Consider the following 56,809-nt stretch of genomic DNA (forward strand, 5'->3'; position numbering starts at 1 on the left):
AAATCCTGTCCCCGCAACCAACGATAATTGCGAAACCTCCGCAGGCCCTGCCGCGGAGGTTTTTGCGTTTCCAGAGCCATTCTGCAGGGATCGTCTGTTGCGAGTATGCCTCGCTCAGAACCGGTTTTCCATTGGAGCGAATCGATAAAGCTGTTACAATTTGTCGCACTTATAGATTTCCCCAGTTGGTTTGGTTCTTCACAGATTTCGTTGATCGGGGGCTGAGCAATTGTCTGGCCGGGTCTTGGTATTTTCCATTTGCTGCGTGATTCCGCTTGCGTTGACCTATTTCGCAGCCGGGCATGAAACAGTCCGCAATCAGATTGCGCTCTCGGCGGGCGTTGTCGCCTTCTCGATGATGGCCGTCAATCTGTTTCTGGCCACACGGCCAGCCCTTGTTGAACCCATGGTGGGCGGTCTGGACCGGGTATATGAGCTGCACAAATGGATCGGCATCTCTGTCATCGTGTTGATCTTGATACACACGCAGCTGCGCTTTGTTCAGTTGGAAGGCGTTGTTGCGCCCGGCTCGCTCGCCGAAACCTCTGTCAAGGTGGCAGAGCCTGCGTTTTATGCCATGCTGATCCTGCTGCTCGTAAGCGCTGTCAAGCGCCTGCCGCGTTTGCCTTACGAAATTCCGTATCACATCTGGCGACAGTCACACCGGCTTGTCGGTGTGGTCTTTCTGGCGCTCGTGTTTCACCAGTATTTCGTGAAAGCCCCGTTCACAGCGGCTGATCCCGTCGGATGGTGGCTCAACATGATGGCAATCATTGGTGTGGGCTCGTTTCTCTATACACAGTTCGGAGCGGTGCTGCGTCGCCGCGCTTATCGCGTCACTTCGGTGACAAAGCATGTTGCGGCCACGATCGTCGAAGCCGAGCCGCTTGGTCGCGGCCTAAGCACCCGGCCCGGCAATTTTGCCTTCCTGTCTGCCCGTCGAAATGGGCTGCGAGAACCGCATCCTTTCACGGTTTCCGGCATTTTACCGGATGGGAAGATCCAGTTCTCCATCCGCGGGCTGGGCGACTACACCCGACGCCTGCGCGATCTGCTGCAAGAGGGTGACAAGCTGTTGCTTGAGGGGGGGTATGGACAATTCAGCTACTTGCGCGGCGGGGATCTGCAGGTGTGGGTGGCGGGTGGTATCGGCGTAACGCCTTTTCTGGCCATGGCCGACGATCTTTCGCCCAATGAAGCGCGGCAGATCGTCATGGTCTATTGTGTGCGCAACCGCGCGGATGCGGTGGGGATCGAGCGGCTGGAGGCCGCCGCGGCGCGCAGCGCGAATTTCACTTTGCATCTGTTCGAAAGCGATACTGCCGGGCGATTTGATGCGGCGGCACTCTTGGCACTTGTGCCTTTCGAAATGGGCAGGGCGGATTTGTTTTTCTGTGGGCCGGGGCCGATGCGGACGGGGCTACTGGACCAGTTGAAAGCCGCAGGCAAAACGCCTGCGCATGTGTATTTCGAACGTTTCGAGTTTCGGTGAGGTGACAGACAAGACATTGCGCGGCGGCTGCCTGCGCGAAGGTGACAGACATGATAGCGCGCGGGATTCTGTGAGCGCAAAAAGGGGGAAACATGCGTATTATCAAGGCGTTGACTTTGGCGTTTGCGATGCCCTTTACGCCAGTTCTCGGGTCGGAGCCATTTGATGCTTCGGCGTTTCAGGACTATGAGCCTGATGCGGAGCGCGGTCAGTCCCTGTACAATGCCGCCGGTTGCGCAGCGTGCCATGCGATTGACGGTGATGATGATGTTCTGGCGGGCGGCATGGAGTTCAAGACGCGCTTCGGCACGCTATACGCCCCCAATATCACCGCGCATCCCGACGCAGGTATCGGCAGTTGGAGCAATGCCCAGTTTCTGAACGCGGTGCTGCGCGGAGTGAAGCCGGAGGGTGGCAGTTATCTTGGTGCCGTCTTTCCTTTCCCGGCCTATTCGCGGATGCAACCGGAGGACGCGCTCGACATTCGCGGATATATGGCGACTTTGCCACAAAGTGATGCAGCCTCGCGCCCGCACCGGGCGAATATGCTCGACCAGCTCATTCTGGGCTTCTGGTCTGACCTTCGCTCACCGCTTGAATCGCTCGATCATAATCAGATGGCGCGCGGACAGTATCTTGTGCAGGCCCTGGGCCATTGCGGCGAGTGTCATTCGCGGCGCGCAGGGACGCTGGCGAACCGGATGGATCCGGAAGGCGCCTTCATGGGCGAGACCGGCATGCTGGGGGAATATGCGGGTCCGATCGGAGCGACGCGGCTCGCGAATTTTGCGCCTGAGGATTTCGTGAATGGTGCGATGGTCGAGGGCTTGCGGCTAAGTGGTACACCGATGGTCAGCACGACGATGCGGCGGATTGCGCGTGCCACGGCGCAATTGCCACATGAAGACCGCGTCGCGATGTATGCATTCCTGTCGGGAACTCCGATTGACCCGGCCACTGTGCCGCGCATGATGTCACCTGCGCCGATGACGACCGAAACACGGCTGGCGCAGGCGGTTACTGCACCTGCTGCGACCGGCGCCGCCCCGGGTGCCGAAAGCGCGGAGAGTGTCATCCCGGATCGCACCGGAGCTCTCGCATTGATCCAGCGCATCGAGGCCTATTGCGAAGCACCCGAACCCACGCCTGCAGCAGTGCCGGTTGTGCCTGCTTCGGCCGCGCCCAGCATGGATCCGGCCCTCGAAGCGGCTGCCGATGACATTCTGGAACAGCACTGTCGCAGTTGCCATGGGCCAGGCATGACCAACCAGCGCAGTTTCTTCACCGGATCACTGCAAGAGCTTGCGCGGGATCGTGGCGCGGTCATTCCCGGCGATCACAGAGCATCATTGCTCTATGACACGATCGCATCGAACCGGATGCCGACAGGCCGCCTGCCGCGCCTTACCCCGGACGAGCTGCAGACATTGGTGTCGTGGATTGATGGCCTTGGCGCGGTGGCAGAACCGGTGCCTGCGATTGCCAGCGCGCCCGCCGTTGCACAGGTCAGTGACGCATCAGAATTGCCAAGATTCGTGGGCGGCAGCTTTGTCGACCTCGCAACTGCTGCGGTCCGTGACCTGGGCGAATTTGACGAGTTTGACCGCCGCTTTATCCGCTATCTCAGCTTTGCGAACGTGCCTTTGCCGCGTGTCGATTGCGATGCGCAAGGCGCATTGCGCAATCCGATGCATTATCTGCATACGGGGTTGAACAAATTTCTCAATTCCGTCTCGCGCGCCTCGGTGCTCAGGATGGTGGACCCGGTCGAGGGGACAGACGGTGCTTTGGTGCGCATTGATCTGCGCAGCTATGACTGGACGGCCGATGACTGGGATGCGCTGACGCTGGCTAAATTCACCGACGGCGCGGCTGAAGCAGGGTATAGCCCGCAAATCTGGGCCGAGCTTGCCCCGCGCTATCCCTATGCGATCGACCCCTCGTCTGAATCGCTGCTTGGTGTGTTGAGTTCCGGGACTACGGCGCTTGTGCCCATCATGGGCGCGGACTGGTTCACGCGCTTTGCTTCGGAAGCACCGTTTTACGACATGCTCTTGCGTTTGCCCGATGATGTCGCCGTCCTGGAGCGTCGGCTTGGTCTGAATGTGAACCAGCTTATCGGCGATCTCCGTATGGTGCGGGCAGGGTTTACGGCCCAGAATTCCGGCGTGTCCGATCACAACCGGATGCTTGAGAGGTTCGACCTTCCGCGCGGTGGTTATTACTGGAAATCCTATGATTTTGCGGGCGATGTCGGCAGGCAATCGCTGATCCTGCATCCGGATGGCCCCGAGGAACTTGGCTATACGCCCTCCGGAACCCAAGCTTTCGAACATGATGGCGGGGAAATGATCTTCTCGCTCGCGAATGGCATGCAGGGATACTATCTCTCGGAAGCCGATGGCCGTCGGCTGTCCGAGGGCCCGACCGCCATTGTTTCCTTCCGGGAACGGCCCGTGGGCAAAGGCGTCGAGATCGTCAACGCGCGGTCTTGCTTTACCTGTCATGACAACGGGATCATCCCCAAGCGCGACGAGATCCGTGGCTTCATCGAAAGTGATCCGCGCTACGATCAGCGCACGCGTGATGTGCTGTTGCGCATGTATCCGCAGCAATCCGTGATGGATGGCTATTACCGCGCCGATACGGATTTCTTCGTGCAGGCGCTGCAGCAGATCAATGCGACACAAAGCAGCGTTGCGGGACGACCGGTCAGTCTGATCGCGCCGGATGGTTCGGGCGAGATCATTACCTTCCTTGCCGACGTGCAGTTCCGCCGGATGGACGAAGGCTGGCTCGCGCGTCTGTTCTATCTGGAGCCGGAAGAGCTGCGCCTGCGCGTACGTCAGATGGGCGACCCGGTGCTTCAGCAGACGCTTCAAGGCTGGTTGACCCGCTTCGATATGGGCCAGTTCGTCACGCGTGAAGAAGTAGAAGAGTTGTGGCCTGCGCTTCTGCCGCGCCTGACGCGCCTGCGCCCCTATGTGCCTGTTGACGACTATATCGCCTATGAGCCGCCGAAGCCTGCGGAAGACTACGCTCAGGCGGCGGTGACTGCGGTGCAGGAGGCGGTTTATCTCGACACAACCGCGTATCAGGTCGCGCAGGACATCCCGGCCTATGTGCCGCCCGCGCAACCCGATGATCCGCTGCGCTTGCGTTTGCATGTCCCGCGGCAGCGTGTGCAGGTGAATGAGCTTCTGACCTTTGAGGTTGAAGCGAACCGCACCTGCGAGTTGCAGATCGTCTATATCGAGGTCAATGACCGGATCGTGGTTTTGCCAACCGAGGTTCTGGGCAATCCCGTTTTGCAGGCCGGAGAGCGCAGGCTCGTGCCGCAGCCGCAGTCTTCGCTGCAACTGCGGTTCGACCGTCCGGGTTCGGGCGAGAAACTTCTCGCCTATTGCCGCGAACCGGGCAGTCGACAGCCGCCGATGGATGCAGCAGAGCTTGTCGCGGCATCGAGGGCGCGGTTTCAGCCGCTCGAACGCGGGATCGTGATCGAGGCCAGCAAGGCTGTTTTGGCTGATGAGGGGCGTTCGGCATTCGCATCGGTCACCATTGACGTGATCAAGCACTGACACCGAACTGCGCGGCCACGCGCGCAGCGGATGAAACCTGCCAGAGGAGACGGTCATGTTACGACTTGTCAAATATATGTGCTGCATCCTGTTTCTGGGGGTCGCGGGACAGACCGGCGCCCAGCCACTCGATACGGACACCCTGGTCCAGAGTCTGACGCGTCCGGCGCCTGCGGCACGGGGGATCATGGCCGGGCAGACAATCCCCGACGGGCCGGATGCCACGGCGCAGGCGTTTCTGGAGGGCATGCCAACACGCGGCCTGAGCATCGAGGCGCGCACGCAACTCGCCACCATCGCCACCACCTGGGAATTGCCGCGTATCGATCTGGAAATCCTCTTTGATTTCGATTCCGACAGATTGCGCGCCACGTCTCTGCCGGATTTGTTTCGCGTCGGACAGGCGCTGACGTCTGATCAGTTGAAATCCAAGCGTTTCGTGCTGGCGGGCCACACGGATGGCGTGGGCTCAGCAAGTTACAATCAAGACCTGTCGGAGCGGCGCGCATGGTCGGTGCGGGAATATCTGGTGGAAACATTTTACATTCCGCCCGAGCGACTGGTGGTTGTCGGTTTCGGGCTGGAGCGACTGAAGAACCCGTATGATCCGCGCGCAGCGGAAAACCGGCGTGTCGAGATCATCAATCTGGAAGTCGGCAATTATTGACGTGGCACGTCAGGGAAAAGAAGGATCATGCAGCCGAGAGCAACCCATCAATTTCCACGCCTTTTAAGTGCCGCATATTTGTGGAAATTCGCGGTGCTCGCCGGATTCTTTGTGATCTGGGCAAGCGCGGCTTTGGCCGACAAGCGGGTTGCGCTGGTTATCGGCAATACGAGTTACGAAAACTCCGCAGCCTTGCCCAATGCCAGAAATGACGCGCGTGCCATGGCCGATGCTCTCGCGGAACTCGGTTTCGCCGTCACTCTGGCCGAGGATCTGACGCTGTCGGCGATGAACGTGGCGCTGCGCGATTTTGCGCGGGCGAGCTATGGCGTGCAGGACGCATTGGTGTTCTTCGCCGGTCACGGCATGGAATTCGGTGGTGAAAACTGGCTGCTGCCCGTCGATGCACAATTGCAGACCGATCTGGATGTCAGTTTTGAAACCATTTCACTGTCGGCGATACTGCAGGCCGTTGGCGGTGCGCGCGGTCTGAAACTGGTTATTCTGGACGCGTGCCGGGACAATCCATTTCTGAATACAATGGGTCGTCGCGATACGACGCGGTCGCTGGGTCGTGGTCTGGCGCGGGTCGAGCCCGCAGACGGCACGCTGGTTTCCTTCGCGGCGCGCGCGGGGCAGGTGGCCAGTGATGGTGACGGGCAGAACAGCCCGTTTACCACTGCCTTGCTGGCGCGCATGGCGCAGCCTGGACTGGAACTCGGGCTTTTGTTCCGCGAAGTGCGTGATGCGGTATTCGAATCGACGGGGCGGCGGCAAGAGCCCTTCACCTATGGTTCGCTGCCCGCCCGTGCCATTTACCTCAACCCGCCACAGGAGCAGCCCAGCATCGCGATACCCGCAGCATCAGGCCCGTCAGACGCCTGCGCCATGGCTTTGTCGGTCTGGTCAGCCATCGCCGACAGCAATAGCAGATCCGCGCTTCAGGGTTTCGTGGACAGCTATGGGGCGCAATGTCCGGCACTCGGCGCTCTGTCGGCAGATCGGCTCAAGGCGTTGGCGTCGCCGACTCTGGCCATTACCGAACCGCAGCATTGTGAAAGCCTGGCCTTCACCTGGCGCATGCTTGGCCCGCAGGCCGATATCGCGCGGTTTCTGGAACACTTGCCGCAGGACTGCATCAGTTTGCGCAATTCGATCGCGCATCACGCCTGTGCGTCGCTTGCCAGCCCGGATGCCGCAAGCCCCGTCGAACTTGACGGGCGCGACACCACACAGGCACTGGCGATTTGCCAGTTGGCACTCGATCAAACCCCGGATGACGCGCAATCTGCGGCCTATCTCGGGCGGATTCTGAGTGCGCGCGGTGCCGATGAAGACGCTGTTCGCTGGTACAGGGTCGCGGCTGCGGGAGGGCATCCTATCGGTCTGAACAATCTCGGGGTCGCCTATGCTGAAGGGGCAGGAGTCGAGATTGACCAGACAGAGGCGTTCCGCCTCTACCGACTGGCCGCAGAGGCTGGTCTCGACGTTGCCATGCGCAATGTCGGGCGCGCGTATCTTGATGGCGCGGGTGTCGCGCCGGATGCACAGGAGGCCGCAGTCTGGTTGCAGCGCGCAACAGAGCGTTCGGACATCGACGCGACCGCGACTCTAGGCTGGATGTATCTCAACGGCTATGGCGTAGCGCAGGATCTGGACGAAGCCTATCGCCTGACGCGCGTTGCTGCAGATCGCGGCAGTTCTACGGGAATGACCAACCTTGGTTATATGTATGAGCAAGGTGAAGGTGTCAGACAGGATCATGATGAAGCGCTGAACTGGTATCGCCGCGCCGCGGCTCAGGGCGATATTGACGCAATTGCCAATCTTGGCTGGATGTATCTGGTCGGGCGAGGAACCGAGATCGATCTACCAGAGGCACTGCGTCTGATCAGCATGGCCGCGGCGGATGGCAACTTATCCGCAATGAACAATCTGGGCTACATGCATGAGAATGGTCTGGGTGTCCCGCAAGACGAGGCGCAGGCATTTTTTTGGTTCAAGCGCGCCGCAGATTCCGGGCATGCGCGCGCCATGGTCTCGGCAGGCTTTTCCTATCAGAAGGGGCGCGGCGTCGAGCAGGACCTTGCGGCGGCGCGGGACTATTACGCGAAAGCCGCCGAGGTCGGCAATGCTACGGCGATGTACAACCTTGCTGTTCTCTACGCTAACGGGACTGGCGTTGAACAGGATTTCGCACAAGCCTTCGACTGGTATGTGCGCAGTGCGGCGGCTGGCGATGAAGACGCAATGACGATGGCCGCGATCTATCTTGAAGAAGGGCGTAGCGTGGAACGCGATGCCGAACGCGCGGCGCGCTATTACATCGATGCGATACTGGCAGGCGATAACTGGTTTCTGGAAAACGCGCGTGAACGCGACGCTGCGGTTATCCAGGCGGTGCAAAGGGTCTTGCGCGATCTGGGCGAAAATCCTGGTCCGGCCGATGGCACCTGGGGCCAGCGCAGCGAGGCGGCGTTATTGCGATACGCCAATGCGCAGAGGACAAAACAACAATGATCTGCCGGTTTCTCATGTTCAATTGGACCGTCGCGCTTGCATTGATGCTCGCCCAGCCGGTTTTGGCGCAAGACCGGGTTGCATTGGTGATCGGGAATTCGGAATACACTATGACCGCGCGGCTGCCCAATGCCCGCAATGACTCCGAAGACATGGCGCTGAAACTGTCCGAGCTGGGCTTCACGGTCACGCTTGAGCAGGACCTGTCGCTCGCGGAGATGACGCATGCCGTGCAACGCTTTGCGCGTCAGGCCGCATCCTCTCAGGAGGCGCTGGTTTTCTTCGCGGGGCATGGCATGGAAGTTGAAGGGGAGAACTGGCTTATCCCGGTCGATGCGCGGCTCGAAGCGGACATAGATGTCGAGTTCGAGGCAGTGCCAATGTCAGTGTTGCTCTCGGCTGTTAGCCGGGCGCGAGGCTTGAAACTGGTGATCCTTGATGCCTGCCGCGACAATCCTTTCATCGTCAGCATGGACCGGCGTGATCGCTCCCGCTCGGTCGGGCGAGGGTTGGCGCGCGTGGATCCGACCGAAGGCACGCTGGTGGCCTTTGCCGCGCGGGCCGGGCAGGTGGCTGCAGATGGTGACGGGCGCAACAGCCCCTATACCAGTGCGCTTCTGTCTGTGCTCGACACGCCGGGGCTGGAACTCGGTCTGATGTTCCGCAAGGTCCGGGACAAGGTGATGGAAACGACCGGGCGCAGGCAAGAGCCTTTCACCTATGGGTCTCTTTCTGCGGCGTCGATCTATCTCAACCCGCCGCGCGACGAAGAAGAAGCGCCGCCAGCTGCGCAGGAGCTTGCCCGGTCTGCACCCGCCCCTGTGGCGCCCCCATCAGAACAATCAGGAATATGCGACGCCTATTTCACGCAAGTGCGCGAAATCGGAGCATGCTATGCCTATGAAGCATTTGTCGAGGATTGTTCCGATCATCCGTTTCGAAACATCGCGCAGCGTTTCATTGAACGCGAATGTAGCGCGTCGCAGGATATGGCTGCAGTGTCCCCCATGCCAGAGCCGGTGCAGGAACGATCAGTGCCGGTGATTGATCACACTGCGACGCCCGCCCTTCCGCCCAGTGGGCACGGGATCCCCTCCGGTTGGTGCGCCGTGACCATCGCGTCACGGCCCAATCTGCAAGAGGCGGTCGATTTCGTGGCCCTTTTGCCGCGTGGCCAGTTGCATGACGTCGAGATCTATCCGTCATCGAATGGCTGGTTTGCGATCAGTTCGCGTCGCGTGCCCCAGGCACAGGCCAATGCCGCCCTCGCGCAGGGCAAGGCTGCGGGGTTCTACCCGGATGACGCCTATTGCACGACAGGGGCGCGGTTCGGTGCACCTGCCGCTTGGCGGAATATGCGCCGGACGATCACTGTCCGCGTCGCATATGACACCACAGGTTCGGGCTATATGAACCTGCGCGCCGGGCCCGGAACCAACTATGCGTCGCTGGCGCGCATGACCAACGGAACGCGTGTGGCTGTGCTGGAAACCAGCGGCGCCTGGGGGCGCGTGCGGCGGTCTGACGGCTTGACCGGGTGGATGCATATGGCGGCGCGCTACGGATTTACGGCAGAGGATTGACGCAGAGAGCCGCGACGCGAAGGAGGGGTCAGAATGAAGAAATTGGGTCTTGCCATGTGCATGATTCTGGGTGTCGGGCAGATGGCACATTCTGAGCCAAGCTGCGCAGAACTTGGGGCGGCGGGGGGCGCGGCCTATGACGCGCATGACCTTGCAGCGCTCGCAGAGCTTCTTGGACCTGCTCAAGCCTGCGGTGCGCTGGAGCTTGATCTGGCGCAGCGCGCAGCGGCACTTGCCTGGAACGAGGCGCTGGCGCTGTTCAACAAAGGGGCGCCGCGCGCGGAATTGCGCAGCGCGCTGGAACGCACCTTGTCATATGGGCCGCTCTGGCAGGCGCATGCCGCCCTCGGGGACATGGCCGTTGAGGAGAACGACCATGTGACCGCGACGCGCCAGTTTCAGGCCGCGCTTGACACGATCGCATCGGAAGCGCTGACGCCCACCGAACCACCGGTAGAAGTGACGGCGGCAATTCACCGCAAGGCGCAGGCAAGCCGCCTGCTCGCGCCGGAATATGTGCCCACAACGCGCTCTCGCAGCAATGACCCGACAGGGCTGGCTGCGGTATCTGTCCGCAGTTTTGTGCCTGCAGTTGTTGCGGTGCCGGTGCAGTTTGAATTCGGACTTGCGGAATTCACATCCGAGGGGGCGAAAGCCGCCGCCGACATGCTTGACTATCTCAACCGTCAGAAGATCGATGCGATCACGCTGATCGGCCATACCGATCCCGTGGGGAGCCGTGAATTCAACCTCAGGCTTTCCGAATCGCGCGCATGGGCGGTCGCGGATTATCTGAAAAGTGAAGGTTTTGCGGGCAGGATCGAGGTGCAGGGGAAGGGGCCGGATGTGCCGATGCAGGTCGATAACCCCGCGCTCTACAGCACCGCGCAACTGCATCAGATTTACCGCCGCGTCGAATTGGTCCGGCACTAACGACAAGGGCTTGGCTATGTTGCGTCTGATCGTGATCTGCTTTCTTCTGGGCCTGCCCGCAGCAAGCCATCGCGCGCAGGCAAGTGCAGTGCACGCGCTGGTGATCGGGATTGACCGGTATGAAAGCGCAGGCGGCAGTCTGCGCGATCTGGAAGGGGCCGTGAACGACGCGCATGATATCGCCGATGTGCTGCAGGCGCAGGGCGCGCGTTCGGTGACACGTCTGATAAATGATGATGCGGGGCGCGACAGCATATTCGCGGCACTTGATGCCCTGAAAGCACGGGCAAATCCGGGCGACACGCTTATGATAACCTATGCGGGTCATGGCGCGAGAGAACCGGCGCGCAATCCCGACCAGGTTGAGGACGGGCTGGATGAGGTCATGGTCCTTGGTCGTTTCCGACCGGAATATCCGCAGAATTACGAACGCATCTTCGATTATGAATGGCGCGCATTTGTGCAGGGCGCCACCGAGTTCAACGTGGTTCTGGTGTTTGACGCCTGCCATAGCGGCACATTGAATCGCGCAGTCGGGCAGGGTCGGACGCGGTTCGCGCAATATGGTGCGATTACGCAAGATGCCCTTCCGCCGCCCACTGTCACCGAGACACAAAGCGCCGCCGAACCAGTGCTGGAGCATGAACTCTATGTGGGTGCGACACTCGACACGCTGGTGGTGACTGAAATTCCGATTGATGGCATGCCGCGTGGCGCCTTGAGCTATCATTTTGCCCGCGCGATCGAAGGCAGCGCCGATCTGGACGGTGACGGCGTGATCACACGCGGCGAACTGCAACGCTATCTCGCCGTGCGTGTGCGCGAGATGACCGAAGCGCGTCAGTTCCCCGTTATTGCCTTTGCGGGCGACGGGGCCGCGCCGCTCCTTCCTGTGGCGGCGCCTGCTGAAACCGGCGCGCCCGTGTTGCGCGACTCCTCGCGCGAGACAGCGCAAACCCTGCCCGTGGCGGCGGCACCCGCCCGGACGGATCTTGCGACGTGCCTTGCGCGTGCGATGCCTTCATCCACGCCGTTGGGTCTTGCCCTGCAAAGCTTCGATACGGCGACCGAGGCGCAGCTTTACGCGGCACTGGCGCGCAGCGCGCAACCTGCCGCACCAGAGGATGCCGCGCTGCGCTGGGACCGCGACAGTGGCGCGATTACCAGTCTGCACGGCGATATTGTAACAACCTTGCCTGTCGGGGCGCAGGACCAGATCGCACATTTGCGCGCCGTGGTGGAAAAATGGCAAGTGCTGCCCGCGTTCAACCGGCTTGGCGAGTGTCTTGCGCCACTCGATGTCAGCCTTGCGCCGGGATATGGAACACATTGCGAGGGGGCGCAGGTCGAGGTCACGATCTCCCCGCGCAAAGGGTCGTATCTGACCCTGTTCAACATCGCCTCGGACGGCACATTGCAACACCTCTATCCCGTCGCGCGCTACGGTGATCCCCTCCAGTTCCCCCCTGAACAGCCATGGCGCATGCCGCTGGAAGTGTCCGCACCTTTCGGCGGGGATCACCTGATCGCGCTGGCGAGCGCGACCGACCCTTCGGCCTTGATCGCCGCGCTGGGCGCCTTTGATGGCCGACAGGCCGTCCGGCCCGCGCTCGATGCGCTGCGTGCCGAAATTTCCGCAAGCAATTATGAAATAGGCATATTGCCGCTTTATACGCGCGCCGGTCCCTGCCCGTGACCGATTGCGACGCCTTCTGAAGGAGCTCTGCTCATGTTCGCCTCGCGCCTTTTGCCTGCAATCCTTGCCTTCGTGCTTGTGCCCTTCGCGGCAGCGGCGGATCGCGCACTTCTGGTCGGGATTGACGCCTATGATAGCGACCCCAACATTCCACCGCTTCAGGGCGCTGTGAATGATGTCGCGATGATGGAGTCGTTCCTGACCAGTCATCTGGGCTATCAGGCAGAGGATATTCTGATCCTCACCGATGCAAGGGCAACGCGACGGGCAGTGCTCGATGCTTTCGAGACATGGCTGATCGCGGGCACCGCGCCGGGTGACAGGCTGTTTCTGTTCTTCGCAGGCCATGGCTATCAGGTGCCGTCATTGACGCCGGGCGAGACCTTTGACCAGATTCTGATCACGCATGACACGTTTCTTGATGATGCAGGTGAGGTGCAGAATTTCCTGCGGGACAAGGAACTGAATGCGCTCTTGCAGCGTCTGGAGGACCGGCAGGTGACAGTGTTGGTCGATGCCTGTCATTCGGGCGGGATCACGCGGGCCGTTCTGCCTGCGGATATGCCGGTCACGCGGTTTCCCCTGCCCTTGCTGCGGGCGCAGCAAGCAGCAGGAAAAGTGACAGCGCCGGTGCGTTCGATCGCGGGTGCCGGGCGCGGGCTGCGGCGGTCAAGCGCGATCGTCGAGGCGATTGACACGCGCACAGTCTGGTCTGCGGTCAGTTCGCATCAACTGGCATTCGAGGATACCCGCCTGCCTGAACCGGGCGGGTTTTTCACGGCCCGTTTCGTTGCCGGTCTGGCCGATGGGAAAGCCGACCTCAACGGAGACGGCAAGGTTACCCATGCCGAGCTTCACTCATGGCTGACGCGGGAATCGCAACTCTATTGCGAGGAATTGGGCGCAGCCTGTGTCTTTGGTCTGACGCCAACGCTGGAAACCCCGCTGTCGCAGCAGATCCTGCCCGTGCTGGACCCGCGCTGGACGGATCAATCTCAAGAACCGGAGGCTGCGGAATATGCTGCATCGGTTACGGTTGCTCCGGAAATCTACCACCCGCCATCCTTGACAGAAGTGGTGGAAGCGGTGCTGGTCGTGCCTGCCAAAGCCCAGATTCCTCCCGGCGAGGTGCAGCTCGACATTCTTGCGGATGGTCCACTTCTGAAAGGGGCAGAGGTGCAGTTCCGGATCGAGACCAGTTTTGATGGCTATCTTACTGTTTTTGACCTGAACCCGGCGGGCCATCTGGTGCAGATTTTTCCCAATCGCTTCAGCGCGGCACAGGGGCGTGAGTCACTGATACGCAAGGGTTTTCCGATCACGATCCCCGATCCGACCTACGGGTTCGCATTTACCGTCGCCGAACCGCTGGGGGCGGGGCAACTGGTCGCGCTGGTGACGGAAGAACCCATTGATCTGTCGGATATCGCACCGGCCTCGCGGGGATTGGTGATTGAACCTGTGCCTGACCAGAGCGCCGATGCTGATATCTTGCTGCGCCTCGGAGCGCGGCTCCGCGATGCCTGGACAGGCGATGAATATGACCGGGCCCCGCGTCACGCCCTAGCGGTGCAGGACTATGTGACTGGATATTGAAGCACCGTTCCCGCGCGGGAACCGGACGGCCCAGCGGTCGGGACCCGCTGTGCTCAGCGCGGATAGATGTCTTCAGGCCAGCGATCTGTCCGGATCATGGCGCTGTAATCGGTGACGAACTCGGCGATGTCACGCGCGCCATTCTCCTGTGGCAATCCGGCCAGACGGTCCTTGCATGCCGCGCGAAAATCATCGTCAAGCAGCCGCGCGACCGTCTGATCCAATGCACCAATATCGTGGCGCGCACGCAGGATCAGCCCCAGCCCGCAGGCATTGGCCCATTGCGCGCGCGTCAATTGGCTGTCCATTTCCGGGGCTTCATTGGGGATGAAAAGCGTGGGAATTCCGCCCAATAGCTGTTCGTGAAAGGCATTATACCCCGCGACACTGACGGCCGCGTCCATCGCGCGGCTGGTGAGAAAACTCGGAAACTCGCGCAGAATGCGCAGGCGCGGCGTGTCTGCTTGCTCTGGCAGTGGCGCAAGCGGCGAGACGATATCGAGGATCACCACCCGAGGGTCCGCGAGCAGACGCTGGATAATCTTGCGCCGCAAGCTGCGCATTTCGAAGTTTGCGCCAGAGCCCAGTTGAAGCGCGATTGCCAGATGATCGTCCTCCAGCCCGTAATGCCTCCGCGCGGCGGCCCGGTCCATGCGGGCGGCAGGGTCGATATGCAGCACTGGGGGCACCAGATAGGCAAACGGGCGGCGTGCGCGGGTCGGTCCGTGGTCCAGATCTCCGGCGAGTTCTCCGGGTTCGATCACCGCCGTGAATGTGCTTTCATGGTCAAGAAACGGGCGATGGCATTCGCGCCACATGGCGCGGCGCACCCAAATGCTCATCAGGTCGGGAAATTCGCGCAAAGCGGCTGTCACGCCACCGAACACGGCCGTGCCATCATAGGCCAGCAGGACCGGGCGAAGATGGCGCAGCAGATCGAATATCTCTTCGGCCAGCACCCTGTTCCAGGGTTCTGACTCGGCCTCAAGATGCTTGTGATGGGGAAGATAGAACACCGGATGGCCCTGCTCGGCCGCGACATGCAAGCTCAGGCACATCGAGGCGAATGCGGGCACCAAACCTTGCGGAAGCCGATCCGCAATAGCCATCTGCTGCGTCAGATGGCCCACGCCGATCCCATTCGTCGACACGAACAACACCGTTTTCGAAGTTTCGCGCTGCACTGCGGGCGCGGCAAACCCGGTGGCGCCGGTATTGCTTGCCATCGAACCGGATGGGGCTGGCAATCCGAAGGGACGTAGCCTGTCGCGCGCGAAAGCGGGGTCACAATGCCGCTCGACCCAGAGCCGCGCGCGATGACGCTGCGCGGCCCATGCTTCGGGATCGGCGGCAAGCTCAAGCAGCATGGGCCCGACGTCCGAGGGCGTGCAATATAGCGCCGCGTCGCCGAACTCGCGGGAAAAGACAGGTGCAAGCACCGTCACCAGCCCACAGGCGAGCGCTTCCATGATGTTGCGCCCGAAGGCTTCGCTCCAACGGCTTGAATGGAAATAGACATAGGCATCCAGACCGGCCAGAAAACCGGGTACCGTGTCATAGCCGAAAGGCGTGACGACCCAGTTTGCGGGCAGGGGCGTGCCATAAAGCTCTTCCAGAAAAGGGCCGCCGCCCAGAATCCGAACTTCGAACCTCGGATTGTCGGCGAGATAAGCCAGGGCGGCCTCTTCGCGCGTATCCGGCCATTTCAACGGATCAGGACGTGCGTGGCGTCCGATGATGATCGGTTCAAGTGGCGGGCCTTTGGGTTCCGGGTCGAAAGGCCACTCGCGCGGATCGAGCAGGTTCTTCCAGTCGATATCCGTGACCGGAGCATCGAAGCGCCACTCCGGCCAGAGGCTCTTGCGCACAACCGCACTGACCGGTGCGATCCGGATATCGTCGCACAGGCTTGCGCGGATGGTCTGCACGATCACCGGCAGGTCATATTGCAACGCGCCAGAGGCGTCGCGCATCGGATGGTGCAATACCAGCACCGCTTGCTCCGCGCGCAAGGGGAGTGCCGTGCGGGGCATGTTCTCGAATACAACCGGGTGATGAATGACTGCGAGCCGACATTGCCATGCCTCATGCGGGCGCAGGACGACAACGCGGCCTTCCGTGATGAAGCGGCGTATCTGCGGATGCACCGGAAAGGGCAGACCCAACAGATGTGCCTTGATCAGCAACAGGCCAACCGTCAGGTCGGGGTCTTCCAGCAACGCGGCGATTTCCGTGACAACTGCTGTCGAGGCGCCACCTTCGAACCGCGCATCTAGGACAAGGACAAGATCAATGGACCGCATCGGCGCGCTTGGGCACTAATGCAGCATAATCATTGAAGGAGAGCCCGTAGCATATTTCTTTTTCCGGGGACCATTTCGACATCAACAGCGCCCTGCGGTCCTGCAGCCATGCAGACCAGTCGCAAAGTCCGGGATGCGCGCGCAGCATTGCCAGTGGCGGCAAGGCTTCAAAAATCACACGCGCCTCCACCATTGGCGAAAAGTTCGGGAAGGAGTGGACGAATACGATTTTCCAGGTCTTGAAACGCGAGGAGAGTCTGATCAATTCCTCCGCGGTCGCATTTTTCTGAAGCTCCAGCAGCCATACCATCAGGCAACGGGTTTTGTCAGTTCTCAAGCACAAGGATTCGACGTTCGGGGGCGATTGAGCGATCGAGTTCCGCATTTCTGCCTTCATAACGCGCCCCCGCGCAAAAGACGCAATATTCAGTAATTCTGTGCCATCGCGGACGCCATCCCGGGCGACGGGCAAAGCGGATAGGACGGCGCGTCCACAAACTTGCCGCGCTGCTGTTCCGGTGCAACGCAGGTCTCACTGCTGCGCGCGGATTCTCCGCCGATTTGCGTGCACCCGCTTATGGCGCCCAGAGAGATAATTGATGCAAATAATTGGGCCATTCGGCCCCTCATGACGTGAAAAACAGGCATGATCCTGCCCTTTCATCCTATCTGAAATAATGTTGGGCAACTATCTCGATTCTGTCAAGTTATATTGATGAACGGCCCGGAAAACACGTCGGTATCGACCGTGATTTGTCGGGTTGCAGCGTAAAATACAGCATAGGAAGAGATCGGAAAAATTGACTCGATATGCCGTGTGATGTTAAGTTTTCAAGACTACTTCATTGTTGGCGGTCATTGATCTGACGCTTTGGGCTCGGGGTGAAAATGCTGCGCCTGGTTCTGATCATTTTATCTTTGCTTTGGTTGGCAGATGCGTCGCGCGGCAGTGCAGAGACCACGCCAGCACGTCTTGCCTTGGTCATCGGCATTGATACTTACGAAAACATCGCCCCCTTGCAGAAAGCGCGCAACGATGCCGAAGCGGTCGCGCGGGCGTTGGCGCGGTCCGGCTTCGAGGTGGTGACGTTGCTTGATGTCAACCGGCGCGAGTTGAACATGCAGCTTGCCCTCTTTGTCGACCGCCTGAACAAAGGAGATGAAGCCGTCTTCTATTTCGCCGGACACGGGATAGAGATAGAGGGGCGCAACCATCTGCTGCCGGCGGATATTCCGGCAGTAGAGCCCGCGCAGCAGGCGTTCCTCGCGAGCGAGTCGCTTGCCGTGGACCATGTCCTCGACCTGATCCGGGCGCGCGGAACGCGGGTCAGCCTGCTGATCCTCGATGCCTGCCGGGACAACCCATTTCCCCGACAGGGCACGCGCAGCGTCGGGGCATTGCGTGGACTTGCGCGACTGGAGCCGCCTGCGGGTGCATTCATCATGTTTTCTGCCGGGATCGGTCAGGCTGCCCTTGATCGCCTGTCCGATCAGGACGACGACCCGAACTCGGTGTTTACACGCCGCCTGTTGCCCCTGCTGGACATGCCGGGCCTGCCCATCCATGAAGTCGCGCGCCGTGTGCGCATTGATGTGATGGATTTGGCGCAAACCGTGGGGCATGATCAACGTCCGGCTTACTACGACGAAATTACCGGCGATTTTACCTTTCTTGCGGCAGTTGAACGCCCGGAGGTGACGGACCCGTGCGATGTCGCACGCGTTGCTTGGAACACCATCGCCCGGATCGACACACGAACTGCGGTCGAATCCTTTCTGGAACTGCATGGGGATTGCGCAGAAACCCGTGCCTTGGCCGAGGCGCGTCTTGCCGCGCTGAGTGGAACGCAGGTTGAGGACGGCGCAATCGCGGCATGGGCCCTGGTGCGCGAGACAAGTGACCCGGATCTGCTGGACCGCTTTTCTGAAATGCACCCTGACAGCCAGTTCGCGCCAGAGGCGCGGGCACGCGCCCAGGTAATCCGCACCGCATTGGCCGCTACGCGCGCCCTTGACGGGGCGGCGAACGTGCCCTCGGGAGAAGAGCTTCGCGCGACAGAGGCCGAAGCCGCCCGCGCTCTACTGTATGCCCCCCCTGACCCACCGGCCATCGGCACTGTATTCAGGGATTGCGCCGATTGCCCGGAATTGGTGCAGGTGCTGGGGACCGAAGTGCTCTTCGGTGCACCGGAAAGCTACCGCGTGGCGCAGCGGGACGAGCGCCCTTCTGTTCGCCTCGCGCTTGAGCGTCCTTTCGCGGTTGCGGCGACCGAGACGACTCAAGCAGAATTCGCGGCGTTTCTTGAGGCCACAGGCTATGACTGGCCCGACGCTTGCCTGCAGCATCTGCCCGTCGATGATTTGCCGGTCGTGACCCAACGCGCGCAGGCTGCCCCGACTGGTGGCGACCTGCCCGTTGTCTGCGTGAGCTGGGAAGATGCGCAGGCCTATATCGCCTGGCTGTCCGAGCGTAGCGGGAAGAGCTATCGTTTGCTGCATGAAGTCGAGTTCGAGTATCTGGCCGAAGCCTTCTACTTTAATACGCCGCTTGAGCAGGTCATCGCGGGCCGCGATCTGTGCCAATGGGTCAATATCGCGGATCGCGCGTCGAATTTCAGCTGGCGCGATTTCAGCTGTGCGCAGGAACTCGGTCACGGTATCCTGCCGGTGCGCGGGCTTCAGCCGGACCAGTTCGGGCTGTATCATCTGCTGGGCAATGTCTGGGAGTGGTCGCAGGATTGCTACGCAGAAACGCCGGAAGATACGGTGCTGGGCCAGCACGACAATGCCGATTGCACGCGCCGCTCATTTCGCGGGGGCTCCTGGACCGACCCGGTCGGCACTTTGCGCAGCTCCAACCGCAATTGGGACAGCCCTGACTACCGCGCTGACAATCTGGGCTTTCGCGTGGCGCGCACGCTCGACCAAGCAGAGTTTAGCCGGAGATAAGACCAATGTCCCTGATCCGCTCCTTGCTACTTGTCGTCGCGCTCTTGGGGGCGATGACATCGCCCGCGCGTGCTGTCGAACTGGTCGTGACATGCGGCACCATCGGATCGCCGGGCAATTTCTGCGAAAGTTCGGTGCGCCGCTGGGAACATGCGACGGGCCACAGGGTGCGCTTCGTGCCATTGCCGCAACAAACCACCGAACAACTGGATTTCCTGCGCCTGTCGCTTGCCCAGCCGGAGACCTCAAGCGATCTGGATGTGGTGCTGCTGGATGCGATCTGGATCAATTTCGTGCAGCAATATCTGCTTGATCTGGGCGCATTCACAGACGGGGCGGAACAGGCGCATTTTCAGGCGCTGATCGACACGGCCCGGTTCGAGGGCGGTTTGAAGGCACTGCCGCTCTGGTCAGATGTCGGGCTTCTGTTCTATCGGCGCGATCTTCTGGAGAAGCACGGTGCGCCCGTGCCCCGGACATGGGAAGAGCTTGAAACCATCGCCGCAGAGGTTCAGGCGGCCGAACGGAACGGACAGAGCGATTTCTGGGGGCTGGTGTTCGAGGCAAGTGCAGGAGAGGGCCTGACCTGTAATCTGGTAGAGTGGATGAGCAGCCTTGGCGGCGGTCCGATGGTCGATGACGATGGCGCGGTTATCCTCGACACGCCGGATTTGCGCGCAACATTGCGGCGCGTCAAATCCTGGATCGGAACCATCGCGCCTCCAGAGGTGACAGAATTGAACAACGAGACCGCGCGCCGCTTCTTTCAGGAGGGGCGCGCACTTTTCATGCGCAATTGGCCCTATGCGTGGTCCCTGTCTCAGACCGAGGACAGCCCGCTTCGCGGCAAGGTGGGCGTGACATCTGTGCCCGGCGGTGCCATGGGGCCGGGGCGCGGCGTCCATGGCGGCTGGTATATGGGCGTGAACGCTCAAAGCCACAACCCGGAGATTGCCGCAGATCTGGTGCTTCATCTAACCAGTCAGGCGGAACAACTGCATCGCGCGCTGTTCCAGAGCCAGAACCCGACCCGACCGGCGCTATATGTCGATCCGGATGTCCGCGCGATCTCGGATTTCTTCGAAATTGTTTATGACGGGTTGCAAGGTGCGATCAACCGTCCCAACGCGCAACTGCGGCAAAGCTATATTCATGTCTCCACAGTCTTTGCAGACCGGGTGAATGGATATCTCGCGGGGACGGAACCCGACCCGAGTGTCATGCTGAACTCGCTCGACGTTCATCTTGCGCGCATGCGTCGACGAGGGTGGTAGGCAGGGAACCCGCAGAACTTGCGTCAGGTAAAAAACAGTCCGCGCAGGAGCGGCAAAACCAAAGCCGACGCTGCGCCAACAAGCGCACCTATGACAAAACGCCGCGATCTACTTGAAATACCCGGCGATATTCCGGCAAGCGCGCAGCACACGGCAGCGTAATATGTCATCGCGAGTGGGTCCATTCAAAAATGCTGCTGTAAAACGGAGAGTCTGTCAACTCGGGAATGGGCAAAGCCCGCTTGCTGCCCCAGATATATAGCGGCTGTTCTGATCAGGGGTATTGAGTAGGACGCTTTCTGATCTGGCCTGTGTCGATCTGGAACAGAGAGCCCTGCGAGCCATCGTTCCCCCCATTGCGGCTGGGGCGGCTGAAACCCGTGCCGCAAGGGCGGACGATGATCAATAAATGTTCGGAGAGAACAGGCATGCTATCCATCCAGTATTAACCATTATCCTTCATCAGATAAATCTTCACGACCCAAATGGGCCGTCTGCGCACTCCAACCTTCGAGCTTGGTTTTTCATCTGCGGCAAGCCTGAGTTTATTAGGGTTCCTTACGCGACAGACCCGGATCGCGCATAGCGCCTTGACGCGTCTGAACCCCATCCTGTGCGGGTTCGTGGCTTTGGCGCTTGGCGTCCGCGCGCTCGGGCTGTTGTGAGGGAAGGCGCGATGCTTGACCTCATCCTTGGCCTTGCCGTCGCCGCAGGCACAGGGCCGGACCGGTCGCAGAGCAGGATGGGGTAAGGTTCCTGCCGAGGACAACCAGGATTTGGGGGTCTTCATCTGCCAGCTCTGCGCCATGATCGGCGACGACGCCAGCAACCCGAGATACATCTTCACTGAACCGGCGTGGTCTATCACTTTGCAAGCCGCTGGCGGCACCAGGCGAGTGTGCCCTTTCAGCAATCCGTCTCTGGATACGCCCCGAGCAGCCGTGGGCCGTCGCTGCCGCCGGGGTTCATGCTGTTGCGGGTGCTCAGCAGCAGCGCCGCCGCCAGTGCCGCGCTTGGGCTGATTCCCATCGCGAAGACGCGATAGCCGTTGGTCTCGCCCGCCATGATCTCATCCACGGGCGATCTGGTGTTCTCGCCAGATGATGAACAATCCGGATGCCGCAATGATCACGATCCCGGTCCAGCTTATCAGGTTGGGCCAGTCCCGGAAGAACAGCCAGCCAAGTGCTGCTGCGCTGACGATCTCCAGGTAGTGGAGCGGAGCGATGGTCGCCGAGGGCGCAAAGCGTAGCGCATAGGAGATGAAGATATGCGAGACAGTAGCCGCCAGCGCCACGAAGAACAACTGCAGCCAGACAACCGGCTCGGGCCATGACAAGGCCAGCAGGGGCAACTCACGCAACTGACCGATACCCAGCGCAGGGAGCATCAGCAGCACGGCGATCCATGCGGTGTGAAAATTCAGCGCCACAGGCGGCAGGTCGCGCGACAGACGTCGCGTGACCAGTATGTAGAAGGCAAAGGCCACCGCCGTCACAAGTGGCCAGAGGGCAACCAGGCCGAAGATCGCGAAATTCGGCTGGATGACCAGAAGCGCGCCAGCAAAGCCGATCAGACTGGCGATGATCCGACGTGGCCCAACCTGCTCGCCAAAGAGCAGGAACCCCAACGCGAGAAGTATGAAGGGTTCGACGAACACAATCGCCAGGGCATCGGCAATCGGCATCGACTGAACCGCTGCGACGAAGCTGTAGGTCGAGACGAGGCCGAAAAGAGCGCGCAGCAGCAGAAGCCGGAAAACGCCACGCGAGAAATTCCAGATACTGCCTGCAAGTGACATCAAGGGCAGCATCAGCAGCACCTGAAAGCCATAACGTGCCAATGTGACCTGCGTCACGGTCACCTGTTGCGAGGCCATTTTGGCAGCGACATCGATCAATGGTGCGGAAAGACAGAAAAGCACCATGAAGACCACCCCAAGGGGCACGCGATCAATCTGGACATCTCCAAAGGCTGGCGCCGCCATATCCGCGTTCTCATCAGGGCACGTATTGATCTGGAGACCATCGGTCGAACGCGTCAGCGATACAAGCCAAGATTCGAAGGCAACACGCGGAATTTGACAGTGAGCTGCGATTGATTGGCTGATCCATCAGCCCTGCGCGGCGCTCGAAGGAGATGCCATATTGGCCGCGCCGCAGCGCGGCGATCTCCAGCTTCAGTGTCCGGATCATCGCTTCTGTGCGAGGCATGCCAGCGCGCGCGCCTGCGCCGCGACGCGTTCGCCGACCTGCGCAGGGGGTGCTTGCACCGCCGATTAAGCGCGTGGTCTGGCGATTTTGGTGGCGGTAACTGTCCTGGCAAAGGGCCTCCAAAAATGCGTGATCTGGCCAGAAAAACAGACGTTGTAGTGGAAATTATGAAACCTTTACAAATCTTTGCCTCCAGGGCGAGTTGCTCCAGTCAGGCGTCGGGCAAGTGCGAAGTTTCCTTATCCTTCGCGAAGACAGCCAAGCTGCGCCGCCGATATCGAAATGGCCGTCCGATCTTGCCTCACGATCACCTGCTTGAACAGCGACGGTGCAGCACCGCCTACAAATTAGCCGTGGCGATAGCGTCGCCGCCAGCGCAGCAGCAGCGTTCGACCAATATCTGGCAATGCGTCGTCTCAGAGATGTTCCCACCTGGGTCGAAACTTTCTTCAACAATGCGAAGCTTCTGTGCATCCGTCCGGAGCCGATGACGGTCGGTATCATTAGCAGTGAGGATGTCGACTTCGGGTCGGACAAAACTCACGTCCAATCGGAAATCCTCAGCGTAGAAAACGCCGCCCTCGGCGCAGGCTTCCGTGGGGAGCGGTCCACAGGCGGAAGCACGCTGTGCAGCTTTTGCCTCGTTCTGCTCATGACCATGCTGGTTGATATCCCTGTCAGGGCGCCGAAAGCCAGAATGCAGACAGCCATATCACCGCCCCTGATCTTCGGTCGCCAGCGCCGCAAGGCCGCCGGAAACCGCGCCGAGCGCCATGCTGGCCATCGCCAGAACCACCGAGCGGCTGGACAGAACCTGCTCCCATCCCGGCGACAGGCGGCGGGGCAAAAGACCGTAGTCCAGCAAGGATGCGATCGCGCCCAGCACGGCGCCGTCCCTGACAATGTCGGTGGCGCTGGGGCTTCTGTGCTGAAGGTAGGCACCAAACAAGCCGCCCCACATAAGCCCCGCCCCAATATTCGTGGCGCCACCCATCCCCGTGTGCCGAAAATCGGCCTGCGAGTGCTGGCCTGCCTCGTCGCCCCAAAGCCAGTGGCTGGACGCATTGACCGGACCGAGGACCGGTTTCCCTTCGGCTTTCGCAAGTGCCATGATCGCGCCGACAGACCCGAGGGCCGCGCCCGCACCGCAGAACAAAATGTACCGGAATTGTCGCATGTTCAGCCTCCTTGGCTGTTCCAACAATAACGCGCCGCAATTGTTCCACGGGGCTGGGAGACACGCGGCCTGGGCGACCCGGATCCGGAGTTGTGGACGATCTGCCAGTTGGCATGGGTGCCGCGCTGGAAGCCGATGCCGATGGCGTTGACGACCGCGCTCAGGAGCAGCGTCGTGGCCAGCGCGGCGGTGGAACCCATCAGCCCGAAGAAGCCCATGCCGGTGGGTTGCAGCGTCGTCAGCGACAGCCGGTTCACATAGGTGAAGCCGCCCAAACCCTCGGCATTGCCGCGCCAGCAGACCCAGCCAGCCGAGCGTTCCTCGGCCGCCGCGTCCGCGGTGGCAGCACTTGTCATCCGCCAGCGGCGCATGGAGGTGGAGAGATTGGTCGTGGCGAGGCCGGGCGTCGAGGCGGTGCCGACGCCCGTCCGCGGCATCCCGATCGCGTTGATCGTGGTGCCGGAAGACGGGGCCCAGTACGCGATCCGGTTCACCCCGAAATGCGGCTGGAGCGGAAAGAGCCGCCCTGAGGGGCGCATGACCTCGAGCCAGGCGGAGCCCGCCCGGTCACGGGCGTAGAGATGGATGCGGCCTGCGGGCGGCGGATCGGGCAGTTCGACCCGGCCGCTGGCGCGGTCGATGCGGATGGCGTCGTAGTAGGCCGATCCGTCCGGGCTGACCTTGAAGCTGAAATCGTCGTTGCCGAGCAGACCGATCAGCGCGCGGGCGGAGAAGCCGGTCTTGAAGGCGAAGGCGGCATCGTCGCCCGGCACGTTCTTGTTGAGGGTCGCCTCGATCCCGTTTCCTTATCGGCATGGTCACCGTGCCGCAAGCCCGGACGCTGTTCTACACGGTCCACCGCTGGCGCCACGGTTCCTTCAGTTCGCTCGCGGCTGCCGAGAGATTGACGAACGCGAACCTGTCCCGCAATGCAGACGTGGTGAATGCAGTCGCGACTGGACGCGAGCAGGACGCTTTCATTACAAGCACTTTCTCAAGCATCACTGGCCAGGAGGCATATCGGTTGACCCGAAGAGCTTCTTCACCGATTCGGCTGCGGACAACCTACGGTGTGGGAACCTATATTCGCCATGCGCCGGACATGCCGAACGGCTTTATAATCATAACATCCTATCCAAGGGACGAATAACATGAAACCGCCGCAAGCTTTCGGTGACTTTACGCTGCAGTTCCACCAGGATCTTGACTTAGTCTATCCGGATTGGGGGTCTGACTCCCCCACAGCGCGCCATGACATTTACGAGAGTTTCCGGCGGAGATATGGCGACGAGGCGGTGCCTGAATTGAATGCTTTTTTCGACAGGCTGCCGTCCGACGAGCATGCCGACCTTGAGGATTTGTGGTTCAAAGAGTCCAAAGCTGACTGGGTCATATCCAGCGAAGGTGTTCGGCGGCTTTTCGAGGATTTTCAGGCATGGGTGTCTTCCCTGAGATAGCCGCTTCGGCTAATCACGACCTCCGCCCCTCCACCCAGTTCGCCACGATCAGCCCCGGCACCGCGTCCTGCGCCCGCTCCGCATCCCGCGCGAGAGCCAGCCGCTTCGGCAGCTTGATCTGCGGGACCAGCAGGCGTCAAGCGCCCAGTCTCCGAAGGGCGCATGACCTTGCCAACGCCCTTTGAAACAAAAAGAAAAAAGGCCCCAACCGGGGTCCTTGGACGGATTCAGTATCTGAATGTGGCGGACAGTGAGGGATTCGAACCCTCGAGACGGTTCCCCGCCTACACACTTTCCAGGCGTGCGCCTTCGACCACTCGGCCAACTGTCCATCGGGTGCCTCATACAGCGGGTGCCTCATGACTTGCAAGTCAAGAGTTGCCTGAATTCAAGGCAATGCAGCATGTCTGTTGACATCCTTGTAGAGCAGGTAGCGGAACGGCTCCGGGCCGCCGGCATAACAGGCCTGCGGGCAGAAGGCGCGCAGCCACATGTAATCACCTGCCTCAACCTCGACCCAAGTCTGGTTCAGGTGGTAAACACCTTTTCCCTGCAGCACATATAGACCATGTTCCATGACATGGGTCTCTGCGAAGGGGATCACCGCACCGGGCTGCAATGTCACGATGGTCACATGCATGTCATGGCGCAGATCACTCGGGTCCATGAAGCGCGTCGTCGCCCAGCCGCCATTCGTCTCTGGCATCGGCGTGGGGGCGATGTCATTCTCGTTGCTGAAAAACGCATCGGGGGCGTCCAATCCAGGCACCGCAAGATACCGCTTGCGGATCCAGTGAAAGACACAGCCCTCCGCATCGGCCTGAACGCTCCAGTCCTGACCGGCGGGCAGGTAGCCGAAGCCGCCTGCGGTCAGTTCATGACCCGTCTCTGCCAGCGTGATCGTCAGCTTGCCTTCAACCACGAAAATCGCGCTTTCGGCACCGGGGTCGGTTTCCGGGCGCGAACTGCCGCCCTCGGGGCCAAGCTCCACGATATATTGCGAGAATGTCTCGGAAAATCCGCTCAGCGGGCGGGCAAGAACCCAGAAACGGGCCTTGTCCCAGAAGGGCAGGGCGCTGGTCACGATATCTGACAGCACGCCCTTGGGAATGACGGCATAGGCTTCGGTAAACACGGCACGATCCGCCACCAGTTGCGCCTGAGGGGGAAGCCCGCCTCTGGGAACGTAATAGCTGTGTTTGACGGATGTGGTGTCAGACGGCATGACGGGCCTCGCAAGTCACGGTTTTCCAAGCCGTAACATGCTCCTGCTGCGCGGAACTAGGCGGATTTTCGGAATAGACTTTCCTGATATTCCAGCGAGTATGCAGCCGGTGTCAGCATGCGAGGGGCTGCGGCGAGAGCAAGGTCGTCGCCGCAGCATCGCCCGGCTCAATCGGGCATGATGCGCAGCAAGGGGACATTCTCGCCATCCGCCAGAACATAGATGAACCCGTCGTCAGGGCCGACTGCGACATCGCGGATGCGCAAATCCTGATCCTCAAGCAGTCGCGCAATCTCTGTCAGGCCACCGTTGCTTTCGGCATAAAGTCCAAGATAGCGGTGGAACAGATTTCCCAGAAGAAGATGATCCTGCCACTCAGGAAATGCATCGCCGGTGTAGAAGGTCATCCCGGAGGGCGAGTTATGCGCTTCCCGTCCGGCCGGCCAGTGGTGGATCGGCGCGACAAAGCCGTCGCCCTCCTGATGGGGCGGCGCGAATTCGTCACCACCGCGATAGGTTACCCCGAAAGAGGCGAGTGGCCAGCCGAAATTCCCGCCGCGCTCGACGATATTGACCTCATCGCCCCCGGCTTCGCCATGTTCAGCCAGCCAGATTTCCCCGGTCTGCGGGTGGATGGTCATTGCCTGGATGTTGCGATGCCCGTAGGACCAGATCGCGCCTGCGGCCCCGTCCTCATCGACAAAGGGATTATCCGACGGAATCTCGCCCTCCAGTGTAATGCGGATCACGGCCCCGTTCTCGCTGCTAAGATCCTGCGAAATATGGGATTCGGAGAAATCCTTGCTGCCGCGATCACCGAAGCCCGCAAAGAGATGGTCCCCCTGGAACACGATGCGCGATCCGAAATGCGCACCGCTGTCAATCGCGGGCTGGACGACATGCAGGGTTTCCAGATCCGTCAAGGCGCCCGCATCGCGGTCCAGGCGCGCGCGTCCGACATGTGTCGTGCTTCCACCATCGACCGCGCCCACCCATGTCAGATAGACAAAGCCGCTCTCATCGAAGTCAGGTCCAATAGCGACGTCCAGCAGCCCGCCTTGTCCCTGCGCCACGACATCCGGTGCGCCGCTGATCGGGGTGAGGCCGTTTTCAGCGCTCCAAAGGACCAGATCACCGCCGCGCAAGGTGATGATCAGATCCCCCTGATCAGGCAGGAATGCCATGCCCCAGGGGCGGTCCAGCTCCTCGGCCAGAGTTTCGACCGTATAGCCCTGATCCGAAAAGGCGGGCAGCGACAGGGCCAGAATCGTGGCCGCACCGCCCAGAACCGCACGGTATCTCATGATGCTCTCCTGTGTCTGTTACCTGTCAGACCATGTGGCGCAACCGGCAAAGATCAAGTAACGAAACCGCAACTGCGTGGCCTTGATCGCTTGACTCCCGGCGGTTTCAGGCGTATCGCCTCGCCATCTGCCCGGAGGTTCACGCTTCCGGTCCTTGCCCATGTCAAGGATCGCCACCCATCAGCGCGTTGCGCCCATGGGTGCAGCACTGGTTTGGAATACCCCTGATCGGGGGAAGGAGATGCGCGCATGTTCGAGACTCTCTCTGAACGCCTGTCCGGGGTTTTCGACCGGCTGACGAAGCAGGGCGCGCTCTCGGAAGAGGATGTGCGCGCCGCCCTTCGCGAGGTGCGGGTCGCACTTCTGGAGGCCGATGTCTCGCTGGAAGTGACGCGCGATTTCGTCAAGCGCGTGCAGAAGAAAGCCACGGGCGCAGCCGTCACCAGGTCGATCACGCCGGGCCAGCAGGTCGTCAAGATCGTGCATGACGAGTTGATCGCCATGCTGGAAGGCGACGAGGATGCAGGGCGCCTGAAAATCGACAACCCGCCCGCGCCTGTGCTGATGGTCGGTCTGCAAGGCTCGGGCAAGACGACGACCACGGCGAAACTTGCCCGCCGCCTGTCCGAGCGCGACGGCAAGCGTGTGCTGATGGCCTCGCTCGACACCAACCGCCCCGCCGCAATGGAACAGCTCGCTATTCTGGGCGGGCAGATCGGGGTCGACACGCTGCCCATCGTCAAGGGCCAGAATGCGGTCGAGATCGCCAAGCGCGCCAAACAGCAGGCCACACTCGGCGGCTATGATGTCTACCTGCTCGACACTGCAGGCCGACTGCACATTGACGAAGTGCTGATGGACGAAGTGCAGGCCGTACGCGATGCGGTCAGCCCGCGCGAGACGCTGCTGGTGGTTGACGGCCTGACCGGGCAGGACGCGGTGAATGTCGCGTCCGAGTTCGATGGCAAGGTCGGCGTGACGGGCGTTGTGCTGACGCGGATGGATGGCGACGGGCGTGGCGGTGCTGCGCTTTCGATGCGGGCCGTCACCGGCAAGCCCATCCGGTTCGTGGGTCTGGGCGAAAAGACCGACGCGCTGGAGGTGTTCGACCCCAAGCGCGTCGCGGGCCGTATTCTGGGCATGGGCGATATCGTGGCCCTTGTGGAGAAAGCGCAGGAAGTGCTGGAGGTCGAACAGGCCGAACGCATGATGAAGCGCTTCCAGAAGGGTATGTTCAACATGAACGACCTGAAGATGCAGCTAGAGCAGATGATGAAAATGGGCGGGATGCAGTCGCTCATGGGCATGATGCCCGGCATGGCCAAGATGTCGAAACAGGCTGAAGCCGCCGGGTTCGACGATTCGATGCTCAAGCGCCAGATCGCGCTGATCAATTCGATGACGAAGAAGGAGCGCGCCAATCCCGCGATCCTGCAGGCCAGCCGCAAGAAGCGGATCGCCGCCGGGGCAGGGCTCGATGTGTCCGATCTGAACAAGCTTCTGAAGCAGCACCGCCAGATGGCCGACATGATGAAAGTCATGGGCAAGAAAGGGATGCTGAAACAGGCGATGGCCGGACTGATGGGCAAGGGCAAGGGAATGCCGGACCCGTCGAAAATGTCACCGGAAGAACTGGCCGATCTTGGACGCGGCATGGGCGAGGGCATGAAAATGCCCGGTCTCGGAAGCCCCGGCATGGGCGGGATGCGCCTGCCCGGCGGGCTGTCGGGTCTTGGACTGGGGCGCAAGAAATGACCGGCGGGACGGATCTTTCGGAACGCGCGGCCGGATTGCTCGCCAATCACCGCGACAGCATTGACCGGCTGGATGCGATCCTCGTCTACACGCTGGGCGAGCGCTTCAAGCATACTCAGGCCGTAGGCCGCCTGAAAGCCGAACATCAGCTTCCCCCGTCCGATCCTGCCCGCGAGGAGCGCCAGATCGAGCGGCTGGAATGGTTGGCCAAAGAGGCCGATCTTGACCCGGAATTTGCCAAGAAATTCCTGAATTTCATCATCTCCGAAGTGATCCGTCACCACGAGAACCTGCAACGCTGAAAATCCGCGTGGCTGTGAGTGTCACGCAAACGCCATCCAAAGGAGAAACTGACATGGCTGTTAAAATCCGTCTGGCCCGTGGTGGGGCAAAGAAGCGCCCGCATTACGCAATCGTCATCGCCGATTCGCGTATGGCCCGCGATGGCCGCTTTCTGGAGAAAGTCGGCACCTATAATCCGCTGCTGGCCAAGGACAGCGAAGACCGTATCAAGATGGATATGGAGCGCGTCCAGCATTGGCTGGATCAGGGCGCTCAGCCGACGGACCGTGTTGCGCGCTTCCTTGAGGCCGCTGGCGTCCGTGCCAAGGCGACCCGCGCGAACCTGAAAAAAGCCGAGCCGGGCAAGAAAGCCAAGGAACGCGCGGCCGAGAAAGCTGCCAAAGCCGAAGCGGCTGCGGAATAATTCGGGCTGCACCAAAGGGGGGCCGTCTGCCCCCCTCCTGGCCCGTTCCGGGCCAATTCAGCCCCCGAGAGATTTGTCGCAAGAAAATGGCAGCATGACGGGATCGCGCATCTGTGTCGGAGCAATCGCTGGCGCCTACGGGGTGCGCGGCGAGGTGCGGCTGAAAAGCTTCTGCGCCGAGCCGCAGGCGATTGCCGATTACGGCCCGCTCTGGTCCGAGGACGGGCGGCAATTCACCGTGACGCTGGGCGCGCAGGTCGCGCAAGGTTTCGCGGCGCGGTTGAGCGGGGTTGCAAGCAAGGAGCAGGCGGATGCGTTGCGCGGGATGCGTCTCTTTGCCGAGCGTAACCGTCTGCCCGGCCTGCCGGATGATGAATTCTATCATGCGGATCTGATCGGGCTGGAAGTCTTTGATACGGGCGGTCAGTCGCTGGGGCGGGTGAAAGCCGTGCTCAACCATGGGGCGTCTGACCTGCTGGAACTTGTCGCGCCGGGGAAATCCGGCGCGATCCTTCTGCCCTTCACACAGGCGATTGTCCCGACAGTCGATCTGACCGCAGGGCGGATTGTTGCAGACCCGCCCGAAGGGCTGATCGAATGACGGAGCGGCGCGCGAAAGGGCGGCTGGCAATCACGCCGTCGCTGGTGCCGCGATCACTGGAGAAACGTGGTACACCTGTGCAGGCATGGCAGGCACGCATCATCACGCTTTTCCCCGAGGCTTTTCCGGGCGTTCTTGGCCTGTCGCTGACCGGCAAGGCGCTGAAAGAGGGGCTGTGGGGGTTAGAGGCCATCGACCTGCGCCCTTTCGGGATCGGCAAGCACCGCAATGTCGATGACACGCCTGCGGGCGGCGGTGCGGGGATGGTGCTGCGCGCCGATGTGCTGGGACGTGCCATCGAGATGGCGATGCGCGGGACGCCGGAGGACCGGGCCGCATGGCCGCTGGTCTGCCTCAGCCCGCGCGGGCGCCCCTTCACGCAGGCCAGAGCGCGCGACTGGTCGCGGGCGCGCGGGATCACGATGATCTGCGGGCGGTTCGAGGGCATCGACCAGCGCGTGATCGACCATTACGGGATCGAGGAAGTCAGTCTGGGCGATTTCGTCCTGACCGGCGGCGAGTTGGCCGCGCAGGCGATGATCGACGCGACGGTGCGGCTGTTGCCCGAGGTGCTGGGGAATGCCGCCTCGATCGAGGAAGAGAGCTTCTCCGCCGGATTGCTGGAGCATCCGCAATATACCCGCCCGTCCGAGTGGCAGGGGCGGGAAATCCCGCCCGTGCTCCTGTCGGGCAACCATGCCGAAATAGCGCGCTGGCGCCGCGCGCAGGCAGAGGCACTGACCGAGGCGCGCAGACCGGATCTGCGGGCCGGAAGGCCGGTTGAGACTGACAGGTAGGGTGCGTGCGAGAGCACGCACCTTACGTCAGCTGCCTTGCGTGAGCCTGGCCCCAAGCCCCGTCATCAGCGGCTCGAAAACCGGGAATGAGGTTGCAATCGGGGTCGCGTCATCAACCGTGATCGGGCGCGTTGACGCCATGCCCAGACAGAGGAAACTCATGGCAATGCGGTGATCGAGATGGCTGCGCACGGTTGCGCCCCCCGGCACTTCCGCCATGCCATGCACGGTGAATGTGTCTTCAGTTTCCTCGACCCGCACGCCGCAGGCTTCCAGGCCGCGCGCCATGGCGTCGATCCGGTCGGATTCCTTCACCCGCAATTCCTTGACCCCGCGCATCACGGTCTTGCCCTCAGCCGTTGCCGCAAGTGCCGAGAGGATCGGGTATTCATCGATCATGCTCGCGGCGCGTTCGGGCGGCACGTCAATGCCCTTCAGCGCCGAGAACCGCACCCGCAGATCGGCCACAGGCTCGCCGCCTTCCTCGCGCGGGTTTTCCAGTACCAGATCGGCGCCCATCTCCTGTAGCGTCAGGAATATCCCGTTGCGCGTGGGGTTCTGGCTGACACCGGGGACGAAAAGCTCGGAACCGGGCACCAGCAGCGCCGCGCAGACCGGAAATGCCGCCGAAGACGGGTCGCGCGGTACGGAGACGCTCTGCCCGCGCAATTCCGGCTGCCCGGTCAGGGTGATGATCCGCCCTTCTGGCCCATCTTCGACCGAGATATCGGCGCCGAATCCGCGCAGCATCCGCTCAGTATGATCGCGGGTCGGTTCCTGCTCGATCACGACAGTCTGGCCGGGTGCGTTCAGCCCGGCGAGCAGCACCGCCGATTTCACCTGCGCCGAAGGCATTGGCAGGCGGTATTCGACCGGCACGGGCTCTGCCGCGCCGATCAGTGTCAGCGGCAGGCGCCCGCCGCGCCGCCCGTAAGCGCGGGCACCAAACAGCGCCAGCGGGTCGGTCACACGGCCCATCGGGCGTTTGTTCAAGCTCGCATCGCCGGTAAATGTCGCGGCGATATCACTCGTGGCCATGGCCCCCATGATCAGCCGCACGCCCGTTCCGGAATTTCCGCAATCGATCACATTCGCGGGTTCGGCAAAGCCGCCCACGCCCACGCCCTGCACGGACCAAGCGCCGGGACCGTGCTGCGTGACAGTCGCACCGAAAGCCTGCATCGCCTTGGCCGTGTCCAGCACATCCTGCCCTTCCAGAAGCCCGGTGATTTTCGTCTCGCCGACCGAGAGCGCTCCCAGGATCAGCGCACGATGCGAGATCGACTTGTCGCCGGGCACCTCTGCCACACCCGTCAACGGGCCGGATTTATGCGAGGTCATGGGGGTGGCGGGGCCGTGGCCGGACATGAGGGCACCTTTCGGGATGTGGCTTTTCGTTGCGCTGATAGCGCACCCATCCCACGGCGTCCATATGGGCTGACTCAGTCGGCCCGTCTCAGTCGGCCCGTCTCAGTCGGCCTGTGCGAGCTGTGCCTCGACCTCGGTCAGAAGCGCGTCCAGCTCGATGCGGATCGCCGGGCTGCGCGCGCCCTCGATCCCGCCGAATCCCTGCCCAAGCGTTTCGGCATAGGCCACACGATTGGCGACCTGGGTTTCCGCCAGATGGGCCTCAAGCGCCTGCGCGGCTTGCGCGATTTCGGCGCCCAGCCGCGTGCCGGGCCGGGCGCGGTTCAGCACCACCAGCACCTCACGCCCTTCGCGGCGGGCGAGGTCAAGCACGCCATCCGTCGCCCAGAGATCGACATGGCTTGTCGCCACCGGCACCACCACCAGATCAGCCACGCGCAGCGCCGGGCGCAGGTCGCTATCGGCCTTGGGCGGCGTGTCGATGATGACGAAATCGGCCATGTCGCGCAGCTTCCCGACCTCATAGCCCACCCCCCAGGCCGAGGCGGTGGAAAACTCCATCCCCTCCGCGCGTCCGGCCTCATGCCGGGTCATGAACCAGCGCCCGAGCGAGCCTTGCGGGTCGGTATCCAGAAAGGCCACAGTCGCCCCCTTGCGCGCCAGCATTACACCCAGATTGACCGCGAGTGTGGTCTTGCCGGACCCGCCTTTTTGTTGCGCGATGGTGATTACCTTGCCCTTGGCCATGACTCGCCCCTTTTGCTGCAGTGCAGCATAGTCAAATCTGGCGCAAATGCACGCGGAATCTGCATTCAGGCCCTTTCATCCTTGGGCGACCCCATGACCACCATGGTGGTCAGCCGCTCCAGATGGGGAAAGGCGCCCATATAATCCGTATGGAACTGCTTGTAGGCCGCCAGATCCCGTGCTTCGATCCGCAGCAGGTATTCAACCGTGCCGGTGATATTGTGGCATTCGCGTACCTGCGGGGTGGCCTGCATAAGGCGCTCGAACTCCATCTGCGCGGCCTTGGTATGGCGTGACAGGCCAACCGTGACATAGGCGATGAACCCGATCCCGGTCTGCGCAGGGTCGATCACGGCGCGGTAGCCTGTGATGATCCCGCGCCGCTCAAGGTCTTGCACCCGCCGCAGGCAGGCCGAGGGCGAAAGTCCGACCTTTTCTGCGAGGTCGATATTGGAGATGCGACCGTCCCGGGCGAGAACGCGCAATATGTGTTCGGATATGTGATCAATCTCGCTCATGAATTGCAGAAATACTACATTATCTGCATCTTTTGCAACAAATCATCGCGCGGCACCGCATAGTCTGAGCACTCAATGAATGAGGCCCCCATGAGTGTCGAACTGCTTCTTGCCCTGACCGCCTATGCTTTTGTCACCTCCGTCACGCCGGGGCCGAACAATATCATGCTGCTCGCTTCCGGCGTGAATTTCGGTTTCCGCCGCACATTGCCGCATATGCTGGGCATCGCGCTCGGGCATGCGTTCATGGTCTTTGTCGTGGGTGTCGGGCTGGTCGGCATGTTCATCAGCTATCCGCCAGCACGCACCGCCCTGACCATCATTTCAGTGGCCTATATGCTCTGGCTCGCGTGGAAGATCGCCCATGCCGCGCCGCCCGACGGCAACACGACCAAAGGCAGGCCCCTGACCTTTCTGCAGGCCGCTGCCTTCCAATGGGTCAACCCCAAGGCGTGGATCATGTCGCTGGGGGCGGTCACGCTCTATGCTCCGGGGCAGGAATGGCTCGCGGTTGCATGGGTCGCCGGTGTGTTCGTGCTGGTCAATTTCCCATCCGTTTCGGTCTGGGCGCTGGCCGGGGTCGGGTTGCGCCGCCTGCTCCAGCGCCCGGATCTGCTGCGGGCCTTCAACTACACGATGGCGGGACTCTTGGTCCTGTCCCTTTATCCGGTGATCTTCGGCACCTGAGAGACCAAGACCTGTTGCGCCATCCGACATGCGCGGCTAGTCTTTCCCAAGATCGTTCGCGATCCGACAAGAAAAACGAAGACCCTTGGGAGGATTACCATGAAAAACCGTTTCACGGCGCTTGGCGTCGCAGCCCTGCTATTGGCCGCACCTGCCCATGCGCAGCAGCTTTCCATCGCGACTGGTGGGACCGGGGGCGTCTATTTCCCCTATGGCGGCGGTCTGGCGGAAGTGATCAACAACCATGTCGAGGGTGCAACAGCCAGTGCGGAAGTAACCGGCGCCTCGGTCGAGAACGCGGCCCTGATCTCGCGCGGTGACAGCGATCTGGCGCTGGCGCTGGCCGATACGGTCTATCAGGCGTTCCACGGCGAAGGCGCGTTTGAGGGGCGCCAAATCGATGAATTGCGCGCGTTGGCCTCGATCTATCCCAATGCGGTACAGATCGTGACACTGGCAGATAGCGGGATTACCAGCATCGAGGATCTGCGCGGCCAGCGTGTCTCGGTCGGTGCTCCGGGGTCGGGCACCGAAGTCAGTGCGCAGACGCTGCTCGCGGCCAATGGAATCACCTATGACGACTTCACGCCCGAGCGGCTGAATTTCAATGAGACCGCCGATGCGTTGCGGGACGGGGATATCGTGGCCGGATTCTGGAGCGTTGGTCCGCCCACCAGCTCGATCATGAACCTTGCGACCACGCGCTCGATCAGCATCATTGCGCTTACCGAAGAGCAGATTGCGGCGGCAATTGAAGTCGAGCCGACCTTTGCCCCCTACACACTGCGCGCAGGCACTTATGACGGAATGGACGAGGGGGTGCTGACCATCTCGACGCCGAATGTGCTGATCGTGCACGCCGATATGGACGAGGATCTGGCCTATAACATCACCAAGGCGATGTTCGAGAATGTGGATGAACTGATCGCCATTCATCCGGCGGCCAATGACACCACGGTCGAGTTCACCACCGACTCGACGCCGATCCCCTTCCACCCCGGCGCGTTGCGCTATCTGGAAGAAGTGGGCGCAAGCGTGCAGGACCATCAGCGCCCATGAGGGCTCTGGGGCGGCTTCTCGGGGCCGCCCTTTGGCTTGCTGCGCCTGCCATGGCCGATCCGGTGCTGCGGGTTGATCTCGCCTCGGGCGATGTGCTGGCCGAATGGCCCATGCCGGAAGGGCGCGAGGCCTGCCTGACCTGGGCCCACTCCGTCACCGGTGGCAAGGTCGCGGATTGCTTCACGCAACAGGATGGCCAGTTGCTGCTGGCCCGAAGCTATCTGCACGATTTTGCAGCCGGTCTGGGCGAGGTCGCGGGTCGCGGTCGGATCACTCCGGCGCCGGAAGGCGGCTACTGGATCGAGGAGATGGCCGAACCCATTGCGGAGAACGCGCTGTCGCTGCGCATCGGCGCACCCTCGGTCGATCACCGCCTGACCCTTGGCCAGAAAACGCTCTCTCTGTCGCAACGCGCCGCGGGTCAGGCCGCCAGGTTGCGCCTTGTCACAACTTCCGCTCCATAAGGTCTCGCCCATGCGCCCCAGTTCTGACAGCCCCGCGCCAGCCGATCAGATCGAAGGCGGCGTGATTCCGTCCAACCTGCGTTCGGCAGACCGCATCCAGCCGCGCCCGGTGCTGTGGCTGATCACGGCAGTCGCTGTCAGCCTGTCGCTGTTCCAGCTCTATACGGCCGGGATTCGCCCGCTTGGCCTGTTCTACCAGCGCCCGGCGCATCTGGCCTTCGTGCTGGTGCTGGCTTTCCTGATCTTTCCGGTATTCGGGCAGACCCGCGCGCGCGGCCTGTTTGGATGGCTGATCGACTCGGTGCTGATTGTCGCAGGCTTTTTCAGCGGTTTCTACATCATCTGGAATCTCGACGCGATTATCGCACGCGCGGGCTGGTGGACGCCGATGGATATTACCGTCGGCATCATCTGCACCCTTGCCGTGCTGGAGGCCAGCCGCCGCGCTGTGGGCCTTGGCATGACGATCATCGGCGCGATTGCGATCCTCTATGCTCTGGCCGGGTCGCGCGGCGCTTTGCCGGGTCTGGGCGAGTGGCTGCCGGGTGTGCTGTCCCATCGCGGGGCCAATATGGATCGGCTGGTGGGCCAGCTGTATCTGGGTCAGGAAGGGATTTTCGGCCTGCCCCTGGGCGTGGCCGCGACCTTCGTCTTCATGTTTGTGCTCTTCGGCGCTTTTCTGGAAAAAACCGGGGCGGGCAAGTTCTTCATCGATCTGGCCTTTGCCGCCACAGGGCGCAAGCCGGGCGGGCCTGCGAAGGCAGCGGTGATCGCCAGCGCGGGGATGGGGTCGATCTCTGGTTCCGCCATCGCCAATGTGGTGACAACCGGCGCCTTCACCATCCCGTTGATGAAACGGCTGGGCTACAAGCCCAAACAGGCCGGCGGGATCGAGGCCGCAGCCTCGACCGGCGGGCAGATCACCCCGCCGTTGATGGGCGCGGGCGCGTTCCTGATCTCGGAATATACCCGCGTGCCCTATATCGAGATCGTTCTGGTCTCGATCTTCCCCGCAATCCTCTATCTCGGCACGGTCTACCTCTTCGTGCATATCGTTGCCATGAAACAGGGCATGCGTGGCATGTCGCCCTCGGAATTGCCGCTGGTGCGGCAGGTGCTCAAGGCAGGTTGGCAATTCATCGTGCCGCTGGTGCTGCTGGTCTGGCTTCTGGTCAACAATATCTCGCCCATGCGCGTGGGCTTCTGGGCCATCATCTCGGTCATTGCCGTGGCCGGGCTGCGGGGCGCATGGGCGCTGGCGGCCGATGGCCCGCTGACGGGCGCGCGCCTGCGCGCATCCGTCATGCGCGGGCTGCGGATGATTTTCGAGAGCCTGGAGCTGGGCGCGCGCAACGCGGTCGCCGTGTCCATCGCCTGCGCTGTGGCGGGGATCATCGTCGGTGTCGTGGGCCTGACCGGGCTGGGGCTGAAATTCTCCTCGATGATGATCTCGCTCTCGGGCGGAAATATCGTCATCGCGCTGGCTCTGGTGCTGATCGCCTCGCTGGTGCTCGGCCTCGGACTGCCGGTGACGGCAAGCTATATCGTGCTGATCGTGCTGGTGGGGCCGGCGCTGCATAATGAATTCGGCATCCCGCTTCTGATCGCGCATCTGGTGGTGTTCTGGTATTCGCAGGACAGCAACGTAACCCCGCCTGTGGCATTGGCGGGTTTCGCAGGCGCGGCAGTCGCAGGCGCGAAACCCATGGAAACCAGCATGCAGGCGTGGAAATTCGCCAAGGGCCTGTATCTCATCCCGCTCTTCATGGTGTTCAATCCCGAGATCATCTATGGCGGGCCGCTCCCTATCGTCCTCTGGACCGGGTTCACGGCCATTCTGGGGCTGGTGGCCTTTGCCGCCGTGATCGAGGGCTGGCTCTTCGGGCGGATGGACCCGGTTTCGCGCGTTATCGCCATCCCGGCCATCATTGCCCTGTTCTGGCCAGATTTTACAGTCGAGGCCATCGGCACAGGCGTGCTGCTGCTGCTGCTCGGCTGGAACTGGCTCGGGGCGTGGCGCGAGGGCGATAAAACTCAGTTCAACAAGGCGTAGGGCCGGGGGTGCCTTCAGCTCTGCCTGTTTTTTATGCAGATGCATCGCGGGCTCTTTACTTCCCTTGTGCAACCGCATTTCATGGACAAAAGACAGGGGGCACGTCCTAATGGCAGAACCTTATTTCAACGAAATGTATGACGCCTCGGGGCTGCGCGCGCCTTACAGAATGCTGGAAGGCTGGCACCAGAACATGCCCGCAGAGTTCCGTGCGCTCAAACAGGCCGAGGCAGAAGACCTGTTCCGCCGCTACGGCATTACTTTCGCCGTCTATGGCGAAGGCGGCGACCCGGACCGGCTGATCCCTTTCGACATGTTTCCGCGTGTCTTCACTTCCGAGGAATGGCGCAAACTGGAGCGCGGCATCAAGCAGCGTGCGCGCGCGCTGAATGCGTTTCTGTCGGATGTCTATGACCGGGGCGAGATCATCCGCGCAGGCCGTATTCCCGCCGATCTGGTCTATCGCAACGAGGCTTACGAGATCGCCGTGGCAGGTTTCCGCCCCCCCTTGGGCGTGTTCAGCCATATCGTCGGCATTGATCTGGTGCGCACCGGCGCGGATCAGTTCTATGTGCTGGAAGACAATTGCCGCACGCCCTCGGGCGTGTCCTACATGCTGGAAAACCGCGAAGTCATGATGCGCATGTTCCCGCATCTCTTTCAGGAAAACCGGGTGGCGCCGGTCGATGGCTATGCACGGCTTCTCAAGCGCACGCTGGCCTCTGTTGCGCCCGAGAAATGCGACCGCGATCCCAAGGTCGTGTTGCTCACCCCCGGTCATTTCAATTCGGCCTATTATGAGCACAGCTTCCTGGCCGATCTGATGGGGATCGAAATGGTCGAAGGGCAGGATCTCTTCGTCGAGGGCGATTTCTGCTACATGCGCACCACGGAAGGCCCGCAAAAGGTCGATGTGATCTATCGGCGGATTGATGACGCCTTCCTTGATCCGCTCTGCTTCCGGCCTGACTCGGCGCTGGGCGTGCCGGGGCTGATGAATGTCTATCGCTCGGGCGGGGTCACGATCTGTTCGGCCCCCGGCGCAGGCGTGGCCGATGACAAGGCGATCTATACCTATGTGCCGGAAATGGTGCGCTTCTATCTGGGCGAAGCCCCGATCCTTGAGAACGTGCCGACATGGCAATGCGCCAAGGCGGATGATTTGAAATATGTTCAGGAACACATCGCTGAGCTGGTGATCAAGGAAGTCCATGGCTCGGGCGGGTATGGCATGCTGGTCGGGCCGAAATCCGACAAGGCAACGATCGAGGCTTTCGCTGCGAAATTGGCGGCCAATCCGTCAAACTATATCGCCCAGCCGACGCTTGCTCTCTCGACCTGTCCCACTTTCGTCAATGAGGGGATCGCGCCGCGCCATGTCGATCTGCGGCCCTATTGTCTGGTCGGGCGCGACATCGAACTGGTGCCGGGCGGGCTGACGCGCGTGGCGCTGACCGAAGGCTCGCTGGTGGTGAACTCGTCGCAGGGCGGGGGCGTCAAGGATACCTGGGTCATCGCGGAGGAATGAGATGCTAAGCCGCACAGCCGCCAATCTGTTCTGGATGACCCGCTATCTGGAGCGCTCGGAAACCACTGCGCGCCTGCTGGATCTGGGCTTTCGCAACGCGCTTCTGCCCAATGCGGGCGGGGGGTTTCGCAATGAATGGAGTGCGATCCTGCAAAGCAAGGGCGTGCTGGACCAGTTCACCGAGAAATACGGCGAGTTGAAACAGCGCAATGTCGAGAGTTTCCTGTTCTTCGATCTCGACAATCCGTCATCGGTTGCCAGTTGCATTTCCTCGGCGCGTGAAAATGCTCGGATCGTGCGTACTGCGCTGACATCGCAGGTCTGGGACGCGATCAATACCAGCTTTCAGGAACTCAAGGCACTGTCGCGGCGCGAACGCTCGTCGCTGGAAGTGCCGGAACTGACGGACTGGACGCTGCGCACCTCGGCGCTGATCCGCGGTTCAATTGAGGCCACGCAACTGCGCAATGACGGCTTTCGCTTCATGAATCTGGGCTATGCGCTGGAACGTGCCGACAACACTGCGCGGCTTCTGGATGTGAAATACTATGTTCTGCTGCCTTCGGTCGCCTATGTCGGCTCGGGGTTGGACAATTACCAATGGACCACGCTTCTGCGCGCACTGTCGGCGCATCGGGCCTATAACTGGGCCTATGGCGGCGAACTCAGTGCCAAGCAGATCGCGCATTTCCTGATCCTGAACCCGAAATTCCCGCGCTCGCTTCTGTCCTGCACGATTGAAGTGAATGCCCATCTCGATCATCTCGCGCGCATCTATGACCGCTCGACCCCGGCGCAGGAAACGGCGCGCACCCTGCTGGCCGAACTGGCCGAGGCGCGGATCGAGGATGTCTTTGACGAGGGGCTGCATGAATTTCTGACCCGCATGATCACCGAAAATGCGGGGCTCGCGAAATGCATAGACGACCAGTATCTGATCGGAGAAGCGCGATGATTCTGACAGTTTTGCACAAGACGCGCTACGAATTTGCCGCACCGGTCGGCGGGATCATCCAGAGCCTGCGCCTGACACCTGCAAAAAGTGAAAGCCAGCGCGTGCTGGACTGGTCGGTCGAGGTGCCCGGCGCGGTCCTTGGTACGCCCTTGCGTGACGGGGCCGGGGATTATGTGCAGACTGTTTCGGTACGCGCGCCAAGCACGCAGATCGAAGTGACCGTCAGCGGGACCGTTGAAACCACCGATACGGCGGGTATCCTGCGCGGGCACCGCGAGCGGGTGCCACCTCGTGCCTATTTGCGCAATACCGTGCGCACAGAACCCAATCGTGCGATCAGCGACATGGTATCCGAGGCGTTGAAAGCGCAGGAAGATGCTTCTGAACTGGAGCGCGCGCATCTGCTTGCCGCCGCGGTCGCCGAGGCTGTGGCCTACCAGCCCGGCACGACCACCGCCCATACGACCGCCGCTGAAGCAATGACCGCAGGGGCTGGTGTCTGTCAGGACCACGCACATGTGCTGATCGCTTGCGCGCATCTGGCCGGATTGCCGGCGCGCTATGTTGCGGGCTATCTGAACGCGACCGAAGATGGCGCCCCGCATGAGGCAAGCCACGCCTGGGCAGAGCTTTATATCGCCGGGCTCGGTTGGGTCGGGTTTGACGCGGCCAACAAATGTTGCCCGAATGAGCAATACATCCGCCTTGGCTCCGGCCTTGATGCACAGGATGCAGCCCCCATCCGCGGGCTGGTTCTGGGGGGAAGCGAAGAAGAGCTTGCTGTGAGTGTGCTGGTTGCCCCGCAAGGCCAGTCGCAACAGCAGTGACCGCTCTTGTCTGGACCGGCGCAGAGCGCTAGGAAGGCGCGTTCACGTCATCAAGGATACCGAAATGACCTATTGCGTCGGGCTGTTGCTGAAAGCGGGGCTGGTGCTTCTGTCCGATACACGCACCAATGCGGGTCTGGACAATATCTCGACCTATCGCAAGATGTTCACTTTCGTGCAGCCCGGCGACCGGGTCATCGTGATGATGACCGCTGGCAACCTGTCACTGACCCAGACCACCTTGGCACGACTGACCGACGCGATTGACGCGCCTGATGCAACGCCTGAAACCTCGATCATGCTCGCCGAGAACATGCTCGACGTCGCCTCGCTTGTGGGGGACATGCTTTCACGCGTGACCGCCGAAACCAAGGCGCGGATGGATCGGATGAACCAGATGGCGACGGCCTCGATGATCGTGGCGGGGCAGCGCAAAGGCGGGCGGATGCGCCTGTTCCTGATCTATCCCGAAGGGAATTTCATCGAGGCGACCGAGGACACCCCCTATCTGCAGATCGGCGAGCACAAATACGGCAAGCCGATTCTGGACCGTGTGATCACCAAGGACACGCCGCTGGAAGAAGCGCGCAAGGCGGTTCTTCTGTCGATGGATTCCACCCTGCGCTCCAATCTCAGTGTCGGCATGCCGCTGGATCTGGTCGTCATCGAAACCGATGCGCTGCAGATCACCGAGCAACGCCGGATCGAACCCAATGACGAGGATTTCGCGGCCATGTCAGCGGCCTGGTCCCAAGCCCTGCGCGACGCATTCACCCAGATTGCATAATAGTCATTCGGGTGCGGATTGCTCCAGTTCCTGCGCCAGAAACCGCTCGAACGCATCCAGATTGACCGCTTCGAACTGCCCGAAAGCCTGCATCCATATGCTGGCCTCGCGCAGCGCGTCAGGTTCCAGCTTGCACCATTTCACCCGTCCCCGCTTTTCCTGACTGATCAGACCGGCATTGGCAAGAATACCCAGATGTTTCGAGATCGCGGCGAGGGACATCTCGAAAGGCTCGGCGACATCCGTCACCGCCATGTCATCTTCCAGCAGCATCGCCAGAATTGCGCGCCGCGTCGGATCGGCCAGCGCCATGAAAACCAGATCAAGCGAGGGGATGGGAAGGGCGTGCATGGGCTGTTCTCGCGCGCGCCGCAGGAAAGGTCAACTCTTTGGTTGAATAAGCTGCAGGGGCAGTCGTCGGGTTCATCTGCTGGGCGGGGCTGTGTGGGGAGAAATAATATTCAATAATATCAGCAAGTTGCGCGCAATCTCTGGTGGCGTTATCACGCTTGACTCTGTGGCTCTGCCTTTCTAGGTTCCGCGCAACTTGCAGCCGGAGGTGGCGGGCATGTCCCAAGACGGTGAACTGGAGCGACTTCGCGCCTTGGAGGCGAAAATCGCGAAAGCAAAATCCGCGCTGGAGCCGCCCAAGCCTCCGCAAGATCATCATTCGATGGCCCAGATCGGCTGGCGCATGGTGATCGAGCTGGTGACGGGCCTCGCAATCGGTGCGGCCATCGGATACGGGCTGGATGTGTTCTTAGGCACATTGCCCCTGTTTCTGGTGATCCTGACCTTGCTGGGCTTTGCCGCCGGGGTGCAGACGATGCTGCGCACATCGCGCGAATTCGCAAAGCAGGACGACGCAGCCTCGCGGCAGGCGGGGGCGGAACAAGGGGACGATCGACGTGGCAAGTGAGAATGGTGGCCTTGTAATCAGGCCGATGGACCAGTTTCAGGTCAAGGCATTGTTCGGCGGCGATGTCAGCTGGTATACGCCCACCAATGTGACGCTCTGGATGGCGCTGACCGTTCTGGCCGCGACCGCGCTCATGGTTTATGGCGCGCGTGGCCGTGCGCTGGTGCCCAGCCGGGCGCAATCCGCGGCAGAGATGACCTACGGGTTCATCTACAAGATGGTCGAGGATGTGGCCGGGCGTGATGCCGTGCGCTTCTTCCCGTATATCTTCACGCTCTTCATGTTCGTGCTCTTTGCCAATCTGCTCGGTCTGGTGCCGTTTGCGTTCACCACCACCTCGCATATTGCAGTGACAGCGGTTCTGGCCTTCACGGTTTTCTTCACCGTCACGGCGCTGGGCTTCATCCTGCATGGCACCAAGTTCCTCAAGCTGTTCTGGGTTTCCAGCGCGCCCCTGCCGCTGCGCCCGGTTCTCGCGCTGATCGAGCTGATTTCCTATTTCGTGCGTCCGGTCAGCCATTCCATTCGTCTTGCGGGTGCGATGATGGCCGGTCACGCCGTGGCGAAAGTGTTCGCAGGCTTTGCCGCCGCGCTCGGCGCCGCTTTCTTCCTGCCCATTCTTGCAGTGACCGCGCTCTATGCGCTGGAACTGCTCGTGGCCGTCATTCAGGCCTATGTGTTCACCATTCTGACCTGCGTCTATCTGAAAGATGCGCTGCACCCCGCTCACTAAGCGGCTGTCGGAACTCAAATCCAGCCAATTCCAACGTAAGGAGAAACGACTATGGAAGGCGATATCGTACAAATGGGCGCATATATCGGTGCTGGCCTCGCATGCTTGGGCATGGGCGGTGCAGGGATCGGTGTGGGCCATGTTGCTGGCAACTACCTTGCTGGCGCCCTGCGCAACCCGTCGGCGGCTGCAGGCCAGACCGCATTCCTCTTCATCGGCATCGCATTTGCGGAAGCTCTGGGCATCTTCTCGTTCCTGGTCGCCCTGCTGCTGATGTTCGCTGTCTGAGACCGACCCGACAGTATCCTTACGCCCGAAAGGGCCGCTTGCGGCCCTTTCGGTGAAATCAGGGCTTAGGGGGACGACATGGCAGAGACTGCCGCTTCGGGGCCAGGAATGCCCCAACTTGATGTCACCACGTTCTCGAACCAGATTTTCTGGCTCGTGGTTACGATGGTGGTGCTCTATTTTGTAATGTCACGGGTGGCATTGCCGCGGATCGCTGCCGTTCTGGCGGACCGTCGTGGTACGATCACCAGCGATATTGCTGCCGCCGAGGAATACAAGCTCAAGGCGCAGCAGGCGGAAGACGCCTATCACAAGGCGCTCGCCGATGCGCGCGCCGAGGCCCACCGCATCGTCGAAGCCGCGAAGGCAGACATTCAGGCCCAGCTTGATGTTCAGATCGCCAAGGCGGATGCCGAGATTGCTGCGAAGGCCAGCGAGTCCGAACGCCGCATCCGTGAAATCCGCGACAGCGCGATGGAGATGGTGTCCGAAGTGTCGCAAGTTGCGACCAAGGACATTCTGGAGAGTTTCGGCGGCAAAGCCGACGCGGCTAGTGTGAGTGCGGCGGTTGCTGCACGGTTGAAGGCAGGGGCAGCATCATGATCAAGCGCGTTCTTGCAGCGAGCCTTGCATTCGCCAGCCCCGCTTTCGCTGCGGTCGAAGGCAAGCCCTTCTTCTCGCTCTACAACACCGATCTGATCGTTCTGATCGCCTTCATCCTGTTCAGTGGCATCCTGATCTATTTCAAGGTGCCCGGCAAGATTTCGGAACTTCTGGACGCGCGCGCTGTGACGATCCGGGGTGAGCTTGATGAAGCCCGGCGTCTGCGCGAAGAGGCGCTTGAGCTGAACGCCTCTTTCGAGCGCAAACAGGCCGAGGTCAAGGACGAGGCTGCCCGCATCGTCGAGAAAGCGAAAGCTGATGCCCAGCTTGTCGCCGAACAGACCAAGGCAGAGATCGAAGCCTCTATCGCCCGTCGCCTGAAAGCGGCCGAGGATCAGATCGCGTCCGCAGAAGCAAATGCCCTGCGGGATGTGCGCAACACCGCCGTTTCCGTGGCGATCGCCGCCGCTGGCGAATTGCTGGCCAAGCAGATGGACGAGGCGCAAAGCGATGCGCTGTTCCAGCGCGCGCTGAGCACGGCGCAGGAACACCTGCACTGATCTGGCGGATATTCAAGACGTGGAACCCGGCGCGAAATCGCCGGGTTTTTTCATGCGGCGGCTACATCGCGCGGGCATGTTCGAAACGCAGGCGGGCGATTTCTTCATTCCGCTCGCTGCGCTTGAGATCATTTATCAGTGTCTCGACATAGGTCAGATGTGCTTCCGCGGCGGCACGGGCCTGCGCGGGATCACGCGCTTGCAGCGCGTCATTCACCGCCTTGTGCTGCGCCAGAAGCTCATCGCGGGTGCCGCGCTGCTTGAAGATCAGCTGGCGATTGTAGAACACGCCCTGGTGCAGCAGGTTGAACATCGCGCGCATCATATGCAGCATGATGATGTTATGCGACGCCTCAACAATCGAGAGGTGAAATTCTGCATCAAGCCGGGCTTCCTCTGTCGGGTCGCGTTTCAGATGGGCGGCTTCCATCTTCTTGTAGATCGTGTCGATGACCTGCAGATCCATGTCGGACCCGAAGCGCGCCGCGCGTTCAGCCGACATCCCCTCCAGATCGCGCCGGAAGCTGATATAGTCGAACAGCGCTTCATCATGGTCCGAAAACAGCCGCACAAGCGAGTCGGAAAAGGCCGAATCCAGCAGATCTGCGACAAAGACACCGGCTCCGGCCTTGGCGGTCAGCAACCCGCGCGCCTGCAATTCGGCAATCGCATCGCGCAGCGAAGGGCGTGAGACACCCAGCTTCTCAGCCAGTTCACGCTCTGCCGGCAATCTCTCGCCCGGCCGCAGAATCCCGCGCAACAGCAAGAGTTCTATCTGGCGCACCACGCTGATCGAGAGTTTCTCCGGCTGAATACGCTGAAAGGGCATCTGGTTTCCACATCAAGCAGGCTGTCAATCTATGCCCGGAATTTGGGCATATATTGGTCAAAAGATATGACCAGATTGAGCGTTGCGCAAGAAAAAAGGCCAATCACGAGGATTGGCCTTTCTCGTGGGTAATGTAACGGTCACGCGGGTTGATGCGGACGGATAAAGATCTCCACGCGACGGTTCTGGCGGCGCCCTTCCGGGGTTGCATTATTCGCAACCGGCTGGGTCAGGCCGCGCCCGATCGTCTGGATGCGGTTCGCAGCCACGCCCTGACTGCGCAGCACTTGCGCCACGGATTGCGCGCGCCGTTCGGAAAGCGACTGGTTATAGGCCGCGGCGCCGGTGTTGTCGGTATGCCCGACCACGATCACATCGCTGCGCGGGTAGTTCACCAGATTGGTCGAGATGACCCGCAGATCCTGCTGTAGGTCGGGGCGTAATGTGGCGCTGTCAACGGCAAAGAGCAGATCCTGCGGCAGGGTCAGGATCAGCTCCTGCCCTGTGTTGCGGATATCGACATTGCCGCCAAGCTGGCGACGCAGATCCGCGGCCTGACGGTCAAGTTGTTGACCGATCAGCGCGCCCGCCGTCCCGCCGAGCACCGCGCCGGCAACTGCACGGCGCCCACCGCCATCGCCGGTTGCGGCACCAATAACGCCACCGACCGCAGCACCGGTCACAGCGCCGGTCAGGGTGCGATTCTGCATATTGTTGGGATCGGGCGCACAGGCGGCCAGAACGAGTGCGGATGCACCCGCAAGAAGCACAGGGGCAGATAATTTCATGAAACCCTCCAGATGGTCAGCAAGCTATGTACCGCTGTAGAACGTTTTGCGCCACTACACGTTCCCTTGACCATACACAAACACGCGACTTTCCGCTCAGGAGGCCGCGTCAAGCCGCGCGGATTCCCATGCGAGCATGGCGCGTTTGCGCTCCAGCCCCCAGTGATAGCCGCCAAGTCCGCCCGCCCCGCGCAGGCAGCGATGGCAGGGTATCAGAAAGCTCACCGGATTGCGCCCGACCGCAGTACCCACCGCGCGCGCCGCCTTGGCTGTGCAGACCCGCGCGCCAATCGCGCCGTAACTTGTGACATGGCCAGAGGGCACCTGCAGCAATGCCTCCCAGACCTTGATCTGAAAGGGCGTGCCGATCATGTGCAGATCAACCTTGCCCGATTGTGCAAATGCGGCCTCGATATGAGGTGCCGCCACGGATGGGTCCTCGATCAACTGCGCCTTTGGCCAGCGCTGCGCCATATCCGCGAAGATCTTATCCTGCTCGGCCTCATCGGCGAAGGCCAGCCCGCAAAGCCCGCGGTCGCTGGCAATACCCAGTGCCATGCCGAACGGGGTGTCGAACCAGCCATAGCGCAGCACCAGCCCCGCCCCACGCCGAGCATAGTCCCCCGGCGTCATCGCTTCCCAGCGCAGGAACAGATCATGCAGCCGCGCCTGTCCTGAAAGACCCATCGCATGCGCGGTCTCAAGTGTCGAGAATCGTGCTTCCAGCAGCTTCCGGGCATGGCCGAGCGTCAGATATTGCTGGTAGCGCTTGGGCGAAACCCCGACCCACTGGCTGAACAGACGCTGAAAATGCGCCGCGCTCATGCCCATTTCGCCTGCCAGATCCGAAAGCGCGCGTTGCGCGCCGCCCGGCGCGTCGATCAGCGCAATGGCGCGTTCCATCACGCGGTAATGGTATAGTCTCTCGCTGCTCAGATCGTCCACGACCGTTCCCTTCACTCGACATCGCCAGATTACGGGATCGCCACGGCACAAGCGACACGAAAGCTGCGGATTCGGGTCATTGCACTTGCTTCACAGGTTCACTAAGCAAGGGCGGGGGATCATAGCCGGATCAGATGCATGAAATTGAGCCTGTCCTTTCTGGTGCTGGGCTATCTGCTCAGCCAGTTCTATCGGTCGTTTCTGGCCGTGCTCTCGGGGTTGTTGCAGGCGGATGTCGGCGTCACCGCCGATGATCTGGCCTTCGCCTCTGGCCTGTGGTTTCTGGTCTTTGCGCTGGCGCAGCTACCGGTTGGCTTGGCGCTGGACCGTTTCGGCCCCAGACGCACGACCGCGCTGATGCTGGGGCTGGGCGGTACGGGCGGGGCAGTGATTTTTGCCGTGGCGCAGAACGCCCTGCATATCAATCTGGCGATGGCGCTTCTGGGCATTGGCTGCGCCCCGGTCCTGATGGCCGCCTATTACATCTTCGCGCGCAGCTTCCCGCCCGCGATCTTCGCCACGCTGGCGGGGGCGGTGATCGGTTTCGGCTCACTGGGCAATATTCTGGGCGCCTTGCCGATGGCATGGGCGGCCGAGATCTTTGGCTGGCGCGAATCGATCCTTGCCATTGGCGGCGTGACAGCTCTTGTCGCGGGGGCGATCTGGTTCATCGTGCAGGATCCGCCCAAGGCCGAGACGCCGGACGGCGCGCGGGGCAGCTTGCTGGATATTCTGCGCATCCCGGCGCTCTGGCTGCTGCTCCCGCTTCTGGTGGTGAATTACGCCCCCGCCGCCGGGCTGCGCGGGCTCTGGGTCGGACCGTATTATGCGGACCTCTATGGGGCCACGGCCACCGGGATCGGACAGGTGACGCTGTTGATGGCGCTTGCGATGATTGCGGGCAATTTTGCCTATGGCCCGCTGGACCGCGTATTCGGCACCCGCAAGGGCGTGATTCTGACCGGCAATCTTCTGGGCACGGCCTGCCTTTTCGCGCTCGCCTTCTTTCCTTTGGCCGGATTCTGGCAGGCGGGGCTCCTGCTGGCCGCTGTGGGCTTTTTCGGGGCATCCTTTCCGATGATGATGGCGCATGGCCGCAGCTATTTCCCCCCGCATCTGACCGGGCGCGGCGTGACCTTCCTCAATCTGTGCTCCATCGGCGGGGTAGGGGTGCTGCAGGTGCTCAGTGGCCGCGTCCATGCCAGCGCGCCCGCCGCCCCACCCGAAGCCGCCTATCAGACGCTGTTCCTGTTCTTCGCGATCCTGCTGCTGATCGGCTGTATCATTTACGCCTTCGCCAAGGACCGGACCGACTAGCGCCCCTTCACCTTGGCGCCGAATTGCGATAGGTGCAGCGCGACGTGTGAAAAGGAGGCCGAAATGGGCTACAAGGTCGTCATCGCAGGTGCCACGGGCAATGTGGGCCGCGAAATGCTGAACATCCTCGCTGAACGGGAATTCCCCGTTGATCAGATCGCCGCTCTGGCCTCGCGCCGTAGTCTTGGCACTGAGGTCAGCTTTGGCGACAAGACCCTGAAATGCCAGGATCTCGACACGTTCGACTTCACCGGCTGGGATATTGCCTTCTTCGCCGTGGGGTCCGAGGCAACCAAAACCTACGCCCCCAAGGCCGCCTCGCAAGGCTGTGTCGTGATCGACAATTCCTCGCTCTATCGCTACGACCCGGACGTGCCGCTGGTGGTGCCCGAGGTGAATGCGGCCGCAGTCGATGGCTACACCAAGAAGAACATCATCGCGAACCCCAACTGCTCGACCGCGCAGATGGTCGTGGCGCTGAAGCCGCTGCATGATCGTGCGCGGATCAAGCGGGTGGTGGTCAGCACCTATCAATCCGTCTCCGGCACCGGCAAAGAGGCGATTGACGAGCTGTGGAACCAGACCAAGGGCCTCTATGTCCCCGGTCAGGAAGTGGCCCCTTCCGTCTATCCCAAGCAGATCGCCTTCAACGTGATCCCGCATATCGACGTCTTCATGGAAGATGGCTCGACCAAGGAAGAATGGAAGATGGTCGCCGAGACCAAAAAGATCATGGACCCCTCGATCAAGCTGACCGCGACCTGCGTGCGCGTGCCGGTTTTCGTGGGCCATTCGGAAGCGATCAATATCGAGTTCGAGGATTTCCTTGACGAAGAGGAAGCCCGCGACATCCTGCGCGAAGCCCCCGGCATCCTCGTCGTCGACAAGCGCGAGGCGGGCGGCTACATCACGCCTATCGAATGTGTCGGCGAATACGCCACCTATATCAGCCGTATCCGGCAGGATTCGACCATCGAGAACGGGCTGAACATCTGGTGCGTATCCGACAACCTGCGCAAGGGCGCTGCGCTGAACGCGGTGCAGATCGCCGAAGTTCTGGGCAACCGGTGCCTGAAAAAAGGCTGAAACCGGCCTCGGAAAAAATGATGAAGCGCGGAGTGTCAGCTCCGCGCTTTTTCATTTCGCAAGCGGCGTGGCGGCGCTGAAGCGCATGCGTTTCGTATCGGAAATTCCAAGGGCGCAACTGGCGCGGAAAATGTCGCAATCACGGCTTAATGCGGGGGCCGGTCCAGATATAGCAGGGATGTAGCGACAATTCCGCGCAGGGAGCGAAACATGGCCTTCAAGACCGACATCGAAATCGCCCGTGAGGCAAACAAAAAACCCATTCAGGAAATCGGCGCGAAGCTGGGTATCCCGACCGAACATCTGCTGCCTTTCGGCCATGACAAGGCCAAGGTCAGCCAGGAATTTGTCTCGGATGCGCGCAGCCGCAAGCGTGGCAAGCTGATCCTCGTGACCGCGATCAACCCGACACCCGCCGGTGAAGGCAAGACCACCACGACCGTGGGGCTGGGCGACGGGCTGAACGCCATCGGCAAGAATGCCGCGATCTGTATCCGCGAAGCCTCGCTCGGGCCGAATTTCGGCATGAAGGGCGGTGCTGCTGGCGGCGGTTATGCGCAGATCGTGCCGATGGAGGACATGAACCTGCATTTCACCGGGGATTTCCACGCGATCACCTCGGCGCATAACCTCCTGTCGGCGATGATCGACAACCATATCTACTGGGGCAACGAGCTGGAAATCGACGAGCGCCGGATCACCTGGCGCCGCGTCATGGACATGAATGACCGCGCGCTGCGCGATATGGTCATCTCGCTTGGCGGTGTCTCGAACGGTTTTGCGCGCCAGACCGGGTTTGACATCACCGTGGCCTCCGAGGTCATGGCGATCCTCTGCCTTGCCGCTGATCTGGAAGATTTGCAGCGCCGCCTGGGCGATATCGTGATCGCCTATCGCCGCGACAAGACGCCGATCTATTGCCGTGATATCGGTGCCGAAGGCGCGATGACCGTGCTCTTGAAAGACGCGATGCAGCCCAATCTGGTGCAGACGCTGGAAAACAACCCGGCCTTCGTGCATGGCGGTCCCTTCGCCAATATCGCGCATGGCTGCAACTCGGTCGTGGCGACGCAGACCGCGCTGGGGCTTGCGGATTACGTCGTGACCGAAGCCGGTTTCGGGGCCGATCTGGGGGCCGAGAAATTCTTCAACATCAAATGCCGCAAGGCCGGGCTGAAACCGGCGGTCGCGGTGATCGTGGCCACAGTGCGCGCGATGAAGATGAATGGCGGTGTGGCGAAAGCGGACCTTGGTTCGGAAAATGTCAGCGCCGTGCAGAAAGGCTGCCCGAATCTGGGGCGCCATATCGAGAATGTGAAATCCTTCGGCGTGCCGGTGGTGGTCGCGATCAACCATTTCCATTCCGACACAGAGGCCGAAGTGCAGGCCGTGAAAGATTATGTGGCCACGCTCGGGTCTGAAGCGATCCTGTGCCGCCACTGGGCCGAAGGGTCGAAGGGCGTCACAGAACTGGCAACCCGCGTGGCTGAACTGGCAGATGGCGATCACTCGCAATTCGCGCCGCTCTATAGTGATGACATGCCCCTCTTTGACAAGATCCAGACCATCGCGCGCCGCATCTACCGCGCCGATGATGTGCTGGCTGATGCGAAGATCCGCAGCCAGTTGAAGGAATGGGAAACCGCGGGCTATGGCAATCTGCCGATCTGCATGGCCAAGACCCAGTATTCCTTCTCGACCGACCCGAACCTGCGCGGTGCGCCCGAGAACCATTCGGTGCCGGTGCGCGAAGTGCGCCTGTCCGCCGGGGCCGGGTTCATCGTGGTGATCTGCGGTGAAATCATGACCATGCCGGGCCTGCCGCGCAAACCGGCGGCGCAGACCATCCGCTTCAACGAGGAAGGGCTGATCGAAGGTCTGTTCTGATCGGGCCGGGCGGGCGGCCTCGCGCGTCGTCGTCCCGCCCACCCTCCCGCAGGGGCGCATTGCACAGGGCATATCAGAGCGGTAGGTAGGGCGCGTGCTGCCTGCCAGATAAGGATGCCCTGATGCGCCTGCCCTCCGAATGTCGGAACATGGACGAATTGCGTGCCCAGATCGACCGGCTCGATCAGGAGCTGGTCGGGCTGCTTGTCGCGCGGACCGGATATATCGACCGCGCGATCGACCTGAAGACGTCGGCGCAACTGCCCGCGCGGATCGAGGCGCGCGTGGACGAAGTGCTGGAAAATGTCCGGAGGCTGGCCGCGCAACAGGGGCTGGATCCGGAACTGGCAGCGGCGCTCTGGGAGCGCATCATCGAATGGTCCATTGCCCGCGAAGAGCGGGTTCTGGGCAAGACGCAAGAGAGACCGGAATGACCGCCACATTGATCGACGGCAAGCTGATCGCCCGGAAGATGCGCGCGGCCTTGGCGCTGGACGTGGCAGAACTGGCCCGGACCGGATGGTCGCCGAAGCTGGTGTCGATCACCGTGGGGGACGGCTCTGCCTCGGCGCTCTATGTGCGCAATCAGCAGAAACAGGCCGAGGCCACCGGCATCGAGTTCGAACAACGCACCTACCCGGCCGAGATTTCGCTGGAACAGCTGACGGGTGTCCTGAGTGGGCTGAACAGCGATCCGAGGGTGCATGGGATCATCATCCAGCGCCCCTTGCCGCCGCATATCCCGGTCAAGACCTTGCAGAAAGCCGTGCATCCGCTGAAGGATGTAGAAGGCATGCACCCGGCGTCAATTGGCAATATCGTCTATAACGACCTCGCGCTTGGTCCCTGCACGGCGGTGGCAGCGGTCGAGATACTGAAAACCCTGCCCCTGCAGGTCGAAGGTCTGGATGTGGTGGTGATTGGCCATTCGGAGATCGTGGGCAAACCGATTGCCTTTCTGATGATGGGTCTGGGGGCGACGGTTACGGTCTGCCACCATATGACGCGGCAGGTCGCGGTACATTCGCGCCGCGCCGATGCGGTATTCGTGGCTGTCGGCAAACCTGGCCTTGTGACCGGGGATATGCTGAAACCGGGGGCTGCGCTGATTGATATCGGCATCAACCGGGTCGATGGGCGGACCGTGGGCGATGCCGATTTCGAGAGCTGTTCCAAGGTCGCGGGCTGGATCACACCGGTTCCCGGTGGCGTGGGGCCGGTCACAGTGGCCACATTGCTGAAAAACGCGGTGCTGGCAGCGCAGATGCAGCGAGACCATTATGCGGCGAGTTTCGCCGCCAGCTGAAGGCAAGGAGAAGAAGATGTCCGCGACGCTGATTGATGGCAAGGCCTTTGCCGCGCAAGTGCGCGCCAAGGTGGCCGAGCATGTTACCCGTCTGAAGAATGATCACGGGCTGGTGCCCGGTCTGGCCGTGGTGCTGGTGGGCGAAGATCCCGCAAGTCAGGTCTATGTGCGCTCGAAGGGCAAGCAGACGGTCGAGGTCGGAATGGCCTCTTTCGAACATAAGCTCTCGCCCGAGACCTCTGAGGCCGATCTGCTGGCGTTGATCGCAAAACTGAACGCCGACCCGAAAGTTCACGGGATTCTCGTGCAGTTACCGCTGCCTTCTCATCTGAATTCCGATCTGGTGATCAACAGCATCGACCCGGCAAAGGATGTGGACGGCTTTCACATTTCCAATGTGGGCCTGTTGGGCACCGGACAGAAATCCATGGTGCCCTGCACGCCGCTCGGATGCCTCATGATGCTGCGCGATCACCTTGGCAGCCTGTCCGGCCTGAATGCGGTGGTCGTGGGGCGGTCGAATATCGTGGGCAAGCCGATGGCGCAGCTTCTTCTGGGCGACAGTTGCACCGTTACCATCGCCCATTCGCGCACCCGCGATCTGGCTGAAACCTGCCGCAGGGCGGATATTCTGGTTGCCGCTGTGGGCCGTCCAGAGATGATTCCGGGCGATTGGGTGAAGCCCGGTGCGACGGTGATCGACGTTGGGATCAACCGTATCGAACGCGACGGGAAAACTGTACTGGTGGGCGATGTGCATTTCGACAGCGCGGCGCAGGTGGCCGGGGCGATTACCCCGGTTCCGGGTGGCGTGGGTCCGATGACGATTGCCTGTCTCTTGGCCAATACTGTCACCTCCGCCTGCCGGGCGAATGGCCTGCCAGAGCCCGAGGGGCTGACGGCCTGACAGATGCGCGACGCGCAGGGAATGAAAGCCCCCGGTTCGCGGAACCGGGGGCTTTGTCATGTCACGGGATGAGTTTCGCGATGATCAGATCCGCGGCCTCTTCGGCACTCATGCGTGCAGTGTCGATGCGAATCTGCGGCGCTTCGGGCGCCTCATAGGGCGAGTCGATGCCGGTGAAATTCTTCAACTGACCGGCACGCGCCTTCGCATACAGCCCCTTCACGTCGCGCTTTTCGGCTTCTTCCAGCGGGGTGTCGATGAAGATTTCGACGAATTCGCCTGGTTGCATCATGGCGCGCACCATTTCGCGCTCCGAACGGAAGGGCGAGATGAAGGCCGTGATCACGATCAGCCCGGCATCGGTCATCAGCTTCGCCACTTCGCCCACACGGCGGATATTCTCGACCCGGTCCGCATCAGTGAAACCCAGATCCTTGTTCAGCCCGTGGCGCACATTGTCACCATCCAGCAGGAAAGTATGGCGGTTCATCCGCGCAAGCTTCTTCTCGACCAGATTGGCAATCGTGGATTTGCCGGAACCAGAAAGCCCGGTCATCCACAGCACCATCGGCTTTTGGTTCTTCATCCCCGCATGATGCTCGCGCGAGATATCGGTCGCCTGCCAATGGATGTTCTGCGCGCGCCGCAGCGCGAAATGGATCAGTCCTGCCCCGACCGTGCGATTGGTCATCTTGTCGATCAGGATGAACCCGCCCAGATCGCGGCTGTCCTGATAGGGGGCAAAGGGGATTTCGCGATCCGTGGTGATATTGGCCACGCCGATGGCATTCAGGTCCAGTGTCTTGCTGGCCAGATGTTCCATCGTGTTGACATTGACCTGATATTTCGGCTGCGCCACAGTTGCGCTGACGGTCAGCGGCCCCAGCTTCAGCCAATAGGTCCGGCCGGGGACAAGCTGATCCTCATCCATCCAGATGACACTCGCCTCAAACTGGTCCGCCACTTCCACCGGGTTGTTCGCAGCCGTGATCACCTGACCGCGCGAACAGTCGATCTCGTCCGCGAAGCACAGGGTCACGGCCTGACCGGCCACCGCCATATCCAGATCGCCATCCATGGTAACAATCCGCGAAATCACCGAGGTTTTGCCCGAGGGCAGCACGCGGATCTCGTCGCCCACCGAGACATGGCCAGAGGCTATCGTGCCCGAAAAGCCCCGGAAATCCAGATTCGGGCGGTTCACCCATTGCACCTGCATGCGAAACGGCTTCTGCTGATCCAGAGTCTGGTCCAGTTCGACGGTTTCCAGATGCTCCATCAGGGTCGGGCCGTCATACCAACGCGTGTTCGCGCTGCGCGTCGTCATATTGTCGCCCGCCAGCCCAGAAATCGGGATCGGGGTGAAATCGGCAATGCCGATGCTTTCGGCAAAGGCGCGATACTCTGCCAGAATGCGGTCATAGGCGGCCTTGTCATAGCCGATCAGATCCATCTTGTTGATGGCCAGCACCAGATGCCGGATGCCCAGCAGATGCGCCAGATAGCTGTGGCGCCGGGTCTGGGTCAGCACGCCTTTGCGCGCGTCGATCAGGATCACGGCCAGATCGGCGGTCGAGGCGCCGGTGGCCATATTACGCGTATATTGTTCATGCCCCGGCGTATCCGCGACGATGAACTTGCGCTTCTCGGTCGCAAAAAAGCGATAGGCCACGTCAATGGTGATGCCCTGTTCACGCTCGGCGGCCAGACCATCGACCAGCAGCGCGAAGTCGATATTCTCGCCCTGCGTGCCGACACGGCGCGAATCGGCCTCCAGCGTGGCGAGCTGATCCTCGAAGATCATCTTGCTGTCATAGAG

51 protein-coding genes, 1 tRNA gene and 2 pseudogenes (1 of these 54 cut by a window edge) are annotated in these 56,809 nt (G+C 61.5%); 36 read left to right on the top strand and 18 right to left on the bottom strand.

Annotated features, from left to right (window positions below; translation table 11 throughout):
- Positions 1-280 precede the first annotated feature (280 nt).
- The 8 genes from BG457_RS12525 (at position 281) to BG457_RS12560 (ending at position 14,068) form a co-directional block, all read left to right on the top strand.
- Positions 281-1,492 (top strand): ferredoxin reductase family protein, encoded by a 1,212-nt coding sequence (locus tag BG457_RS12525; RefSeq protein ID WP_175546795.1) that lies wholly within the window; start codon positions 281-283, stop codon positions 1,490-1,492.
- A gap of 92 nt (positions 1,493-1,584) precedes the next feature.
- A complete protein-coding gene (locus BG457_RS12530) occupies positions 1,585-5,073 on the top strand; it encodes a c-type cytochrome (RefSeq protein WP_071797520.1) in 3,489 nt (1,162 codons plus the stop codon).
- A gap of 55 nt (positions 5,074-5,128) precedes the next feature.
- A complete protein-coding gene (locus BG457_RS12535; RefSeq protein ID WP_071797521.1) occupies positions 5,129-5,740 on the top strand; it encodes an OmpA family protein in 612 nt (203 codons plus the stop codon).
- A gap of 93 nt (positions 5,741-5,833) precedes the next feature.
- Positions 5,834-8,260: a caspase family protein gene (locus tag BG457_RS12540; protein WP_175546796.1), complete on the top strand. Its 2,427-nt coding sequence runs from the start codon at positions 5,834-5,836 to the stop codon at positions 8,258-8,260.
- 14 nt (positions 8,261-8,274) lie between these two features.
- On the top strand, positions 8,275-9,843 hold the full coding sequence (locus tag BG457_RS12545; protein WP_175546797.1) for a caspase family protein: 1,569 nt from the start codon (positions 8,275-8,277) through the stop codon (positions 9,841-9,843).
- Between the two features lie 33 nt (positions 9,844-9,876).
- Positions 9,877-10,776 carry an OmpA family protein gene (locus BG457_RS12550; RefSeq protein WP_084657624.1) on the top strand — a complete coding sequence of 300 codons (900 nt, stop codon included), beginning with the start codon at positions 9,877-9,879 and terminating at the stop codon, positions 10,774-10,776.
- Between the two features lie 16 nt (positions 10,777-10,792).
- On the top strand, positions 10,793-12,472 hold the full coding sequence (locus BG457_RS12555; protein WP_071797525.1) for a caspase family protein: 1,680 nt from the start codon (positions 10,793-10,795) through the stop codon (positions 12,470-12,472).
- A gap of 33 nt (positions 12,473-12,505) precedes the next feature.
- Positions 12,506-14,068: a caspase family protein gene (locus BG457_RS12560; RefSeq protein ID WP_071797526.1), complete on the top strand. Its 1,563-nt coding sequence runs from the start codon at positions 12,506-12,508 to the stop codon at positions 14,066-14,068.
- A 53-nt stretch (positions 14,069-14,121) separates the two neighbouring features.
- On the opposite strand, the gene BG457_RS12565 is transcribed toward BG457_RS12560, so the two are convergent.
- Positions 14,122-16,371 carry a glycosyltransferase gene (locus BG457_RS12565; RefSeq protein ID WP_071797527.1) on the bottom strand — a complete coding sequence of 750 codons (2,250 nt, stop codon included), beginning with the start codon at positions 16,369-16,371 and terminating at the stop codon, positions 14,122-14,124.
- On the bottom strand, positions 16,358-16,768 hold the full coding sequence (locus BG457_RS12570; RefSeq protein ID WP_139257734.1) for a hypothetical protein: 411 nt from the start codon (positions 16,766-16,768) through the stop codon (positions 16,358-16,360). The genes BG457_RS12565 and BG457_RS12570 overlap by 14 nt, the downstream gene beginning before the upstream one ends.
- Positions 16,769-17,259: 491 nt before the next feature.
- On the opposite strand from BG457_RS12570, the gene BG457_RS12580 reads away from it, so the two are divergent.
- Positions 17,260-19,320: an SUMF1/EgtB/PvdO family nonheme iron enzyme gene (locus BG457_RS12580; RefSeq protein WP_071797530.1), complete on the top strand. Its 2,061-nt coding sequence runs from the start codon at positions 17,260-17,262 to the stop codon at positions 19,318-19,320.
- 5 nt (positions 19,321-19,325) lie between these two features.
- Positions 19,326-20,594: an ABC transporter substrate-binding protein gene (locus tag BG457_RS12585; protein ID WP_071797531.1), complete on the top strand. Its 1,269-nt coding sequence runs from the start codon at positions 19,326-19,328 to the stop codon at positions 20,592-20,594.
- A gap of 906 nt (positions 20,595-21,500) precedes the next feature.
- Here the strand turns inward: BG457_RS12585 and BG457_RS20305 are convergent.
- The 4 genes and pseudogenes from BG457_RS20305 to BG457_RS20605 form a co-directional block, all read right to left on the bottom strand.
- Positions 21,501-21,671, bottom strand: coding sequence for a hypothetical protein (locus BG457_RS20305; protein WP_175546798.1), 171 nt, complete (start codon positions 21,669-21,671; stop codon positions 21,501-21,503).
- Positions 21,664-22,581 carry a DMT family transporter gene (locus tag BG457_RS12590; RefSeq protein ID WP_071797532.1) on the bottom strand — a complete coding sequence of 306 codons (918 nt, stop codon included), beginning with the start codon at positions 22,579-22,581 and terminating at the stop codon, positions 21,664-21,666. Before BG457_RS12590 ends, BG457_RS20305 begins: the two co-directional genes overlap by 8 nt.
- Before the next feature lie 938 nt (positions 22,582-23,519).
- Positions 23,520-23,984 (bottom strand): hypothetical protein, encoded by a 465-nt coding sequence (locus BG457_RS12595; RefSeq protein WP_071797533.1) that lies wholly within the window; start codon positions 23,982-23,984, stop codon positions 23,520-23,522.
- 71 nt (positions 23,985-24,055) lie between these two features.
- Positions 24,056-24,790: pseudogene (locus tag BG457_RS20605) on the bottom strand (DUF2793 domain-containing protein); the annotation flags it as partial.
- Positions 24,791-24,798: 8 nt separating this feature from the next.
- On the opposite strand from BG457_RS20605, the gene BG457_RS20750 reads away from it, so the two are divergent.
- Positions 24,799-25,134 (top strand): RNase A-like domain-containing protein, encoded by a 336-nt coding sequence (locus tag BG457_RS20750; protein WP_071797534.1) that lies wholly within the window; start codon positions 24,799-24,801, stop codon positions 25,132-25,134.
- Between the two features lies 1 nt (position 25,135).
- Complete coding sequence (locus tag BG457_RS12610; RefSeq protein WP_071797535.1) at positions 25,136-25,441, top strand: hypothetical protein; 306 nt, start codon at positions 25,136-25,138, stop codon at positions 25,439-25,441.
- Between the two features lie 13 nt (positions 25,442-25,454).
- Here BG457_RS12610 and BG457_RS20755 read toward each other — a convergent pair.
- The 4 genes and pseudogenes from BG457_RS20755 to BG457_RS12625 form a co-directional block, all read right to left on the bottom strand.
- Positions 25,455-25,574, bottom strand: a pseudogene (locus BG457_RS20755) (DUF6441 family protein); the annotation flags it as partial.
- Positions 25,575-25,682: 108 nt separating this feature from the next.
- Positions 25,683-25,772 (bottom strand) — tRNA-Ser (locus tag BG457_RS12615).
- 57 nt (positions 25,773-25,829) lie between these two features.
- Positions 25,830-26,666, bottom strand: coding sequence for a bifunctional allantoicase/(S)-ureidoglycine aminohydrolase (locus BG457_RS12620; protein ID WP_071797536.1), 837 nt, complete (start codon positions 26,664-26,666; stop codon positions 25,830-25,832).
- Between the two features lie 167 nt (positions 26,667-26,833).
- Complete coding sequence (locus BG457_RS12625; protein ID WP_071797537.1) at positions 26,834-27,970, bottom strand: PQQ-dependent sugar dehydrogenase; 1,137 nt, start codon at positions 27,968-27,970, stop codon at positions 26,834-26,836.
- Positions 27,971-28,219: 249 nt separating this feature from the next.
- Between BG457_RS12625 and ffh the strand changes: the two genes are divergently transcribed.
- The 5 genes from ffh (at position 28,220) to trmD (ending at position 31,829) form a co-directional block, all read left to right on the top strand.
- A complete protein-coding gene (gene ffh, locus BG457_RS12630) occupies positions 28,220-29,725 on the top strand; it encodes a signal recognition particle protein (RefSeq protein ID WP_071797538.1) in 1,506 nt (501 codons plus the stop codon).
- Entirely contained in the window at positions 29,722-30,027 is a 306-nt protein-coding gene (locus BG457_RS12635) for a chorismate mutase (RefSeq protein ID WP_071797539.1), read from the top strand. The genes ffh and BG457_RS12635 overlap by 4 nt, the downstream gene beginning before the upstream one ends.
- 53 nt (positions 30,028-30,080) lie before the next feature.
- On the top strand, positions 30,081-30,431 hold the full coding sequence (rpsP, locus tag BG457_RS12640; protein WP_071797540.1) for a 30S ribosomal protein S16: 351 nt from the start codon (positions 30,081-30,083) through the stop codon (positions 30,429-30,431).
- A 94-nt stretch (positions 30,432-30,525) separates the two neighbouring features.
- Positions 30,526-31,032 carry a ribosome maturation factor RimM gene (gene rimM / locus BG457_RS12645; RefSeq protein ID WP_071797541.1) on the top strand — a complete coding sequence of 169 codons (507 nt, stop codon included), beginning with the start codon at positions 30,526-30,528 and terminating at the stop codon, positions 31,030-31,032.
- Positions 31,029-31,829, top strand: a complete 801-nt coding sequence (trmD, locus tag BG457_RS12650) for a tRNA (guanosine(37)-N1)-methyltransferase TrmD (protein WP_084657626.1) — start codon at positions 31,029-31,031, stop codon at positions 31,827-31,829. The genes rimM and trmD overlap by 4 nt, the downstream gene beginning before the upstream one ends.
- 27 nt (positions 31,830-31,856) lie before the next feature.
- Here the strand turns inward: trmD and aroA are convergent, their stop codons facing one another.
- The 3 genes from aroA to BG457_RS12665 form a co-directional block, all read right to left on the bottom strand.
- Complete coding sequence (gene aroA, locus BG457_RS12655) at positions 31,857-33,197, bottom strand: 3-phosphoshikimate 1-carboxyvinyltransferase (protein ID WP_071797542.1); 1,341 nt, start codon at positions 33,195-33,197, stop codon at positions 31,857-31,859.
- Positions 33,198-33,299: 102 nt separating this feature from the next.
- Positions 33,300-33,944, bottom strand: a complete 645-nt coding sequence (gene parA / locus BG457_RS12660; RefSeq protein WP_071797543.1) for a ParA family partition ATPase — start codon at positions 33,942-33,944, stop codon at positions 33,300-33,302.
- Positions 33,945-34,009: 65 nt separating this feature from the next.
- A complete protein-coding gene (locus BG457_RS12665) occupies positions 34,010-34,462 on the bottom strand; it encodes an Lrp/AsnC family transcriptional regulator (RefSeq protein WP_071797544.1) in 453 nt (150 codons plus the stop codon).
- 90 nt (positions 34,463-34,552) lie between these two features.
- Here BG457_RS12665 and BG457_RS12670 point away from each other — a divergent pair, with 90 nt between their 5' ends.
- The 8 genes from BG457_RS12670 (at position 34,553) to BG457_RS12705 (ending at position 42,822) form a co-directional block, all read left to right on the top strand.
- Positions 34,553-35,149, top strand: coding sequence for a LysE family translocator (locus BG457_RS12670; RefSeq protein WP_071797735.1), 597 nt, complete (start codon positions 34,553-34,555; stop codon positions 35,147-35,149).
- A gap of 99 nt (positions 35,150-35,248) precedes the next feature.
- Positions 35,249-36,208 (top strand): TAXI family TRAP transporter solute-binding subunit, encoded by a 960-nt coding sequence (locus BG457_RS12675; protein WP_071797545.1) that lies wholly within the window; start codon positions 35,249-35,251, stop codon positions 36,206-36,208.
- Positions 36,205-36,672 carry a DUF1850 domain-containing protein gene (locus BG457_RS12680; protein ID WP_071797546.1) on the top strand — a complete coding sequence of 156 codons (468 nt, stop codon included), beginning with the start codon at positions 36,205-36,207 and terminating at the stop codon, positions 36,670-36,672. Before BG457_RS12675 ends, BG457_RS12680 begins: the two co-directional genes overlap by 4 nt.
- 10 nt (positions 36,673-36,682) lie before the next feature.
- Positions 36,683-38,725 (top strand): TRAP transporter permease, encoded by a 2,043-nt coding sequence (locus BG457_RS12685; protein WP_071797547.1) that lies wholly within the window; start codon positions 36,683-36,685, stop codon positions 38,723-38,725.
- A 109-nt stretch (positions 38,726-38,834) separates the two neighbouring features.
- The gene (locus BG457_RS12690; RefSeq protein ID WP_071797548.1) at positions 38,835-40,253 is read left to right on the top strand and encodes a circularly permuted type 2 ATP-grasp protein; all 1,419 of its coding nucleotides are present in this window, start codon (positions 38,835-38,837) and stop codon (positions 40,251-40,253) included.
- A 1-nt stretch (position 40,254) separates the two neighbouring features.
- Positions 40,255-41,208 (top strand): alpha-E domain-containing protein, encoded by a 954-nt coding sequence (locus BG457_RS12695; RefSeq protein WP_071797549.1) that lies wholly within the window; start codon positions 40,255-40,257, stop codon positions 41,206-41,208.
- The gene (locus BG457_RS12700) at positions 41,205-42,035 is read left to right on the top strand and encodes a transglutaminase family protein (RefSeq protein ID WP_071797550.1); all 831 of its coding nucleotides are present in this window, start codon (positions 41,205-41,207) and stop codon (positions 42,033-42,035) included. The genes BG457_RS12695 and BG457_RS12700 overlap by 4 nt, the downstream gene beginning before the upstream one ends.
- Before the next feature lie 64 nt (positions 42,036-42,099).
- Positions 42,100-42,822 carry a proteasome-type protease gene (locus BG457_RS12705; RefSeq protein WP_071797551.1) on the top strand — a complete coding sequence of 241 codons (723 nt, stop codon included), beginning with the start codon at positions 42,100-42,102 and terminating at the stop codon, positions 42,820-42,822.
- A gap of 3 nt (positions 42,823-42,825) precedes the next feature.
- On the opposite strand, the gene BG457_RS12710 is transcribed toward BG457_RS12705, so the two are convergent.
- Positions 42,826-43,173, bottom strand: coding sequence for an ArsR/SmtB family transcription factor (locus tag BG457_RS12710; RefSeq protein ID WP_071797552.1), 348 nt, complete (start codon positions 43,171-43,173; stop codon positions 42,826-42,828).
- 217 nt (positions 43,174-43,390) lie between these two features.
- On the opposite strand from BG457_RS12710, the gene BG457_RS12715 reads away from it, so the two are divergent.
- The 5 genes from BG457_RS12715 (at position 43,391) to BG457_RS12735 (ending at position 45,925) form a co-directional block, all read left to right on the top strand.
- Positions 43,391-43,741, top strand: coding sequence for an AtpZ/AtpI family protein (locus BG457_RS12715; protein WP_071797736.1), 351 nt, complete (start codon positions 43,391-43,393; stop codon positions 43,739-43,741).
- Positions 43,742-43,766: 25 nt separating this feature from the next.
- The gene (locus BG457_RS12720) at positions 43,767-44,474 is read left to right on the top strand and encodes a F0F1 ATP synthase subunit A (protein WP_084657627.1); all 708 of its coding nucleotides are present in this window, start codon (positions 43,767-43,769) and stop codon (positions 44,472-44,474) included.
- Positions 44,475-44,525: 51 nt separating this feature from the next.
- The gene (locus tag BG457_RS12725; RefSeq protein ID WP_071797553.1) at positions 44,526-44,762 is read left to right on the top strand and encodes a F0F1 ATP synthase subunit C; all 237 of its coding nucleotides are present in this window, start codon (positions 44,526-44,528) and stop codon (positions 44,760-44,762) included.
- Positions 44,763-44,870: 108 nt separating this feature from the next.
- A complete protein-coding gene (locus tag BG457_RS12730) occupies positions 44,871-45,365 on the top strand; it encodes a F0F1 ATP synthase subunit B' (RefSeq protein WP_425434929.1) in 495 nt (164 codons plus the stop codon).
- Positions 45,362-45,925: a F0F1 ATP synthase subunit B family protein gene (locus tag BG457_RS12735; RefSeq protein ID WP_071797555.1), complete on the top strand. Its 564-nt coding sequence runs from the start codon at positions 45,362-45,364 to the stop codon at positions 45,923-45,925. Before BG457_RS12730 ends, BG457_RS12735 begins: the two co-directional genes overlap by 4 nt.
- A 61-nt stretch (positions 45,926-45,986) precedes the next feature.
- Here the strand turns inward: BG457_RS12735 and BG457_RS12740 are convergent, their stop codons facing one another.
- From BG457_RS12740 to BG457_RS12750, 3 genes are all read right to left on the bottom strand, one after another.
- Positions 45,987-46,754, bottom strand: coding sequence for an FCD domain-containing protein (locus BG457_RS12740; RefSeq protein ID WP_071797556.1), 768 nt, complete (start codon positions 46,752-46,754; stop codon positions 45,987-45,989).
- Positions 46,755-46,894: 140 nt separating this feature from the next.
- Positions 46,895-47,542, bottom strand: a complete 648-nt coding sequence (locus tag BG457_RS12745; protein ID WP_071797557.1) for a YiaD family glycine zipper/OmpA-like lipoprotein — start codon at positions 47,540-47,542, stop codon at positions 46,895-46,897.
- 96 nt (positions 47,543-47,638) lie between these two features.
- Complete coding sequence (locus BG457_RS12750; protein ID WP_071797558.1) at positions 47,639-48,445, bottom strand: methylated-DNA--[protein]-cysteine S-methyltransferase; 807 nt, start codon at positions 48,443-48,445, stop codon at positions 47,639-47,641.
- 180 nt (positions 48,446-48,625) lie between these two features.
- Between BG457_RS12750 and BG457_RS12755 the strand changes: the two genes are divergently transcribed.
- The 6 genes from BG457_RS12755 to folD all read left to right on the top strand — a co-directional run bounded on the left by BG457_RS12755 (position 48,626) and on the right by folD (position 54,990).
- The gene (locus tag BG457_RS12755; protein ID WP_071797559.1) at positions 48,626-49,804 is read left to right on the top strand and encodes an MFS transporter; all 1,179 of its coding nucleotides are present in this window, start codon (positions 48,626-48,628) and stop codon (positions 49,802-49,804) included.
- Between the two features lie 63 nt (positions 49,805-49,867).
- Positions 49,868-50,890 carry an aspartate-semialdehyde dehydrogenase gene (locus BG457_RS12760; protein WP_071797560.1) on the top strand — a complete coding sequence of 341 codons (1,023 nt, stop codon included), beginning with the start codon at positions 49,868-49,870 and terminating at the stop codon, positions 50,888-50,890.
- A gap of 210 nt (positions 50,891-51,100) precedes the next feature.
- On the top strand, positions 51,101-52,777 hold the full coding sequence (locus BG457_RS12765; RefSeq protein WP_071797561.1) for a formate--tetrahydrofolate ligase: 1,677 nt from the start codon (positions 51,101-51,103) through the stop codon (positions 52,775-52,777).
- 122 nt (positions 52,778-52,899) lie between these two features.
- The gene (locus BG457_RS12770) at positions 52,900-53,211 is read left to right on the top strand and encodes a chorismate mutase (RefSeq protein ID WP_071797562.1); all 312 of its coding nucleotides are present in this window, start codon (positions 52,900-52,902) and stop codon (positions 53,209-53,211) included.
- Complete coding sequence (locus BG457_RS12775; protein ID WP_071797563.1) at positions 53,208-54,083, top strand: bifunctional 5,10-methylenetetrahydrofolate dehydrogenase/5,10-methenyltetrahydrofolate cyclohydrolase; 876 nt, start codon at positions 53,208-53,210, stop codon at positions 54,081-54,083. Before BG457_RS12770 ends, BG457_RS12775 begins: the two co-directional genes overlap by 4 nt.
- 16 nt (positions 54,084-54,099) lie before the next feature.
- Entirely contained in the window at positions 54,100-54,990 is an 891-nt protein-coding gene (gene folD / locus BG457_RS12780; RefSeq protein ID WP_071797738.1) for a bifunctional methylenetetrahydrofolate dehydrogenase/methenyltetrahydrofolate cyclohydrolase FolD, read from the top strand.
- A 61-nt stretch (positions 54,991-55,051) separates the two neighbouring features.
- Here folD and cysN read toward each other — a convergent pair whose 3' ends face one another.
- Positions 55,052-56,809 carry the 3' portion of a sulfate adenylyltransferase subunit CysN gene (cysN, locus tag BG457_RS12785; RefSeq protein ID WP_071797564.1) on the bottom strand. 141 nt of this gene lie beyond the right edge of the window, so 1,758 of the gene's 1,899 nt are visible here — the last part of the coding sequence; the start codon falls outside the window, past its right edge; it ends in the stop codon at positions 55,052-55,054.

The sequence above is a fragment of the Natronohydrobacter thiooxidans genome (genome assembly GCF_001884735.1).
Lineage (GTDB): Bacteria > Pseudomonadota > Alphaproteobacteria > Rhodobacterales > Rhodobacteraceae > Roseinatronobacter > Roseinatronobacter thiooxidans_A.

What these genes read in the sequence shown, in the direction of transcription:
- BG457_RS12530 (WP_071797520.1), top strand. Translation starts at nt 1,585, where the DNA reads ATGCGTATTATCAAGGCGTTGACTTTGGCGTTTGCGATGCCCTTTACG.
- BG457_RS12535 (WP_071797521.1), top strand. Translation starts at nt 5,129, where the DNA reads ATGTTACGACTTGTCAAATATATGTGCTGCATCCTGTTTCTGGGGGTC.
- BG457_RS12545 (WP_175546797.1), top strand. Translation starts at nt 8,275, where the DNA reads ATGTTCAATTGGACCGTCGCGCTTGCATTGATGCTCGCCCAGCCGGTT.
- BG457_RS12550 (WP_084657624.1), top strand. Translation starts at nt 9,877, where the DNA reads ATGAAGAAATTGGGTCTTGCCATGTGCATGATTCTGGGTGTCGGGCAG.
- BG457_RS12555 (WP_071797525.1), top strand. Translation starts at nt 10,793, where the DNA reads ATGTTGCGTCTGATCGTGATCTGCTTTCTTCTGGGCCTGCCCGCAGCA.
- BG457_RS12560 (WP_071797526.1), top strand. Translation starts at nt 12,506, where the DNA reads ATGTTCGCCTCGCGCCTTTTGCCTGCAATCCTTGCCTTCGTGCTTGTG.
- BG457_RS12565 (WP_071797527.1), bottom strand. Translation starts at nt 16,371, where the DNA reads ATGCGGTCCATTGATCTTGTCCTTGTCCTAGATGCGCGGTTCGAAGGT.
- BG457_RS12570 (WP_139257734.1), bottom strand. Translation starts at nt 16,768, where the DNA reads ATGAAGGCAGAAATGCGGAACTCGATCGCTCAATCGCCCCCGAACGTC.
- BG457_RS12580 (WP_071797530.1), top strand. Translation starts at nt 17,260, where the DNA reads ATGCTGCGCCTGGTTCTGATCATTTTATCTTTGCTTTGGTTGGCAGAT.
- BG457_RS12585 (WP_071797531.1), top strand. Translation starts at nt 19,326, where the DNA reads ATGTCCCTGATCCGCTCCTTGCTACTTGTCGTCGCGCTCTTGGGGGCG.
- BG457_RS12590 (WP_071797532.1), bottom strand. Translation starts at nt 22,581, where the DNA reads ATGGCGGCGCCAGCCTTTGGAGATGTCCAGATTGATCGCGTGCCCCTT.
- BG457_RS12595 (WP_071797533.1), bottom strand. Translation starts at nt 23,984, where the DNA reads ATGCGACAATTCCGGTACATTTTGTTCTGCGGTGCGGGCGCGGCCCTC.
- BG457_RS20750 (WP_071797534.1), top strand. Translation starts at nt 24,799, where the DNA reads ATGGTCACCGTGCCGCAAGCCCGGACGCTGTTCTACACGGTCCACCGC.
- BG457_RS12610 (WP_071797535.1), top strand. Translation starts at nt 25,136, where the DNA reads ATGAAACCGCCGCAAGCTTTCGGTGACTTTACGCTGCAGTTCCACCAG.
- BG457_RS12620 (WP_071797536.1), bottom strand. Translation starts at nt 26,666, where the DNA reads ATGCCGTCTGACACCACATCCGTCAAACACAGCTATTACGTTCCCAGA.
- BG457_RS12625 (WP_071797537.1), bottom strand. Translation starts at nt 27,970, where the DNA reads ATGAGATACCGTGCGGTTCTGGGCGGTGCGGCCACGATTCTGGCCCTG.
- ffh (WP_071797538.1), top strand. Translation starts at nt 28,220, where the DNA reads ATGTTCGAGACTCTCTCTGAACGCCTGTCCGGGGTTTTCGACCGGCTG.
- BG457_RS12635 (WP_071797539.1), top strand. Translation starts at nt 29,722, where the DNA reads ATGACCGGCGGGACGGATCTTTCGGAACGCGCGGCCGGATTGCTCGCC.
- rpsP (WP_071797540.1), top strand. Translation starts at nt 30,081, where the DNA reads ATGGCTGTTAAAATCCGTCTGGCCCGTGGTGGGGCAAAGAAGCGCCCG.
- rimM (WP_071797541.1), top strand. Translation starts at nt 30,526, where the DNA reads ATGACGGGATCGCGCATCTGTGTCGGAGCAATCGCTGGCGCCTACGGG.
- trmD (WP_084657626.1), top strand. Translation starts at nt 31,029, where the DNA reads ATGACGGAGCGGCGCGCGAAAGGGCGGCTGGCAATCACGCCGTCGCTG.
- aroA (WP_071797542.1), bottom strand. Translation starts at nt 33,197, where the DNA reads ATGTCCGGCCACGGCCCCGCCACCCCCATGACCTCGCATAAATCCGGC.
- parA (WP_071797543.1), bottom strand. Translation starts at nt 33,944, where the DNA reads ATGGCCAAGGGCAAGGTAATCACCATCGCGCAACAAAAAGGCGGGTCC.
- BG457_RS12665 (WP_071797544.1), bottom strand. Translation starts at nt 34,462, where the DNA reads ATGAGCGAGATTGATCACATATCCGAACACATATTGCGCGTTCTCGCC.
- BG457_RS12670 (WP_071797735.1), top strand. Translation starts at nt 34,553, where the DNA reads ATGAGTGTCGAACTGCTTCTTGCCCTGACCGCCTATGCTTTTGTCACC.
- BG457_RS12675 (WP_071797545.1), top strand. Translation starts at nt 35,249, where the DNA reads ATGAAAAACCGTTTCACGGCGCTTGGCGTCGCAGCCCTGCTATTGGCC.
- BG457_RS12680 (WP_071797546.1), top strand. Translation starts at nt 36,205, where the DNA reads ATGAGGGCTCTGGGGCGGCTTCTCGGGGCCGCCCTTTGGCTTGCTGCG.
- BG457_RS12685 (WP_071797547.1), top strand. Translation starts at nt 36,683, where the DNA reads ATGCGCCCCAGTTCTGACAGCCCCGCGCCAGCCGATCAGATCGAAGGC.
- BG457_RS12690 (WP_071797548.1), top strand. Translation starts at nt 38,835, where the DNA reads ATGGCAGAACCTTATTTCAACGAAATGTATGACGCCTCGGGGCTGCGC.
- BG457_RS12695 (WP_071797549.1), top strand. Translation starts at nt 40,255, where the DNA reads ATGCTAAGCCGCACAGCCGCCAATCTGTTCTGGATGACCCGCTATCTG.
- BG457_RS12700 (WP_071797550.1), top strand. Translation starts at nt 41,205, where the DNA reads ATGATTCTGACAGTTTTGCACAAGACGCGCTACGAATTTGCCGCACCG.
- BG457_RS12705 (WP_071797551.1), top strand. Translation starts at nt 42,100, where the DNA reads ATGACCTATTGCGTCGGGCTGTTGCTGAAAGCGGGGCTGGTGCTTCTG.
- BG457_RS12710 (WP_071797552.1), bottom strand. Translation starts at nt 43,173, where the DNA reads ATGCACGCCCTTCCCATCCCCTCGCTTGATCTGGTTTTCATGGCGCTG.
- BG457_RS12715 (WP_071797736.1), top strand. Translation starts at nt 43,391, where the DNA reads ATGTCCCAAGACGGTGAACTGGAGCGACTTCGCGCCTTGGAGGCGAAA.
- BG457_RS12720 (WP_084657627.1), top strand. Translation starts at nt 43,767, where the DNA reads ATGGACCAGTTTCAGGTCAAGGCATTGTTCGGCGGCGATGTCAGCTGG.
- BG457_RS12725 (WP_071797553.1), top strand. Translation starts at nt 44,526, where the DNA reads ATGGAAGGCGATATCGTACAAATGGGCGCATATATCGGTGCTGGCCTC.
- BG457_RS12730 (WP_425434929.1), top strand. Translation starts at nt 44,871, where the DNA reads ATGCCCCAACTTGATGTCACCACGTTCTCGAACCAGATTTTCTGGCTC.
- BG457_RS12735 (WP_071797555.1), top strand. Translation starts at nt 45,362, where the DNA reads ATGATCAAGCGCGTTCTTGCAGCGAGCCTTGCATTCGCCAGCCCCGCT.
- BG457_RS12740 (WP_071797556.1), bottom strand. Translation starts at nt 46,754, where the DNA reads ATGCCCTTTCAGCGTATTCAGCCGGAGAAACTCTCGATCAGCGTGGTG.
- BG457_RS12745 (WP_071797557.1), bottom strand. Translation starts at nt 47,542, where the DNA reads ATGAAATTATCTGCCCCTGTGCTTCTTGCGGGTGCATCCGCACTCGTT.
- BG457_RS12750 (WP_071797558.1), bottom strand. Translation starts at nt 48,445, where the DNA reads ATGGAACGCGCCATTGCGCTGATCGACGCGCCGGGCGGCGCGCAACGC.
- BG457_RS12755 (WP_071797559.1), top strand. Translation starts at nt 48,626, where the DNA reads ATGAAATTGAGCCTGTCCTTTCTGGTGCTGGGCTATCTGCTCAGCCAG.
- BG457_RS12760 (WP_071797560.1), top strand. Translation starts at nt 49,868, where the DNA reads ATGGGCTACAAGGTCGTCATCGCAGGTGCCACGGGCAATGTGGGCCGC.
- BG457_RS12765 (WP_071797561.1), top strand. Translation starts at nt 51,101, where the DNA reads ATGGCCTTCAAGACCGACATCGAAATCGCCCGTGAGGCAAACAAAAAA.
- BG457_RS12770 (WP_071797562.1), top strand. Translation starts at nt 52,900, where the DNA reads ATGCGCCTGCCCTCCGAATGTCGGAACATGGACGAATTGCGTGCCCAG.
- BG457_RS12775 (WP_071797563.1), top strand. Translation starts at nt 53,208, where the DNA reads ATGACCGCCACATTGATCGACGGCAAGCTGATCGCCCGGAAGATGCGC.
- folD (WP_071797738.1), top strand. Translation starts at nt 54,100, where the DNA reads ATGTCCGCGACGCTGATTGATGGCAAGGCCTTTGCCGCGCAAGTGCGC.